Below are 57,671 nucleotides of genomic sequence, written 5' to 3'. Positions count from 1 at the left end.
CCAGCGGCATCGGCGGTGGCGCCTTCCTGATGTATCACGATGGCGAAGAGGTCATGGCCTATGATGGGCGCGAGAGCGCACCCGCCGCGGTGGACGAGACGCTGTTTCTCGATGGGGAGGGCGAGCCCCTGGCGTTCGCGGAGGCGGTGGCCAGCGGCCGCTCGGTCGGTGTTCCCGGCACCCTGCGCATGCTGGAGATGGCCCACAAGGCGCATGGCAAGCTGCCCTGGGCCGAGCTCTTCGAGCCGGCGATTACCCTGGCCGACGAGGGATTTGTCGTGAGTCCGCGACTGCATCAAAGCATCGCCGACACCGACGCCCTGCGCGACGACGACCGGGCGGCGGAGTTCTACTACACCGCAGAGGGCGAACCGCTGCCACCGGGACACCGGCTCAAGAATCCGGCCCTGGCCGTGACGCTCGATAAGATCGCCGCCGAGAAGAGCACGGCGTTGCATACCGGCAGGGTCGCCGAGGATATCGTGGCGCGGGTCCAGCACCATCCTGATATTCCGGGCACTCTGAGTCTCGAGGATCTGGCCACCTACTCGGCGCTGGAGCGCGAGCCTATGTGTACCGACTGGCGGGACTATCGGATATGCGGGTTTCCACCCCCCTCGTCGGGGCATCTGTCCATGATGCAGGTCCTCGGCATCATGGAGCAGCTGCCTGCCCTCGAGGTCGATCTGAACGACGGGCTTCCCGATGTCGAGTGGCTGCACCGCTTCCTCGAGGCATCGCGGCTGGCCTTCGCCGATCGAGGACGCTATATCGCCGACCCGGACTTCGTCGAGGCACCCGGGCAGGACTGGACGCTGATGCTGGTGCCTGACTACCTGGAGGAGCGTGCCGAGCTGATCGAGGCGGGACAGAGCATGGGCAGCGGTGGAGCAAGCCCGGGCAATCCCGGCAGCCTGGCCACCGCCTGGGCGGTGCAGCCGACCCAGCCCGAGCATGGCACCAGCCATATCAGCATCATCGACGCCCATGGCAATGCCCTGGCCATGACCGGCTCCATCGAGCAGGCCTTCGGGGCACGCATCCTCTCCGATGGGGGCACCGGCATGCCCGGAGGGTTTTTGCTCAACAATCAGCTGACCGACTTCTCCTTCGCCCCCACGGATGAGGAAGGCACTCCCATCGCCAACCGGGTAGAGCCCGGCAAGCGCCCACGCTCGAGCATGAGCCCGACCCTGGTCTTCGATCGCGAGAGCGGTGAGCTGGTGGCGAGCCTGGGCTCCTCCGGGGGCGCGGGGATCATTCACCATACCGCCCGCTCGCTGGTGGCGATGCTCGACTGGGGGCTGAATGCCCAGCAGGCGCTGGACCTGCCCCACGCCATTACCCTGGGCGGGCCGGTCTATCTGGAGGCAGGGCGCTTCCCGGCGGCTATCCAGCAGGCGCTGCGCGAGCGTGGTCACGAGCTTGAGGAGCGGGAGTTGACCAGCGGCCTGCAGGCCATCCAGCGCACGGAAGAGGGCTGGTTCGGCGGCGCCGATCCACGCCGTGAAGGGGTGGTGATGGGAGATTAGGGACGAGGTTCGAGGGGCGAGGTTCGAGGTTCGAGGTTCGAGGAGAGAGGGGCGGGGTTCGCCCCCTATTGCCTGAGCCAGTTATGCAGCTTGATCAGCAGCAGGGCGCCATCGCCGAGCTCTCGGCGCTCGGCGACCAGCTCCGCGAGGAGGGCGGGACGGTCGGTGATGATGGCGTCCACGCCCATGTCGATCAGCTGCGACATGCGTGAACGATTGTTGGTGGTCCAGGCGTGGAGCTCGTAGCCATAACGCTTCGCCAGGTTGACCTCCTGCTCGTCGATGCGGTTGTGGCGCAGGCCCAGGGCATCCAGACTTCGACGCTCCAGACTGCCGGGCAGGATCAGCTGGGCCAGCAGGGTCACCCGCAGTTCGGGGTGGCGCGTCTCGATCATCCGCGCCAGGCTTGGCGATGTGGTGGCCAGGCGGATCTCGGCCGTGATGTCGGGGTTGCCGCAGATAGGCTCCGCCCCGCTCATCTTCGCCGTTCCCGTTACCCTGTCGGCCAGGCAGCGATAGCGCGCCGCCTGCTCCTGCCTCAGCTCATCGACCACCGCATCGACCAGGGCCTGTTCCCGAGCAGGGTCGGTCTTCAGGTCGATCATCAGGCCGCTGCGGCCGCGTACCGCAGCCAGTGCTTCATCCAGGCCGGGAATGGTCTCGCCCACGAAGGGGTCGCCGAACCAGCTGCCAACATCGACATTGGCCAGGGTCTCGCGCTCGAGCTCGCCGATCCGCCGAGGGTCGCCGGTCAGGCGCTGCAGACTGCTGTCGTGGTAGATCACCACCTGGTGATCGAGGGTCAGGCGTACGTCGAGCTCGACCATGTCGGCGCCATCGTCCAGGGCGCGGTGAATCGCCGGCAGGGTGTTTTCGGGGGCGTCCAGGGAGCTGCCGCGATGGGCGATCACGGTCACCTCGTCCTGCAGCGTGAAGCTGTTGACGATCAACCAGGCCTGCCACACGGCGAAGAGCACCACGCCCAGCTCCACCATCCAGGCCAGGCGGCCGGGATGGGCATCGGCGGGAGGCGGTGCGGGACGCGCCTCGCGGTGGGTCAGGCGAAGATAGAGACACGTCGAGAGCAGCGCGTTGGCGGCGATGCCGGCGAAGGTGATCGCCAGGGTCACCAGCACATAGGCGGTCAGATAGGCCAGGGTGGCCGGGATCAGCACGGCGTTGCGCTCCGGCAGCCACCACAGCAGAGGGGTAATCAGCCAGTCGAAGGCGAGGGTGACCAGGATCGGCAGGATCAGGATCAGTGCCAGCAGGGCAAGGGTGATCACGGCGATGGTGCGCCGCTTCCCGTGCGTCAGGCGGGCGCTGTGCAGCAGGGCGCGACGCGGCGAGAGGGCCTCCAGTGCCACCAGCGGCAGGGCCAGGATCCAGCGCACATAGAGGCAGGCGGCGAGCCATGCCCAGGCCGCCACCAGGGGAAGTCCCAGGGCGAGGAACTGCCAGAGCGCCGGCGGTCTCACACGCTGCACATAATAGGGGTCGAGGCCGCCAAGCAGGGCGCCATGCAGCCAGACCAGGGCGAGGGCGACCGGCAGTATCAGCAGCAGGTGGGTCCCGACCTGAATGACGACCAGCCCGGCCAGCGCCGGCAGGCGATGCAGGGACCACCACAACGCCTCGAAGGCCAGGCGCACATGGCGGTCGCGGGGGCGGGCCGCCACCAGGATCATCCCCGCCTGCTGCAGGTAGAGCACCAGGAAGGTAAGCCCGGTGGCCGCCAGTAGCCATAGGACGCCCGCCGGGCTCAGCAGCAGGTCGAGCAGCTCGGCGCCGCTGATCACCGTGCGCCCGAAGCGACCCACGAGACTGGTCAGGCTCCAGGCCACGGCTGGCAGCAGCAGGCTGGAGGCCAGCAGGGTAAAGAACAGGTGGTAGGCCACCAGCGGGCGCAGATGGTCTCTCAGGCTGCGCAGGAGGTCTCGGCTCAGGCTGGTGAGCGCCAGCATGTCAGGCTCCGGACGTTCGTCGAGAGGGTATCAGTCGAGGGGCAGGCGCTCGTCGGCGACCAGGATGCCGTTGTTGTCGGCGTAGAGCCACTGGCCGGGGGTGAGGGTGACGCCGGCGAAGGTCACCGGGACATCGCGCCGCCCTTCACCGTGCTTCTCGCTTCTGCGCGGGTGGGCACCGAGTGCCTGAACGCCGAGGTCGATCTCAGCGAGCACATCGACATCACGCACGCAGCCATACAGGATCACGCCGCTCCAGCCGTTACCGGCCGCCTGTTCGGCCAGCATATCGCCGAGCATGGCGCAGCGCTGAGAGCCGCCGCCATCCACCACCAGCACGGCGCCTTCGCCGGGTTCGGCCACGGCCTGCTTGACCAGGGAGTTGTCCTCGAAGCACTTGACGGTACGAATCGGGCCACAGAAGGCCTCGCGGCCACCGAAGTTGATAAACAGCGGGTCGAGGGCGCGCACCTCGGGATGGGCGTCGCAGATATCCGGAGTGACGATCTGGCTCACGGCTGGGCTCCTTGCTTGATGAGGGAGTCTCGATGATGCCATACCGACCGCCCGAATATCATCGCTCGAAAGCGTGGCCGTTACAGGGCTTTCGCAGATAGCTTGGCAACTCGGTAGCCCGAGCCCGGGGCTGATCTGGCGACAAGCCTCCTAGGAGGCGCTGTAAATACCTCCCTGTACGCTACCTCGGCCGTCCCTGGTCCTCGGACCTCCTCTTCGGCTTGCCCCCAGCGCCCCTCGATTCCTGCTACTGCGAAAGCCCTGGGACGCATGGTGGTATCGGCTATGACACAATAAGAGAATAAATGCGGCCAGGCTGAGAGCGTCGAAGGGCGAGGAGCGTGATCATGGGTGACAAGGGTAAGGCTGAACAACGGATTCCGGTGGGGATCAGCGCCTGTCTGACGGGGGAGGAGGTACGCTACAACGGGGGCCACAAGCGATCACGCTACTGTCTGGAGGTGCTCGGTGAGCGTTTCGCGTTCGAGCCCTTCTGCCCCGAGCTCGAGGCGGGACTGGGCGTGCCGCGTGAGCCCATCCGCATGGTTGGCCTCGAGGGAGAGGAGCCGCGTGTGGTGGGCACGCGTGACCCCGAGCTGGATGTCACCGAGCGGCTCACCAGCGTGAGTCGCGAGTTTATCGCCCGCCACCGGCATCTGCGTGGCTTTATCCTAATGAAGGGCTCACCGAGCTGCGGCCTGGAGCGGGTCAAGGTCTACCGTCCCGACAATGGCATGCCCAGCCACTCGGATGCCGGCGCCTTCGTGCGCGAGCTTCGCCGTCACTTCCCGGAATTGCCTCTGGAGGAGGAGGCGCGCATGAACGACGCCGTGCTGCGCGAGAACTTCATCACCCGCGTCTACGCCTACGACGACTGGAAGCGCCATCTGGAGGTCGCCCCCAGCTATCATGAGCTGCTGCAGTTCCATAGCCGTCAGAAGTATCTGTTGATGGCCCACGACGTGGAGGCCTATCGGGAGCTGGGGCGCTATCTGGCCGACGCCAGCAAGCAGCCTCTCGAGGCGTCGTTGGCGCACTACCTGGAGCGTTTCATGACGGCTCTGGCGAAACCCGCCACCCGCAAGACCCATACCAATGCGCTGATGCATGTCTTCGGCTACCTCAAGAGGGCGGTGGATGGGGAGACCAAGCAGGACCTGCTGACCGCCATCGATGACTACCGGCAGGGACATGTGCATCTGGCGGTGCCGATTCGCCTGCTCAGCCACTATCTGAAGCGGCATGGCTCCGACTATATCCGTGCCCAGACCTACCTGAACCCGCACCCCTACGAGCTGGGGTTGCGCAATACCATCTGATCCTCGACCCGCCCCGGGAGAACCTGTGTCCGATCCGTGGAGTCCGGCCCGGCGCCTCGAGCGCCTGACCGAGCTGCTCGCCACTTGGCGACCGCTATGGCACCCGCTGCCGTTTCAACACCCAGGGCTACCCTGGCCAGCCGAGTGGTCCGCCATGGCCGAGGCGCTGCTGGCGCTCTCCGATGCCGAGGCGGCGCGCCTCCAGGAGACGCCCTTCATTGATTCGCCCCTGGCCGACTGGTTGCCGGTGGCGGAGCTCGAGGCGCTGACTCGCCTGCCGCGGCTATCGGCAGAGGGGGAGGGGCTGCCGGAGCGCTGGGCGGCGCATATGGGGGGGCGCAAGTGGCGCCAGGTTCAGGCCTTCCTGCCCAGGGTGCGCCTGCGCCAGGAGGAGTCGCCGCTCGAGTGGTGCGCCGGCAAGGGGCATCTGGCCCGGACCCTGGCGCGTCACCACGGCGTCGAGGTCACGGCGCTGGAGTGGGATGCCACCCTGTGCAGGAGCGGCGCTGCGCTGGCCGACGCCCAGAATGCGCCGGTGGTGCTGGCCCGACAGGATGTCATGGCGCCGGGCGTCGAGCGCTGGCTGGCGTCGAATACCCACGCCTGTGCGCTGCACGCCTGCGGGGATCTGCATCGCCGCCTGCTGGAGCGGGTCGTGGACGCCGGGTGTGCGGTGACGCTGGCGCCATGCTGCTATCAGCGCACCGCCGATGCCTGGTATCGGCCGCTTTCGCGCCTCGGCGCCGACGGCATGGCGCGCTTCCGGCTTGCACTCTCCCGGGATGATCTGTCCATGGCGGTTCAGGAGACGGTTACCGCTCCTCGACATGACCGGCGTCATCGCCGGCGGGCGGGAGCCTGGCGGCTTGGTTTCGACCATTTGCAGCGCGAGGTTCGCGGCATCGACGACTATCTGCCGGTGCCGAGCCTGGCCTATGGCCGCATGCCGGTGACCTTCGAGGCGTTCTGTCGTTGGGCCGCGAGCCGCAAGGGTATCACGCTGCCCGGTGGCATCGACTGGGCCGCCCATGAGGCGTGGGGGCAGCGCCGCCAGCGGGAGGTGACGTGCCTGGAGCTGGTGCGTCACCTGTTTCGGCGCCCCCTGGAAATCTGGCTGGCGCTGGACCGCCTGGTCTTCCTCGAGGAGGCCGGCTACGACGCCGAGCTTGGCACCTTCTGCGAGCGCGAGCTTACGCCGCGTAACCTGCTGATCCGGGCGCGGCGCCCGCGCCCGTATTGAGCGGCGGTCGAGGCGACGTCAAGGAGTCATGGGGTCATCTGGGGTTGGGTGGCGTGAGGTATCGCCGGCTGAGTCTTCCGATGCGGCCGCGCTCGGCCCGGCAGGGGCCGGAAAAGTGTCGCCCCGAGCCTCAAGCCAGGCCGCGAAGTAGTCGTTGATGCGCGTCAGGGTGCGTGCATACCAGGCCTCATCCTTGGTGATCGCGTGTTCGGCGTTGAGCGGATGTGTGGGGATATGCAGGCGCATGTCCACGCCGCTGACCGGATGGCGACCGACCCGGACGGCCGCTGATTCACGCGCCGGCCCGTAGGGAATTCGCCGAGCCAGGGCGGCGAGCCGCTCGGTGGAGGTGGCGAAGCGGATAAAGTCGCGGGCCGTCTGGGTATGGCGGGCATGGCGGGGAACCACCCAGGTCTCGTGCTCCTGAACCTGGCCGTCCCAGAGTATCTCGATGGGCGCGCCTCGCTGGACCATGGCATCGAAGAAGCGCCCGTTGTAGCCCGACGCCATGACCACCTGTCCATGGGCGAGCAGCTCCACGGGCGCCTCGCCCTCTTCCCACCAGTGGATGGTGTCCAGCTTGTTTAGCCGCTCGAAGGCAAGGTTCAGGCCCCGTGGGGTGCTGAGCAGTCGATAGAGTTCCTGGCGGGGGACACCGCTGGCGAGCAGTGCCCACTCGAGATTGACCGCCGGCGTGCGCTGCAGGGCCCGGGGGCCTGGAAAGCGCTGTTGGTCGAAGAGGTCGGCGATGCGAGAGGGGCGCCGTCCCGGAAAGGCGTCGAGGCGATAGGCTACCACCGTGGCAAACAGCGTATGGGTGAGAGCGCAGGCGCCGATGGCACCCGGGATAAAGTCCCGTTCGGCAGAGGTGCCGTCCGGGGCCGGGACAGGTAGGCCCGGCGGCAGAGGCTGCAGCAGGCCCTCGTCACAGGCGGCCATGGCCTCGCTGCGGGTCATGTCGATCACATCCCAGGGCGACTCACCGGTGGTGACGGCGCGGCGCAGCTCGTCCAGTCCGCCGGCGTAGCGCGCCACCTCGATCTCAATCCCGCTCTGCTCGGTGAAAGGGGTGAACAGGGCCTCTCGCTGGGCGCGCTCGTAGGCGCCGCCCCAGCTAAGCACCCGCAGGGGCTCGGCCGAGACCAGAGGGCCCGAGGCCATCAGCACCCATAGCGACACTAGTGCCGCCAGAAGGGCAGCCGTCGGCCTATCCATGGCCATGCTCCTCGCGGCGCAGTGTATCGCTCTGGTCCAGGTAGGCGTGGGCGATAGTGACCTCGTAGACCACCCCGCAGAAGACGCCGTCGTCGACCACGGCCAGGGCCTCGCCGGAGACCTTCTCGAGCAGCGCCATCGCCGCCCATAGCGTGGTGTCGGGGCTCAGTATCGGTCGCGTCATGTCCAGACACTCCCTGGCCTGCCGGGGTGGGGACTCCTCCTGTCTTGCCGCCTCCAGATCGGCCAGCGTCACGCAGCCGTGAAAGTGCCCCCGGTCATCCACCAGGTAAGCCTCGGCGTGGTGCTGCCGGGCAATGCCGACGATGGCCTCGTCCAGCGATGCCCCGGGGGAGAGGCTGACACACTCCTGAGTCAGGTAGTCGCTTACCCGCGTGTCCATCAGCAGGGCCTGGTCACGCCCCGAGGAGAGGTCCAGGCCACGTTCGCGTAGCTGAATGTCGAACAGCGAACGTCCAAACAGCTGAGCGGCGATGGGGCTGGCCAGGGTCACGCTGGCCAGGGCCGCGGTGGTCAGGGCGTAATTGCCGGTCAGCTCGAAGACGATCAGCAGGCTGGTCAGCGGGGCGCCGATGACCGGGGCGGTGACGGCGACCATGCCACAGACCGCATAGAAGACGAAGGTCTCCTGGGAGATGCCGGTCAGACTGGCCGTCAGGGTGCCGCAGAGGGCGCCGAACAGCATGCCGACCACCAAGGCAGGGCTGAACACTCCACCGCTGAAGCCCATGCCCAGACAGAGGGCGGTAGCCGCCACCTTCAGGCCCAGCACCAGCAGCAGCTCGCCGCTGCCGAAGGCCCCGGCGATGGTGGCGAAGCGCAGGGTCTCCTGGCCCATGCCGAGAATATCGGGCACCCAGAGTGCCGCCACGCCCAGCAGGGCACCCGCCAGGGCCGGCTGCAGTGCCGGGCGCAGCGGGAGTTGCCGGGCGAATCGACCGACGCCGAGAATGGCATGCATATAGCCCCCAGCCAGCAGGGCGCCCAGCCCGCCGATGGCGACAAACAGGGCGAACTCCCAGGCCTGGGGGACCACGGTCTCGGCGACATGAAAGAGGGCGCCCTGGGCCAGTGCCTGGGTGGCGATTACATGGCCGACGAGGGCCGCGGCGGCGACGGGTGCGAAGGCTCTCAGTGCATAGTGGCGCAGCACCACCTCATGGGCGAAGACAATGCCCGCCAGCGGCGCATTGAAGGCGGTGGCAATCGCCGCGGCCACCCCACAGGCGATGGTGATATTGTCGTCGGAGCGACTCAGGCGCAGCACCCGAGCGCCCAGGGAGCCGAGGCTGGCCCCCAGGTGCACCAGCGGGCCGTACTGGCCTACCGAGGCGCCGGCACCCAGGGAGAGCAGGGCGGTAAAGGCGGAGACAGCCCCGGCCTTGAGCGGCAGTCGGCCGCGGCGCGTCTGGACGGCGGCGATGGCATCGGTAGGCGTGTGAGGGCGCCGTTCGGGAAGGAGCTGGTGCAGGTGGCCGACGATCAGTCCGCCCAGGGCGGGTACGATCACGGTGGTGAGCGTCAGCCACTCCGGCCAGGCAAACATCATGCGGCTGCGTGGCGAGATCAGCAGTATCTCGTTGAGCCACAGCACGCCGCGCACGAAACCGGCGGCAAACAGCGCCGCCACGCCACCCACCGTGGCGCCCAGTACCACCAGTCCCAGGAAGCGCAGCATCGACACAAGGCCGCGCAGCGTGGGTGGATCATGGATCTCCATATCCAAGGTGTAGGCGCCAGGGGCATGGAGGTCCAGCCGGGGCTTATGGCGAGATCTGCCCCGGGCTACCGAGCTGCCAAGCTATCTGTGTTAGCCCGGTGATAGATCCCTTATGGGTGGACGGTTACGCCGTGGCGAAGCGCTGGTGCAGCCAGGCGTTGATATCGTCGGACTCGTAGAGCCACTCGACCTCACCATCGGAATGGGCGATACGCAGGCAGGGAACCTTGACGCGGCCACCGTTCTCGGCGAGTTCGCGGCGATGCTGCTGGTCGAACTGGGCGTCGCGGGTCTCGATGGGCAGAGCGAGGCGGGCGAGCTCCTTGCGTACCTTGACGCAGAAGGGGCAGGTGCGGAACTGGTAAAGAGCAAGGTCTTCACAGGCGCGATCGACCTCGGCCTGCTCCTCCGGTGAGCGCGACACGGCCTTGGGGGTCGTGAGCTTTTCGGAAATCAGCACGATCGGTGCCAGCACCAGGCGCAGGCCGCGGAAGAACAGGCGAATCAGGGGGCGCATTGGGTCTCGATATCCTCGTTGGTTCTCTGGGGGGCGGCCATGATGCCATGCCCCCCGGTGAGCGGCCAGCTGGGGTTGGAGCGCATCAGTTGGAGCGCATCAGTTGGAGCGCATCCGTCAGAGCGCATCAATGGGGAAGCGGGCGAGGATCTCGCGGGCTTCGCCATTGCGCTTGATCGTCAGTGGCAGCAGGGTGCCGGGCGCCTGGCGGCTGACCCGAGCGATCAGCTCGCCGGGAGCCACGACCTCCCTGCCGGCGGCGGCCGTGATGATATCGCCCTCGCGCAGGCCGCTGTCGGCCGCCACGCTGTCGGCCTCGACTCGGGCGACCCGCACCCCCGCTTCGTCGGGCAGAATCAGCACGCCCAGGCGCAGTGGAGCCGCCGGCTCGTACGGTGACTCGTCGCCGAGGCCGAACAGTACATCGGCGACCCCTTCGGAAGGCGGGCAGTCGTGCCGTGTCGACCAGGCCAGCAGCGTGCGATGTGAGTCGAGCCCAAGGTCCTCGAGCTGGTGAGGAACTCCGTGATCGTGCTTGAGATGCCCCTCGCCGATCAGGCCGACGACCAGCGGCACCTGTTCGGCGGCGCTGGCGAGGCCTTCGGCCATGGCGCGATCCCAGACCAGCTGGGCGTCGATAAAGCGCTCGAGTCCTCCCGGGGTATCGAGTTCGCTGGGGTGGCTGGCGTATAGCTCGGTGAGGAGGCTGACATAGTCGGGGGGTGGCGTGGCAGGCGGGGTCAGGCCGTGACGCTCTTCCGATGCCACTTTCTCCCAGCCCTGTGTGCTTAGCCGCCGGCGCAACTCGGGGGTGACGTTCAGCGCGACCAGCGGGATACGGTTCATGCGTGCAAAGTGCAGGATCGGCAGGTAGAGGTCGGGGTCATAGCCCCAGGCCTCGTGCCAGTCGCTGGTGGAGAGGAAGGCCGCCTCATTCAGCTCTCCGGCCACCCAGGCATCCAGCGCCGGCTGGGCCTTGCGCGGTAGCATCTCGAGACCGATCGCCATCGCGGGCTGGTGGGCGTGCAGCGCCGCCAGGGTATGCAGTTGCCAGCGGTGGTGGGCCAGACGCTCATGCTGTTCGCCGAGCAGCACGACCCGCTGGGAGGCGAGCTCGCGCATCAGGGCGTCGGCGGGTACGGCAACACCACCGCGTTGCCACTCCCCCGGTCGAGGACATTCGCCGGCCATGCAAATGGCAGGCAGGCCACCCAGGATCAGGGCAAGAAAAGGGGCGGCAAGCAGATGACGGCATAACATGGCGTCTCCTCTGGGGCAGGGGTATATCGAGGGGTTACCATACCCCAGGCCAGGAAGCGTCGCGATCATGCCCTGATGGGCGCCATCAGGCGAAGTGCCAGGGGGGAGGTGAACGGCTAGTAATCGTAGCGATTCGCGTTATCCTGTTGTGTGTTGTGACGTACAGCTTGCATTGCGCCTCGCCACCTGTTCAGGAGCTATTCGTGCCAAAACTCTCTCGTCGACTCGCCTCCCTGCTGGGGCTCACGCTGATGCTGTTGACTCTCCCCAGCCTTGCCGATTCACGCTTGAACGTGGTGGCCACCACCGGCATGATCGCCGACGTCGTGCGGGAAATAGGCGGCGAGCGGGTCGAGGTGACGGGGCTGATGGGCCCCGGGGTCGACCCGCACTTGTACCGCCAGACGCGCAGCGATGTGGTCGCCATGAGTCGCGCCGATGCGGTGTTCTGGAACGGTCTCTATCTCGAGGCGCAGCTGGCCGAGCTGTTGGGCCGGCTGGCCCAGCGCAGTCCCGTCTTTGCCGTGGGCGAGGCGGTACCCAAGGAGGAACGGCTCGCCCATGAGGACTACGTTGACCAGCCCGACCCCCATATCTGGATGGACCCGAGTCGTTGGCGTCATGCGGTCGTCGCCGTGCGCGATGCGCTGATCGAGCTGGACCCTGAAGCCACCGAGGAGTTCGAGGCCCGCACCGAGGCGTATCTGGAGGAGCTCGAGGCGCTGGACGCCTATGCGCATGAGGTGCTGGACACCATTCCGGCGTCATCCCGCGTGCTGGTCACCGCCCACGATGCCTTCGGTTACTTCGGCGAGGCCTATGCGCTGGAGGTGATGGGCATTCAGGGCTTCTCCACCGAAAGCGAGGCGGGACTCTCGCGCATCGAGAACCTGGTCGATCTGCTGGTCAAGCGTGAAATCGGCGCCATCTTCGTCGAGACCTCGGTCTCGGAGCGCAGCATCCGCGCACTGATCGAAGGGGCGGCCGCCGTGGGTCACGAGGTGCGCATCGGTGGCGAGCTATTCTCCGATGCCATGGGGCCCGAGGGAACCTACGAAGGCAGCTGGCTGGGCATGCTCGACCACAACGTGACCACCATCGCCCGCGCCCTGCAGGGCAGTGCGCCGGAGCTGGGCTGGCAGGGGCGTCTGGGCAGGGATGCCTCTCACACCATCGAGGAGGAGTAATCCATGCCCGATTCGCGTCTCGGCAAGGAGGTGATCGCTAGTCCCCTGGCGATTCAGGGGCTCACGGTCAGCTACGATCATCGCCCGGTGGTGCACTCGGTGGATTTTGTCACCCCGCCGGGCAGCATGAGCGCCATCATCGGGCCCAATGGCGCCGGCAAGTCGACGTTGCTCAAGGCGGCGCTGGGCATCACCCGACGACTCTCCGGCGAGGTGCGTGTCTTCGGTCGCCCTCTCGACCAGGAGACCCGCCACCTGGCCTTCGTGCCCCAGCGCTCCAGTGTCGACTGGGACTTCCCGGCGCGCGTCATCGATGTGGTGGGCATGGGACTCTATCGCGATCTGCGCTGGTGGCAGTTCGGCTCTCGACAGTTACGCCTGCGCGCCATGGAGAGCCTGGCACGGGTCGGCATGGAGGGTTTCGCCGACCGGCAGATTGGTCAGCTCTCGGGAGGCCAGCAGCAACGGGTGTTTCTGGCCCGGGCCCTGGTCCAGGAGGCCGATCTGACCATCCTCGATGAGCCCTTCGCCGGGGTCGATGCCGCGACCGAGGCGGCCATCATCCAGGTGCTCAAGTCGTTGCGAGACGAGGGGCGAACCCTGCTCTGCGTGCATCACGATCTAGCCACGGTGCGCGACTACTTCGATCATGTGCTGCTGATGAATGTGCGCCGCATCGCCGCCGGTTCGGTCGACGAGGCCTTTACCGAAGAGAATCTACAGGCCACCTACGGCGGCCGGCTCAGTCCGGTGCAGCTGGCACGACTCATCGAGACGCCAAGCGGCGGACACAAGGCGAAAGAGGGAAAATGGTGATGGAAACCTGGTGGCGGGCACTCACTTTCACCCTGGGCTACAACACCAGCCTGGTGACAGTGGGCGCCATGCTGCTGGCCGCGGCGGCCGGCATGGTGGGTAGCTTCGTCCTGCTGCGCAAGCGTGCCCTGGTCAGCGATGCCATCAGCCATGCGACATTGCCGGGGTTGGCTTTGGCCTTTCTGGTCATGGGCCTGTGGCAGGGAGATGGCCGGGTGCTGCCGGTGCTGCTTGGCGGTGCCGCCGGAAGCGCTGCCCTGGGGTTGTGGTTGGTGCAGCGTATCGGGGAGCGTACTCGACTCGGAGAGGACGCCGCCATCGGTGCCGTGCTCTCGACCTTCTTCGCCTTCGGGGTGGTGCTGATCACCGTGATCCAGACCCTCTCGGTACGTGGCCAGTCGGGCCTGACCAGTTATCTGGTAGGGGCCACCGCCGGCATGCTCTACTCCGAAGCGCTGCTGATCGCCGCCTGCGCCCTGGGTCTGCTGCTGGCCCTGATGGTGTGGCGGCGTGACTTTCTGCTGCTCTGTTTCGATCCGGCCTTCGCCCGCACCCAGGGGTTCAATACCGGCAGGCTCGATCTGCTGTTGCTGCTGCTGCTGATGGCGGTCGTGGTGATCGGTCTCAAGGTCACCGGGCTGATCCTGATCGTGGCACTGACCATTATTCCTCCGGTCGCGGCGCGTTTCTGGACCGACCAGCCCATGCGCATGGTGGCCCTTGCCGCACTGCTCGGCGCCCTGGCAGGCTATCTCGGGGTGACGCTCTCCAGCGTGCGCGAAGGGCTGCCCACCGGTCCGCTGATCGTGCTTTCCGCCTTCGGCCTGTTTTTGATCTCCTTTCTGTTCTCACCGCGTCGCGGGGTGCTGGCCTCCCTGCTCGCCTATCAGCGTCTGCGACGGCGTGTGCACCTGCGCCAGGGGCTGCTTGCCCTGGAGCGTGATGAGCCGATCTTCGATGGGCTGACGCTGAAGCTGTTGCGCCGCCGCGGCCTGGTGCGTCGCGATGGGGTCGCCACCCCGGCGGGCGAGGCGGCGGCACGCGACGCCGAGCATGAGGAGCGGCTATGGGCCCTCTATCGGCGCCGCTATCCGGATGATGCCCTGCATCGGGAGCATGCCGGACTGACGCCGATCGGCCAGGTGCTTTCGGTGGACGCCATCATGGCTCTGGAGGCGGAGCTGCCCCCCGCGGAGGTGACACGATGAATGAGTTCATGATGTTCAGCCTGGTGCCGCTGACAATCGCGATCATCATCTCGATGACCTGTGCGCTGCTCGGCAACTTTCTGGTGCTGCGCCGGCAGAGCCTGATCGGCGATGCCATCAGCCATGTGGCACTGCCCGGGATCGTGGTCAGTTTCCTGATTACCGGCACCCTGGCCTCGCTGGCCATGATGCTGGGCGCCGGGGTGGCTGCCCTGGTGACGGTGGCACTGATCGAGCTGATTCGCCGCCTGGGGCGAGTGGAGGGGACGGCCGCCATGGGCGTGGTCTTCACCAGCCTGTTTGCCGTCGGCGTGCTGCTGCTGGAGTGGCATGGCGCCGCTGGGGTACACCTGGACGTCGAGCATGCCCTCTACGGTAACCTGGAGAGCCTGATCTGGTTCGATGGGGTTAGCCTTGCCGCGCTGTTCGATCCGCAGGCGCTGGCCGATCTTCCCCCCCAGCTGGGCCGGGCCGCCTGGGTCGGCCTGGTGGTGGTGATCTTCGTGGTAGTGATGCGCCGACCGCTGGTGCTGGCCAGTTTCGACCCCGACTTCGCCGCCAGCATGCGCACCCGTCCGGCGCTGGTCGACCTGATGCTGGTGACCCTGGTGGCGGTGGCCGCCATCGCTGCGTTCGAGGCGGTGGGCTCGATCATCGTGATCGCCATGTTCATCTGTCCGGCCGCCGCCGCGCGGCTGATGACCAACCGCCTTGGCGTGCAGATCGTCTGGAGTCAGGTCTTCGCCCTGTTGGCTGCGGTAGGGGGCTATCTGCTGGCCGGTGAGGCGCCGCGCTGGTTGGGCTTCGATACGTCGCTCAGTGCCGCCGGCATGATCGCCAGCCTGGCAGGTTTGATCCTGCTTGCCGCCTGCCTGTTCGGCCCCTGCCGCGCCCGAACGGGGGCGGCGCATCAGGATTGAATCGACCGCGGAAGGGTAGACGGTACGTAGTGCATCGGGTGTACTGACAATAGCCTGGCCGTGGATGGCCGGGCCGTGGAGGCTCACGACGGTAGGGAGGGACCGACATGACGCGCACTTTCTCGCGCTGCTTGCCCCCATGGCGCCGGGTATTGCCGGCACCGATGCCGGTGCTTTTTTGGGTATTGATGTCGCTGGCACTGCTGCTGGCGGGCCCGGTACCGGTCCAGTCCTCTCAGCATGAGGATGGGCCCTGGTTCACCCTCGAGACGCTCAACAGCGGTCTCGGCGAGCCGCCCGAGAAGGTGCGGCGCCAGACACCCCGCGAGGCGCTGCGCAGCTTTCTTACCCTGAGTGGCAAGGGGGATTTCGAGGCGGCGGCGCATCTGCTCAATCTCACCGAGTTGCCGGCCCAGGAGCAGGCCACCCGGGGCAGTGAACTGGCCCGCCAGCTTGCCTCGGTGCTGCAGCGGGGCGACTGGCTGCAACCCTCGGACCTCTCCAGTCGACGCGATGCCATGGTCGAGGACATGTCCGGCAAGCACCCCCTGGCCGGCCAGGCACGCCGCAACCTTCTGCTGACCTCGCTGGAGGCCGATGGCGAGTCCCACGCGATTCGCATCGCCCGCTATCAAGCCGGCGATCAGGAGCCAGTGTGGTTGATCACCCCCGACACCCTGGCGTTTATCCCCGTCCTCTATAAGGCCTACGGGCCCTCATGGCTAGAGCGGCATATTCCCGAGCCGTTCCAGCGTTCGCTGGGCATGCTGCGGTTATGGGAGTGGCTGGCGATTCCGCTCTTTCTGACGCTGATCGGCCTGCTGGGGTGGGCCGTGTACCGCCTCACCTCGGCCATGGCGGGCTGGTTACCGGCCGGTAGCCTGGCGAAGCGTTTCGTTGCCCGAGTACCGGTACCGGTGACCTTTATCGCCATGTCGCTGATGGCCCAGGTGCTGCTGGGCACCGTGGTCTCCTTCTCCGGTGTGGCGACCGCCGGCTTCCGTATCCTGCTTATCGTGATCATGGCCTGGGGCATGGGACTCGCCGCCCTGCGCCTGGTCGACGCCTTCCTGCAGAGGATGACCCAGCGCCTGGTGGGCGAGATCGATGACACCCGCCACCGAGATGAACGCAAGCTGCTGACTTCCCTCTATGCCCTCAGGCGCGGCATCATCCTGATCACGGTCATCGCCGTGACGGTCTATATCCTGGCGGAGATCAACCTGTTCGGTACCCTCGGTCTGTCGCTGCTTGCCTCGGCCAGTGTCCTGACGGTGCTGGTGGGCATCGCCGGCCAGGCCGTGCTGGGCAATATCCTCTCCTCCTTCCAGCTGTCGCTGGCCAAGCCGATCCGGATGGGGGATCTGGTGGTGTTCGAGGGGCAGTGGTGCTATGTCGAGGGCATCTTCTATACCTTTATTCGTCTACGGGGCTGGGACGAGCGGCGTCTGATCGTGCCGGTCAAGCACTTCGTCTCTCAGCCCTTCTATAACCTCTCCGCCAAGGATGCACGTCTCTATCGCCAGCTGGCGCTTACCCTGCACATCAGTGCCGATATCGAGTGCCTGCGGCAACGCTTTCAGGAGCTGGCCGAGCAGGAGCCCGACGTGATCGAGCCGGACAAGCTGTGCTGCTACGCGACGGCCCAGAACGAGGCAACGATCGAGGTGCGTTGCTACATGATGACGCGAGAGCCCATGGGAGGGTGGGTCGCCGAGGCTCGGCTGCGCGAGAAGCTGCTGGCCTTCATTCGCGACGAGCACCCCGAGTGGTGGCCCCGGGAGGTGGTGGCCGTCAGCCGCCGCGATGTGACCATTGCCGAGGGCGGCGAGGCATCATTCGACTCGAGCCAGGCGGGTGAGGGGCACTCTGGCTCGTCATGAATCCTCACACCGATACGCCCCACACCGATAATACTCCTTAGCCAGAAGGAGAGTCTGGTCGACATGAGTCACCCTGAGCGAGCCCATTGGCTGGCTCGCGAGCACAAGGTTCGCCTGGCGCTGTCGCGCCACGGTCCGGCAAGCCTGGAGGCGTTGACACGCCATGCCTATGACGATGTGCCGGAAGCGAAGCAGGGATTGGCAACACGCTCGGCACTGGCTCACCTGCTCAAGCTCGAAGCGGAGGGCCGAGCGGTGCAGCGCGAGGGTATCTGGGACAGTTCGGGCCGTTCATCAAGACGATAGGCCCGATAAGGGCTTAGTCGTCCGCGCCTAGGCCCAGCGCTCATCGGCGGTAAAGGCCACGGTAAACCAGCGCCGCTCCGGTGGCGGGCTGAGGCGCTCGGCGATCTGCTCGCGAATCTCGTCCATCAGTGCCACGCCACGCTCGGCGGCGAAGTCGGGCGTGGTGACGATATGGATCTCGATGTAGTGGCCACGCCCCGCCTTGGCCACATGGCTGTAGTAGGTGAGTAGCCCCTCGCGTGTCATCACCGGGGTCATGGCGGCATGGACCTCCGCGTCCAGTGCGCTTGGCGCAATCAGGAAGATCTCCTTGACCGCACGGCGCACGATGCCGATGGGGATCGGCATGAAGCCGGCGGTCAGCAGCATCAGCAGCACCGAATCCACATAGGGAGTGAGATGAGCCCAGGCCGTTCCCTGCAGCAGCCGCGCAATGATGAACGCCACCAACAGCGCACTGGTGATAAGCGCGGCCATCAGCCAGCCCTGCATGTCGATGTGCACGAACTCGGAGTCTGCCGTGCGATTGATCCGTCGTTGATAGGCGGTCATCACAAAGCAGGCGATGGCCACCACCACGGCATAGGCGATGGCCAGATCGAAGGCCAGTTCGCGACCTCCCTCGCGCAGGTCGAGTAGTGCGGTCAGGAAGGCGTAGAAGCACAGCAGCATCAGGATGCTGCCGTTGAGGGCGGCCACCAGTGGCTCCACATGCCAGTAACCGTGCTGGAAGCGCTGGCTGGCATCGCGCACGGCTAGCCTTGCCACCAGCAGTGCCAGCCCCGACATGGCGGCATCGATGGTGGAGAAGACGCCATCGAAGAGGATCGACTGGGAACCGGCCAGCAGACCGATGGTGACGCCCAGGCCCGAGACCACCAGGGTCATGACGATGGAGAGCTTCAGCGCGCGCTGCTCGAGGGTGGCTTGCATGGTTGCGGCTCGTGGTCAGGGACAAGATCATATTAGCGAAATGGGGAGGAGCGTGGAACCTGGCCGCCATGCGGGAACTGTCCCAGACTACGGGCAGTGCCCTTGGCCAACTGGAGGATCCCATGCGCCAACCGATCATCGCCGACAACAAGCCGAAGAAGGTCATGCTGGAGAAGGGCAAGGAGTACGTCTTCTGCCGCTGTGGTCGTTCCGGCGATCAGCCCTTCTGTGATGGTTCGCATCAGGGCACCGGTTTCACACCGCTGGTGTTTACCGCCGAGAAGGACGGTGAGGCGTATCTATGCCGCTGCAAGCAGACCGGCGATGCTCCCTACTGCGACAGCACTCACCAGCAGTTCAGCAGGGAACAGGTGGGCCAGGAGGCACCGGATCCCGATAAGGTGAGCGAAGCCAGTGAAGAAGATAATGACCGGATGCCCAGGGCCAAGGCCACCGAGGAGGAGCCCACGGTAGCGCTGATTCATCGCCTCGCGCGGGAGGGGCTCGATGGGGTGGGTCCCCATGGCCCCATCGATGCCATGGGCGTGCCGCGTCATACTCTGCCCCAATGGGACGACCTGCAGCTGATGGTGGCGCAGCTGGCGACCCAGCCGCTGCTCGATGATGCCCGAGTCGATACCCGACTGGTGGTCGGCCCCGCGGCAAAAAAGCCGCTGACTCTCGACATGCCGCTGCTGGTCTCCGACATGAGCTTCGGGGCGCTCTCCGAGGAGGCCAAGATCGCCATGGCACGAGGCGCCGAACGCGCCGGCACCGGCATCTGCTCCGGCGAGGGTGGCATGTTGCCCGAGGAGCAGGCCGAGAATTCCCGTTATTTCTATGAATTGGCCAGTGCTCGATTCGGCTTCGAGGAACGCCTGCTCGAGAGGGTCCAGGCGTTTCACTTCAAGGGCGGCCAGGCGGCGAAGACAGGTACCGGTGGCCATCTACCCGCCGGCAAGGTGTCGGCGCGGATCGCCGAGATCCGCGGCTTGAAGGAGGGCGAGCCCGCCGTGTCGCCGGCCACCTTCGAGGATCTGCACACGGTCGATGACTTTCGCCGATTTGCCGATCGCGTGCGCGAAATCACCGGTGGTATTCCGATCGGCTTCAAGCTCAGTGCCAACCATATCGAGCACGATATCCAGTTTGCCCTCGACGCCGGTGCCGACTATCTGATTCTCGACGGCCGCGGTGGTGGTACCGGGGCGGCGCCCTTGATGTTCCGTGACCATATCAGTGTGCCCACCATTCCGGCCCTGGCGCGTGCCCGCCGTTACCTCGATGATGAGGGAGTGAGCGGTCGCGTGACCCTGATCGTTACCGGCGGCCTGCGCCTGCCCATCGACTTCGTCAAGGCGCTGGCGTTGGGAGCCGACGGGGTCGCCATCGCCAACAGCGCGATGCAGTCCATCGGCTGTGTGGCGGCGCGTATCTGCCATACCAACAACTGCCCGGCGGGCATCGCCACCCAGCGAAACGATCTGCGACAGCGTCTCGATGTCGACAAGTCTGCCGCTCAGCTCGAACGCTTCCTGCGCGCCTCGATGGAGCTGATGCAGGTAATGGCGCGGGCCTGTGGTCACGACAGCCTGGCCGGCTTCGGGCCTCGGGACTTGGCGACCTGGAAACGTGAGATGGCTCTGCTCAGTGGTGTGCGCTATGCCGGTGTCATGGATCTCTAGTGAAGCCCTAGTCGAGATAATACTCGATGGTGGTGACCACCCTGACGGTCTTGATCGGCTGCTGCTCCTCGGGAATTCCTGCCGCCTGGTCACGGGCACGAATCTCGAATACCCCCTGATTGGCGCGACGCAGGGTGCCAATGTCGGCATTGGCATCCCGGGCAAATTGCTCTGCGGACTCCCGGGCGGCAGCGGTGGCTTCGGCGATCATGGTTGGCTTGATCTCGTTGAGGCGATTGAACAGATAGATCGGACCGCTGGGGCCGTAGTCCGATGAGAGGACCACCCCGGCGTCGAGCAACTCGCCCACTGCCTGGGCCGTGTCACGAATGCGCTCAATCTCCGTGCTGCGCACCATCAGGGTCTGATTGATGATGAAGCGTGGCTCGGTATCGCCGCTGCGATAGGGGTTGGCGGCGGTGTCGTTGACATTGAGACGCTGAAGCTCCACCTGCTGAGCATCGATATCGTGACGCTCGATAAAGGCGAAAATGGCCTCGCGGCTGACGCGGGCCTCTTCGCGAGCTTGCTGCAGGGTCGTGCCCGAGGCCACGAAGTGCAGCGGCCAGAGGGCGAGGTCCGCCTCGACCTCACGCTCGGCGAGTCCCTTGACGGTGACGTAGCGGTCGCCGGTCCGCAGATCGGTAAGCCCCTCGCCAATCAATGAGGCCGCCACGATGGTGGCGACGGCGAGTACCAGGGCAGGCAGTAGCTTCATGATGATGACTCCTGTGCGTCAAGATGACACCGAAACGATCTGCAACTCACGATGCCCCAGGCACACCATGAAAGAAAGGTTCATCGCAGATCAGCGTGAAACCTGTAGGTGGGAGGGATGTTTCTCTACACACTGGGCGATGGCGCCACCCTGTGGGAGGCCGGGTTTCCCGGGCGAAGGCGCCGATAGGCGCCTTGGTGGTGTTGCTCAGTATTGTGCCATTACCGGGAGGCCTCTGGCCTCCATTCGCCCGGCCGAGCCGGCCTCCCACCATGAACCCCGGCTTCCCACAATGAACCCGGCCTCCCAATACTCACTGCCAAACGGATTCACGCCAGCTTGCGATGAACCGAAAGAAAGGAGGCACCCGCCTGGGTGCCTCCTTTTACCGTTTCACGCAAGCTTCACCGTGGCTCAGCCGTGATGGGTAACGGTCGCCACATTTGGGGTGATGACGCCCTGCTCACGGGCCATGGCATAGGCCGCCTTGGGGCCGGCCCATAGTGAGGGCAGCAGTACCAGCGAGACGGGTATCGCGGTGATCACGATAAATTGCTGGAGTGCGCCGATCTGGCCGGCCCCCATGTAGAGCAGGATACCGGCCATCACCGCCATGGCGAGACCCCAGAAGGCGCGCACCAGGGAGCTAGGCGCATCGTGGCCGGCGCATACGACCGCAATGGCATAACTCATGGAGTCGCCGGTGGTCGCCACGAAGATGCTGGTCAGCAGCAGGATGGCCAGCGCCATCAGGGAGCCGCCCGGCAGGGCCTGGGCCACGGTCAGGGTGGCGACATCGAACTGGAAGTTGTTCAGCGCCTCGGTGAGATCGATCGCCCCGATCAGCTGATAGTGGATGCCGGAACCGCCGAGCAGGGTAAACCAGATGGTGGTGGCGACCGGTGCCATCACCGCCACGGCGAGGATCATCTCGCGAATGGTGCGACCGCGGGAGATGCGGGCCACGAAGATCGCCATCAGCGGTGCGTAGCCGATAAACCAGGCGAAGAAGAATACCGTCCACCACTGCATCCACCACGCCGGCGCGGTTTCGGCGCTCATGGTGGCCATGGTGAAGAATGATGAGAGGTATTCCCCGAAGCCCTGGCTGAAGGCGTTGATCAGATACAGGGTCGGACCGGCGACCAGAATCACCACGGCAATCGCCAGCGCCAGGAAGACGTTGAAGCGCGACAGGATCTGGATGCCCTTGTGCACACCGGTCATGGCCGAGGTGATGTAGACCCCCGCCAGCACCACCAGAATGCCGAGCTTGGTGCCATACCCTTCGCTGAAGTCGAATAGCTCATGCAGGCCGAAGCTCACCTGGGTGGCAAGAAAGCCGATCGGGCCGACGGTGCCGGCGACCACTGCGATCACGCAGCAGGCGTCGATTATGCTGCCGAGAGCGCCGCGCATGACCCGCTCGCCGAAGACCGGATAGAGCAGGGTGCGGGGTTGCAGCGGCTGACCCTTCACGTAGTGGGCATGGGCCAGCACGATGGCGCTTAGGGTTCCCAGCACGGCCCAGGCCAGAAAGCCCCAGTGCATGAACGACTGGGCCAGGGCGCCGGCAACGGCATCGGCGGTGCCTGGTTCGGTATCGAAGGCCGGTGGTGTCACCACGAAGTGGTAAATGGGCTCGCCGGCGGCGAAGAAGACGCCACCTCCGGCCAGCAGGGTACACATGATCATCGACAGCCACTTGAAGGTGCTGATCTGCGGGCTGTCCATGTTGCCAACCCGGGCGCTGGCGGCGGGGGAGATGGCCACGCCGATCGCGATCATGAAGGTCAGCAGCAGCAGTAGCTGGAAGTAGGTACCCAGCGTCGTGGCGGTCCAGGCGAAGCCGGCGCTGATGCTGTCGGCCACCATGTCGATGTCGTAGAGCGAGAGGCCGACGAAGGCCACGATAAAGCCGACCGTCAATAGCAGAACGATGGGATCGCCCAGACGCGAAAACGCCGAGTTCCCGGCGGATGCAGGGGCAGTGTTGGGAGGCATGAGGGGAGTGCTCTAGTTGCGAGAATTTTGGCACCGAGAGGGGGTGGCGCCGACTAGAACGACGGAATACTAACAAGAGTTGACTTATAAGTCTAAACGGGGGTTGCTGCCAGTCCTGTACCTCTGGGGTCCCGGACACCGCGAGGTGCTGTCGATACTGGTCTGGCCTCAAGGTTCGCTGCGGAGCCTGGGAGTGGGCGTGAAAGTGTCGAATAGTTACTTAAAATTCAATATGATATGCCGAAACAACAAGGCCGGAATGGCTGCGCCGCCATGCCAGGGTTCCTGGCTGGCGGCGACGCAGGCTATCGAGGGGTCGAGGGGGCGGGTCGGCTCGGCAGGGGATAGCTGCCTGGGCGCAGGATCCGGGTATCGACATCATGGATATCCCGCAGGCCGCATAGTGCCAGGGTGGTATCCAGCTCCTTGTGGATGATGCGCAGGGATTCACTGACACCCTCCTGGCCCAGTGCCCCGAGCCCGTAAGGCCGGTGGGGGCGAGCGCCAGCGGCAGGCTCACTCGCTCGCCGAGCATCTTGCTCTCCAGGCGGCGATTGCTCATATCCACCATGACGCGTTGGCGAAGCCCGATGTTTGAGAAGTCGTTGGCATTGGCCCGGTAGGTGCTTTCGGTCCAGGCGCCGGAGTCTACATAGTCGTAGAACATCCTGGGCACTCGGCGCCGTGCCAGGCGCTGTAGATCGTCGATGCAGGTAATGGTCGGCATGCTGAGTCGTCCCTGGTCTCAGAGGGTCAGTGGGTCAGTGGATAAAGCGCACGTAGAGATACCCCAGCGAGAGCAGCACCAGGGTGGCGATGGCCAGCAGACTCCAGGCATTGATAAGCCGCGAGGGGCGTTGCTCAAGGGGCACGCTGGTGCCATTGGCGGTGAAATGGTTGAGCGCCGCCAGAATGGGGCTAAGCAGGAAGGCCGACACCATCACGAAGTCCATGAACAGGCGAAAGCTGCCCATCAGGGTGAAGAGGATCAGGATGGCAAGCAGCGACAGACCAAGCATGGCGACCAGGTAGGCATGGCTTCCCTCGACCCTGCGCGTCTCCTCCTCGATCCCATCGGGGCGGGTAATGGCATGGTAGGCGGCGGTCATCATGCGCGGGAAGCCGTCCAGCACGGTGAGCAGCGTGGTCAGCATCACAGTGAAGGCGGAGATTCCCACCACAACGCCGCTCCACTCACCCAGGGTCGAGGTGTAGAGGCCGACGACCTGGCTGGCGAAACCCACCGCACCGTCGGCCGGGGTGATGCCCTGACTATGCATCACCCCGGCGCCCATGATCACGAAGCATGCGGCAAGGATCGCGGCGCCGATATAGCCGATATCGAAATCGAGCTTCTCCGCCTCGGTGTCGCAGCGCTCGCCACGGGTCTTGTTACGAGCCTCTGACCACAGCGAGTTGAGGATCGCCAGAGTGATATCCGAGGGCATCAGGCCCAGCACCGCCACCAGGGTCACCAGCGTGGCGGCGCTGTAGAGCGGCGAAGCGGCGGTGGCGGGATAGAGACTCCAGTCGACCATCGGCCACGCCGCCAGCGTGGCCAACAGGGTTGTCAGGGTGAGAATGACGATAAACACCTTGTTGACCCAGTCCAGCATTCGGTAGCCGCCGGTATAGGTGAGCAGGCAGCCGCCGGTGATCAGCACGGTGGCGATAGCCGGAGCGCTCAGGTCCAGTGACAGCAGGGTGCCGGCCAGGCCCGCCGTGGTAATGGCGATGGCGGCGATGATGATCGCCAACATCGGCAGCTGTACCAGGGCGAAGAGCGCCACCACGTGCTTGCCGAACGTCTGGCGATAGCCCTCGATCAGCGACTTGCCGGTGACGCTGACATAGAAGGGGCCGAAGAAGAAGGTGGGGTACTTGATGAGGATCGCCAGCAGGATAAACCCCAGCAGGCCGATGCCATATTCGGCTCCGGCACGGGTCGCTTGCACCACATGGGAGGTGCCGATGGCAGCCCCGGCGAAAAGGAAGCCGGGACCGAGGGCCGCCAGGTATTTGGCAGGGACGAAACGAGCGGATGCCGCGGAGGACAAAGGTTGATTCATGGCATGGCCTGACTGCTGATTCGGGGGCAGATGTAAGGTTGTGTTGGCCGTTCAGGCACCGAGCTCGGCAACGGTGGCGCGGCTCAGACGGCCTCGGTCGCCAGACCGGCTATCGACCAGGCGGTAAGCAAGGCCAAATACTCTACTCAATTTAGCTGCAGGTGAATATGATTGCTTGACTAACATTCCTTGTGGTTTCGGCATGCTGGCGTCATAAGCCGTGAGGGGGGATGACCTGCCTGTCTCGCGTTTCATCGTTGCTTCAGGTATCGGGTTTCGTTCCAATAGCAGCCTTGTCTTCATACGTTAAGTCTTCATTCGTTAAGTCTTCATTGAGGAGTCATTGTGCCGGATGCCCGACCTGCCGTTCCTGAGTTGACGCTCTACCGCGCCCTGAAGGATATCCATTGGCAGCTAAGTTTCGATCCGCAGTCGTTTTCTCGCGGAAAAGCCTACGCACAGCAGGGCAAGGTGCGCAATCGCCCACGTATTGAGCATGAGGGAGCGATGCTGGTGCTGCGAGCTCAGGTAGATGGCAGCGGGCGTAGCCGCTATCTCACCAGCCTGGCCGTGGATCCCGACAACCCCGAGATGGGGGTGATCAGCGACTGCAGCTGCCCGGTGGGGCGCCAATGCAAGCACGCGGTAGCGGTGATCCAGTGCTTTATCGATGCCAGGGAGGCCGAGGGCATACCGTCGGAGGATGATGCCGGCATGCTGGAGCAACGCTGGGAGGCGTGGCTAGCCGAGCTCCAGTCGCCACTTGGCGGCAGGCGATACGTCGAGGAGCTCGAGGAGGATCATCGCCTGGCGCTGTTCCTGGATGTTGACCCAAACCCGCGCTCGCCGGCGCTTCAGGTATCACCGGTCTGGGTGCGGCCCACCAAACGACGCGCCCGCGGCAACGGCTGGGTGAAGCCACGACCCATCAATGTGCGGCGCGGTGGGGGCCTGACGCCCAGGCCACCTCAAGGCCTTGCCTCCGATCAGGAGGAGGCCCTGGAGCTACTGATGCTCGGCGAGCAGCGCCGCCAGCTTTCGGGCTCGGGACAGGAGTATGCCTGGAGTTCGGTCACCCACGCCTTTCAGGCACGGGCGCTATGGTCACTGCTGGAGAGCGCCGCACCGCCGCTGCTGTTCTATCCCAAGCAGACCGGCGCCATGCTCGATACCGGCCCGGCCGCTCGCCTGACCCTGGCCTGGGAGCCCGATGCCGACGGCAACCAGCGTCTGCGTGCCGATACCGAACCCGCCGAGGTCATCTCCGATGCCGCTGTCATCGTGCGCGCCGGTGCCGAGCTCTGCTATCTCGATGAGCGTCGCGGGCGTTTCGGGCGTCTGGAGGGCGACCCCGGGCTGCTGATGCGTCTGCGCCACGCGCCCCCGCTGCCCCCGGAGATGAGTGGCTGGCTCAACGAGCGCTTGCACGCAGCGCCTGGCCTGGCGGAACGGCTTCCGGCACCTCAGAAAATCGAGGAATACACCCTGGAAGGCGTCGCCCCGCGTTTAAAGGTCACCATGCAGATTGGATCCGGGCAGCTGGGCTATCGTGATGGCGCCATGGTTCCCCGCTGGGTCGAGGTGGGGGCCGCCGTGGTGAGCTTCGACTACGATGGCGTCGAGGTGCCGCCGGAGCCGGGCGAGAGCATTCAGGCCTTTCGCGATGGGCAGCGACTGACCGTGATGCGCGACTCCCAGGCGGAGTTGGCACTGGTGAGGTCGCTTCCCCCCGGCATGGTGACCCTGGAGCGCCTGCAGCAGATCGAGGCGGTGCCCACTTACCTGGAGCTGCCCGAGTGGACGCTGCTGCTGCCTCTGGAGGGTACGCCGCCGGCCACTGCCGCCGAATGGTCTACACACCTGGCCGGCCCCGACGAGTGGTGGGAGATGATCGCCAGGCTACGCCAGGCCGGTTGCCTGGTAACGTTCGACGACGACTTCCCCGAGGAGCCGACCTACGTCGAGCCGGACGACTGGTACGGTGAGCTGGAGCCGGCGGGCAACGGCTGGTTCGATCTGGCGCTGGATATCGAGGTGGAGGGCGAGCGCCTCAACCTGCTGCCGATTCTACGCCGTCTGTTCAAGGATCCAGAGTTTCCGCTGGAGCCCGCCGAAGACGAAGCTGACGACGCCACCTGGACGCTGATCCTGCCGGAGAACCGCCGCCTGGTGATGCCCCTTGCTCGGCTGCGTTCGCTGATGGCGCCCATCCTCGACTGGCTGGGCGACGAGAGCGATCCGGAGGCAGCGTTGCGCCTGCCACTGACCGCCGCCGAGAGGGTCGCGCCGTTGGCCGAGCATGAGCGCTGGGCGGGGCGCGAGGATGTCACCGACCTGGCACGACGCCTGCGTGCGTTACCCACCAGTCTGCCGGCGCCCCCTGGCTTCGCCGGCGAACTGCGCGACTACCAGGGCCGTGGCATCGCCTGGATGCGCTTTCTCTCGGAGCTCGGTACCGGTGGCATCCTGGCCGACGACATGGGGCTGGGCAAGACGATACAGGTGCTGGCACACCTGCTCGATGAGCGCGCCCGCGGTGCGTTGGCAGGTCCTAGCCTGGTGGTCGCGCCGACCAGCCTGGTGGGTAACTGGTGCGCCGAGGCGGCACGTTTTGCCCCCGAGCTCAAGGTGGTGGCCCTGCAGGGCGGCAAGGCCCAGCGTGAGCGGCAGTTCGACGCGGGGCTGGCGGATGCCGACCTGGTGATCACCACCTATGCGCTGCTGATCCGTGATCTGGAGCGTCTGCGCGACTATCGACTCGGATTGCTGGTGCTCGACGAGGCTCAAGCGATCAAGAATGCCGCGAGCCAGACCGCCCGTGCGGTGCGCCAACTCGACGTCGAGCGCGCCATCGCCATGACCGGCACCCCCCTGGAGAACCATTTGGGTGAGCTATGGGCCCAGCTCGATGCCGTGGCGCCCGGGGCGCTGGGCAGCCAGCAATGGTTCGGCCAGCGCTTCCGCACGCCGATCGAGAAGGAGGGTGATGTCGCACTGCGCCAGCGCCTCTCCCGGCGCATCGCACCGCTGATGCTGCGCCGAACCAAGCAGCAGGTGCTGGCCGAGCTGCCCGAGAAGACCGAGACTCGCCGCGAGGTCACCCTGGGTGGCGTCCAGCGCGAGCTCTACGAGAGCTTGCGTCTGGCCCAGCACCAGCGGGTGCAGCAGGCGGTGGCCGAGCGTGGCCTGGCGGGCTCCGGCATCGTCATGCTCGATGCGCTGCTCAAGCTGCGCCAGGTCTGCTGTGATCCACGGCTGGTCAAGCTGCAGAGTGCGCGCAAGACGAAGCGCTCGGCCAAGCTGGAACAGCTGCGCGAGCTGGTGGCGCCGTTGGTGGAGGAGGGCAGGCGAATCCTGATCTTCTCCCAGTTCACCGAGATGCTGGCGCTGATCGGCGAGGCCCTGGAACACGACCACATTCCCTTTACCACTCTCACCGGCGAGACGCCGGGCAAGACCCGAACCCAGCGGGTGGCGCTCTTCCAGCAGGGCGAGATCCCGGTGTTTCTGATCAGCCTCAAGGCCGGCGGTACCGGCCTCAATCTGACCGCCGCGGACACGGTGATTCACTACGACCCCTGGTGGAACCCCGCGGTAGAGGCCCAGGCCACCGGACGTGCCCACCGCATGGGGCAGCAGAATCCGGTATTCGTCTACAAGCTGGTGTGCGCCGGCACCGTGGAGGAGCGCATCCTCGATCTGCAGGCGCGCAAGGCGGATCTAGCCGCCTCCATCCTCGAGGGTGGTGCCGAGCACAGAAGCGATGGTCCGCTGTTCGACGAGGAGGATCTGGCGCTACTGTTTGCGCCGGTGGCGTAACTTCATGATCTCGATCAGCCCATGAAGGCAGAAGGTGATTGATGGCATATGCAGGAATATGCTGACTCCTGCTATCGGCTTATTTACCAATGAGCGAACAAGGGTCTGCACGGACTGCACCCGGCTGGTACTCTATAGCGCCGACCTCAATGAGGTCTGATGGAAACGGCACAGGAAGGTATTGTGGTCCTACAGGACAGGCGTCTGGTCTATCTAAATCCGCGCAGGTGCGAAATGACCGGGTACACGAAAGAGGAATTGGACAGATCGTTGCTTAAAGCTGAATACGCTCAGGGCTGTGTCATCGATTTCCTGGCAGGCATTGCGGCACGAGCCTAGACTTCAAGAGCGAGCACACGAGCTAGCACCTGCCCCTTTTCTTGCCGCCTCCAGCGGCCGTTGCTACAGGCGCTCTCCCGATAAGGCCCGCCTTTCCCTCCGGTGCCATGCGTGGAGACCTGTCACAACCTGTCGTACCGCTTTGGTCTTGCCGCTGGTACGGGTATCGGAGACACCCCTGCCGGTGCCCTGGCCCGACAGGACAATAGCGAGGCAAGAACCATGAATCCCCATGCGACAATTCTTAGCCCGAGGGACCACACATCGCCCCTGTCGGTCGTCGGTGTAGACGTTACCGTGCTGATATCGAAAAACGAAACCAATGGCCGGGAAATCACCCTGCAGCGGGGTGACGAAGGTGTGGGTCCGCCACCGCACAGCCACCCCTGGGACGAAAGCTTCTATGTGCTTCCTGGCTCACCAGATCTGCCCACACTGCTCGAGGTGCTGAATCAGCACAGCGTTACGATACATGGCGGCGAGGAAGCCTGATCCAGAACGGCGTTTTATTCGCGGGTGCTCCTGGCGTGGATAGGGGCCGCTTCTTGCCGTGCCGTGCCGTGACCAATGCCCTTGGCAATCTGTGGATTCGGCATGACGATGAGCGCCAGAGCTGGGATAATGCGCGGTTACGCTCAATGCTCTGTCGGTGCCTCATGGAAATCAAGGTCAACTATCTCGACAACCTCCGCCTGGAGGCCAAGTTCGACGACTTCACGGTCATCTCCGACCAGCCCATCCGCTACAAGGGTGACGGCTCGGCGCCGGGGCCCTTCGACTACTTCCTGGCCTCCTCGGCGATGTGTGCGGCCTACTTCGTCAAGGTCTACTGCAACGCCCGGGATATTCCCACCGAGAATATTCGGTTGTCGCAGAACAACATCGTCGACCCCGAGAACCGCTATAAGCAGATCTTCCGGATTCAGGTCGAGCTGCCCGAGGACATCTCCGACAAGGATCGCCAGGGTATTCTGCGCTCCATCGATCGCTGCACGGTGAAGAAGGTGGTGCAGACCGGCCCCGAGTTTCAGGTCGAGGCGGTGGAGAACATCGACGAGGACGCCCAGGCCCTGCTGATGGGCGGTGAAAAGAGCAAGGCGCTGGGCGATGAAGAGGGCGGCGGCACCTGGATCGAGGGCAAGGACCTGCCGCTGGAGCAGACCATCGCCAACATGACCGGCATCCTGGCCGATCTGGGCATGAAGATCGAGATCGCCTCCTGGCGCAATATCGTGCCCCACGTCTGGTCCTTGCATATCCGCGACGCCGCCTCGCCGATGTGCTTCACCAATGGCAAGGGTGCCACCAAGGAGAGTGCGCTCTGTTCGGCGCTGGGCGAGTTCATCGAGCGGACCAACTTCAACTTCTTCTATAACGATCAGTTCTTCGGCGAGGAGATCGCCAACGCCGAGTTCGTTCACTACCCCAACGAGAAGTGGTTCCTGCCGGGGCCCGACGATGCCTTGCCGGAGGGCATCCTCGATGCCTACTGCCGAGAAATCTATGACCCGGAAGGGGAGCTGTGCGCCTCGAACCTGATCGATACCAATTCCGGCCGGGCGGATCGCGGTATCGTTGCGCTGCCCTTTGTGCGTCACTCCGACGGCGAGACGGTCTACTTCCCCTCGAACCTGATCGAGAACCTCTACCTCAGCAACGGGATGAGCGCCGGCAATACCCTGGCCGAGGCCCAGGTGCAGTGCCTCTCCGAAATTCTCGAGCGAGCGGTGAAGAAGCAGATCATCGAAGAGGAGATGGTGCTGCCCGACATTCCCCAGGAGGTGCTGGCGCGCTACCCCGAGATCGTCGAGGGCATCGAGGCGCTGGAGGCCCAGGGCTTCCCGGTGCTGGTAAAGGACGCCTCCCTGGGCGGCCAGTTCCCGGTGACCTGCGTGACCCTGATGAACCCCAAGACCGGTGGCGTGTTCGCCTGCTTCGGTGCCCACCCGAGCTTCCATGTGGCCCTGGAGCGGACCTTCACCGAGCTGCTGCAGGGTCGCAGCTTCGAGGGCTTCAACGACTTTCTGCCGCCCACCTTCAACTCCATGGCGGTCACCGAGCCCAATAACTACGTGGAGCACTTCATCGATTCGTCCGGGGTGATCTCCTGGCGCTTCTTCAGCTCCCGCTCGGAGATCGAGTTCTGTGACTGGGACTTCACCGGCGGCGGCACCTACAGCAACGAGGAGGAGAGCGCGGCCCTGTTCGGCATCCTCGAGGAGATGGGGCTGGAGTCCTATGTCGCGGTGCGCGAAGAGCTCGGCGCGCCGGTGTGCCGCATCCTGGTGCCTGGCTTCTCCGAGGTCTATCCGGTGGAGGACCTGGTGTGGGACAACACCAATATGGCCCTCGACTACCGCGAGGATATTCTCAACCTGCACCGCCTGAGCGATGGTGAGCTCGCCGATCTGCTTGAGCGCCTGGAGGAGAGCCAGCTCGACGAGCATATGACGATCATTTCGCTGATCGGCATCGAGTTCGACGAGAACACCATCTGGGGCCAGCTCACCATCCTCGAGCTCAAGTTGCTGATCAATCTGGCGTTGGGTCAGCATGAGGAGGCGCTGGAGCGAGTCGAGATGTTCCTGCAGTACAACGACAACACCGTGGAGCGCAATCTCTTCTATCAGGCGGTGCAGGCGGTGCTTGAGGTCATGCTGGATGACGAGCTCGAGGTGAACGACTTCCGCTATAACCTGGGGCGGATGTTCGGCGAAGAGACCATCGAGGCGGTGATCGGCTCGGTGAACGGTAGTGTGCGCTTCCATGGCCTCACCCCAACCAGCATGGCGCTCGAAGGGCTGGAGAAGCATCAACGCTTGATCGAGAGCTACAGGAAGCTACATGCCGCTCGCGCCATCAAGGCCGGCATGCGCCCGCAGGACGTCTATGCTCCGGCGGATGCCTGAACGCCGCCGGGTCTCCGCCAGCGATGCGCCGCCGCACAACAGCGTGCGGCCAAGGGATATAGGGGGACGTCTGCTCCGTTGCTGACTATCCTTTAAGGGATAGTCGTGCTTTGACGAGACAACGAGCAGGTGGTCGCCATGTCCATGGAGCGAGTAAAACAGTATCTCGATGACCAGAACGTCAGGTATTCGATTCTCCAGCACTCTCCGGCCTATACCGCGCAGGAGATTGCCGAGTCCGTCCATGTGACGGGCAGGCACTTCGCGAAGTGCGTGATGGTGAAGATCGATGGGCGGCTGGCGCAGGCGGTTCTGCCGGCATCCGACCGGGTGGACCTGCAGCAGATGGCACGCTCCGTCGGCGCCACGTCCGTTGAGCTGGCCGAAGAGGGCGAGTTCAAGGACAGCTTCCCCGATTCCGAGGTCGGTGCGATGCCACCCTTTGGCAATCTTTTTGGGATGGAGGTGTTTGTTTCCCCACATCTTACCGCCGCCGACCGCATCGCTTTCAATGCCGGCAATCATACGGACGTCATGCAGCTGTCCTATGGGGATTTCGAGCGGCTTGTGAACCCCATTGAGGTGGCGTTGTGATGACGCTGGCTTAGCCTGCATCGGTTATTCGCGTCAAGTGAATGGTATCGCCCCCACGTCGGTTATCTGACGTGGGGGCGATGCGTTGAGGGGGCACGAGCCGGTGGGCGATGGGTCCCCTGAAAACATCTGGTATGATCGTTTCAAATAGATGTTTGAAACCTTGGTGGCATAACCCGTGACAGCTTCCCGACGGTCACGGAGCGAGACGTGCCTGGTTTTTCGGGCGACTCGCTTGTCACCGCCACGACCAAGGATGCGCGATGCAGCTTCCCTCTCGATCCCTGTTGAAGCCGGTTCTGCCGCTGCTGCCCCTGTTGTTAATCCTGCCGCTCTTGGCCGGGTGCCAGGATCAGACGCCCGAGTCATCGGCGGCGGACTCACCGCGCTGGGTCAAGACGGCCCCGCTGAGAGCGAGCTCGGCATCCACGTTGTCGCTTACCGGCCTGCTGCGCGCCCGCTATGAAACGCCCATGGCCTTTCGGGTCAGTGGTCAGATCGCCACGCGCCACGTCGATGCCGGTCAGCGCGTTAATCAGGGCGAGGTGTTGTTCACCCTCGACCCCAGTGATCTTGAAGAGTCACTTGCCGCCGCCCGAGCGGAGCTTGCCGCTGCCGAGGCGGCGCTGGATGTGGCCGAGGCCGATCTGTCTCGCGACCGACAGCTGTTGAACAAGGGGTATCTCAGCCGCCAGGCCTTCGAGCGTGCCGAGCTGGGAGTACGTGAGACGGCCACCCGTCGAGAGGCGGCGAGTGCCAGGGTTACTCAGGCGCGTAATGCCCTGGATCATGCGAGCCTGCGTGCCGAGGACGATGGTGTGCTGATCGATGTCAGCGGTGAGCCGGGGCAAGTGGTTGGTGTCGGTCAGGCGGTCGCCCGGCTGGCCCAGGAGGGGCCGCGCGAGGTCGAGGTCAACTTTCCCGCTCGGTCGCGGCCGCCCCAGACGGGCGAACTGTTGGTGGGGGAGAAGCGCATTACGTTGACCCGTCGTGAGGTGGCGGGAGCGGCCGACCCGGCCAGCCGTACCTGGCGAGCCCGCTATCGACTGGAGGCGCCGCTGGAGGGGCGTAGCCTGGGCGATGTGGTCCAGACACGCTTTACCCTGGCGGAAGCCGCATCGCAGACACGTTTCCAGGTGCCGGTGGCAGCGCTGGATGAGCGCGGGGAGGGCCCGAGGTTATGGCAGATCGTGGAGGGGGAGGCGCAGCCGCTGCCGGTGACGCTGGAACAGGTAACCCGTGATCACGCCTGGGTCAGCGGTGACGGGCTCGAGGCCGGGCAGGCGGTGATCAGCCTGGGTACCCACCTGCTCACTGTCGGCATGCTGGTACGGCCGCTGGACGAGAAGGAGGCGCCGTGAGCTTTCCCAACCTTTCGGCGCTGGCGGTTCGTGAGCGGGCCGTGACGCTGTTCTTCCTGGTGCTCGCGCTGCTGGCGGGGGCCTATGCCTTCGCCTCCCTGGGGCGAGCAGAGGACCCCGACTTCACCGTAAGAGTGATGATGGTCTCGGCGGCCTGGCCCGGTGCCTCGCCGGATGAGATCCAGGAGAGCGTAGTGGATCCGCTGGAGAAGCGCATCCAGGAGGTCGACGATCTCTACCGCATCGAGACAACCATCCGCCCCGGGCGCGCCGATCTCAAGGTGGAGTTCGAGGATACCGTGCCTGGCGAGGCGATAACCGAGCGCTTCTACCAGGTGCGTCGTCGCATGCAGGATGCCGCTCCCACACTCCCCGACGGCGTGATGGGGCCGATGATCAATGAGGACTTCGGCGACGTCTACTTCTCCTTGGCGGCCTTGACCGCGCCCGGTATGCCGATGCGTGAGCTTCTGCGCGAGGCCGAAGGGGTTCGGGACCGGCTGCAGCGGGTTGAGGGGGTCAACAAGGCCGAGGTGCTGGGGGAGCGTCAGGAGCACATGCATGTCGACTTCGACCTGGCTCGGCTGCAGAGCCTGGGCATCTCCCCCGAAGCCGTCTTCTCCGCCATTCAGGCGCACAACCGACTGTTGCCGGCCGGGCGCATCGATACCCAGGGGCCCCGCCTCTATCTGCGGCTGACCAATGACCTGTCGGACCCCGAGGTGCTGGCCGATGTGCCGATCCGTATCGGAGAGCGGCTGATTCGCCTGGGCGATATTGCCGACATCTCCCGCGGCTACGAAGATCCACCCAGCTATCTGGTGCGCGCCTTTGGCGAAGAGGGGCTGCTGCTGGGGGTGGTGATGGAGCAGGGCGTCAATGGTCTCGCGTTTGGCGACCGCCTGGACGCCTTCTGGCAGCAGGAGCGCAAGCGCCTGCCGCTGGGCATGTCCCTCGAGGTGATGACCAACCAGGCCGATGCCATTGCAGGAGCCGTGAATCTCTTCCAGGTGAAGTTTCTGGTCGCCGTGCTGGTGGTGATGCTGGTCACCATGCTGGCGGTCGGGTTGCGCGCCGGCATCGTGGTGGGGATTGCCATTCCGATTACACTGGCGCTGACCTTCGTGACGATGCTGGCGATGGGGATCAATCTGGACCGCGTCACCCTAGGCGCCCTGATCATCGCCCTCGGGCTGCTGGTCGACGATGCCATCATCGCCCTGGAGATGATGATCGTGAAGATGGAGGCGGGCTGGAATCGGCTCGATGCGGCCACCCACGCCTGGAACGTTACCGCGGCACCGATGCTGTTCGGCACCCTGGTCACGGTGGCAGGCTTCGTGCCGATCGGCTTTGCCCAGTCAGCCGTGGGCGAGTACACCGGCAATATTTTCTGGGTGCTGTGTGTATCGTTGTTGCTGTCGTGGATCGTGGCGGTGGTCTTCACCCCCTACTTGGGCGTCAAGCTGTTGCCCGAGCAGAAGGCGGCCCATGGCCAGCACGAGGCCTACCAGTCACGGGGCTATCGTCGCCTGCGCGGGATCATCAGTGGCTGTGTGCGCTATCGCAAGAGCGTGGTGACACTCACGGTGGTGCTGCTGGTGGCGGCCGCCGCCGGCCTTGCCGTGCCGGTAGAGAAGCAGTTCTTCCCAAGCTCCGACCGACCCGAGGTGCTGGTCAGCGTTTATCATCCCCAGGGCACGGCGATCGGCGCTACCGATGCAACGACGCGACGCCTAGAGGCGCTGATCGGCGAGGCCAGCGGGGTGGAGTCACTCTCCGCCTATGTGGGGGCCGGTGCGCCGCGCTTCTTTATCTCCGCCAACCCTGAACAGCCGAATCCGGCGTTTGCCAAGCTGATCGCGGTGACCGAGGGAGTCGAGGCGCGGGAGCGGCTGATCGAAAAGCTCAATAATCATATCGCCGCCGGTGACTTCCCCGAGGCGCGAGTCCGTGTGCAGAAGCTGCTATACGGGCCACCGGTCGACTGGCCGGTCAGCATTCGTGTGCTGGGCGATGACCCCGACCGCCTGCGTGAGATCGGCCATCAGGTGCGTGAGGTAATGGCTGACCATGCCGCCACACGCGACCCCCATCTGGAGTGGGACGAGCGGGTCCCGCGGTTGCACCTGGCAATCGATCATCACCGTCTGCAACTGCTTGGATTGACCCCGGATGAGGTGGCGCGTCAGCTTCAGTTTCAGTTGGACGGCATGACCATCACTGAGCTGCGCGACGGTATTCGCCTGGTGCCTGCCGTGGGACGTGGGGCGATGAGCGACAACCTCGACCTGCAGAGCCTGGAGATCCTCAACCGCGATGGGCGGCGCATACCGCTGGCCCAGCTGGGCGAGCTGGAGACCGTCTTCGAGGAGCCCGTGATCCGGCGTATCGACCGCCAGCCGTTCCTGGCCGTCAATGCCGAGATCGAGGATGCCCAGCCCAACGACGTGACCCAGGAGGTCTGGCAGGCGCTCGGTGAGCTGCGCGAACGCCTGCCTGCCGGCTATCGGCTGCAGATCGGCGGCTCGGTGGAGCAGTCGACCAAGGCGGAGGCCTCGATTCAGGCCCTGCAGCCGTTGATGGTGGTGCTGATGCTGATCTTCATCATGCTGCAGATGCGCTCCTTCGCCGGCACCTTTATCGTCATGGCGACGGCCCCGCTGGGGCTGATCGGAGCGGTGGCCGCACTGCTGCTGTTCAACCAGCCCTTCGGCTTCGTCGCCACCCTGGGGCTGATCGGCCTGGCGGGGATCCTGATGCGCAATACCCTGATCCTGACCCAGCAGGTGGCGGACAACGTTAAATCCGAGATGACGATGCGCGATGCCGTGGTGGAGGCGGCCGTGCAGCGGGCCCGTCCGGTGATATTGACCGCGCTGGCGGCGATACTTGCCTTTATTCCGCTGACCCTGGACAGCTTCTGGGGGCCACTGGCCTATGTGCTGATCGGTGGCGTGGCCGTCGGCACCCTGATCACCCTGTTCTTCGTGCCCGCGCTCTATGCTCTGGGGTATCGCATTGCACCAAAGGCGGGAGAGACACATGAGCGTCATTGATCACCGGGGCATCTCGATCGCCCTTGAAGAGGCCGGTGCCGGGTTGCCTGTTGTTCTCCTACACAGTTTCCTCGGTTCGAGCGAGATATGGCGCGGGCAGGTGCCGGCGCTGGCGCAGCATCACCGAGTTATCAATATCGATCTGCGCGGCCACGGCCGTTCCGGCAATATCGAGGGACCCTTCACGCTCTACGACGCCGTCGACGACGTTATCGCCGTGCTGGACGCCCTGGGCATCGAGCAAGCGGTGTGGTGCGGTCTCTCTATCGGCGGCATGGTGGCCATGCGCGGGGCGATTCGGTATCCGGAGCGGGTGGCCGGCCTGGTCCTGATGGACACGGATGCTGGCGCCGAAACCGCCTGGAACCGGGTGAGGTACCACGTGATGGGGAGTGTGGTGAGCGCCTTCGGGTTTCGTCCCTTGCTGCCGTTTGTCAGCGCCCTGATGTTGGGCGCCACCACCCGGCGCGACAACCCCGGGCTGGTCGAAGAGAGCAGACAGATGATCGCTCGAAACCACATTGGCTCGGCGCGCCGATGTCTTGAGACACTGATGAGACGCGATTCGGTGATAGAGCGTCTGCACGAGATCGAGGTGCCGGCGCTGGTGGTGGTGGGCGAAGAGGACCGCATGCTGCCGCCGTCGCACTCGCGACGGATTCGGGAGCGGCTGCCCGATGCCAGCCTCACGATGATTCCGGGTGCGGGGCACATGACGCCCCTCGAGCAGCCGGAACGGGTCAACACGGCCTTGCTGGCGTTTCTGGAGACGCTGGCCCATTCTCGGCACCGGGCGTAGCCGCACCCTGCCCGCGCATGCAGTGATACCCCGGACCCATCTCACATCCTGCCAACGGACTGCCCCCCATGCTTCGCGACACCGTTCTTGCCCTGTTTCGTCGCTTCGAGACCCTGGTGGAGCCTTATCCATCGCATCAGCGTGGGACCCCGCCCCGGGGACTCTTCCCCTTTATCCTGCACTTCTCGCGGCCGGTGCTGCCGCTGCTGATCGTGATGTCGCTGCTGACGGCGCTGGTCTCAGCGGCCGAGGTGCTCTTCTTTCACTATATGGGGGAGCTGGTGGACTGGCTGGCCGGTGCCGAGCGCGCGGGCTTCTTCACCGAACATGGCTGGCGCCTCGCCGGCATGGCGGCGCTGGTGGTGATCGTGTTACCGCTGCTCACCCTGCTGCAGGCGCTGGTCACCCATCAGAGCATCTTCGGCAACTACCCGATGATCGGGCGCTGGCTGGCGCATCGCCATATGCTGGGCCAGAGCCTCGCCTTCTATCAGGACGAGTTCGCCGGCCGGGTCTCCCAGAAGGTGATGCAGACGGCGCTGGCGACCCGCGAGACGGTAACGAAGCTGATGGACCTGATGGTCTATGTGCTGGTCTATTTCGTTGGCGCCATGCTGTTGGTGGGAAGCGCCGAGCCCTGGTTGATGCTGCCGCTGGTGGTGTGGCTTGCCGGTTATCTCGCCATCATGCGGATCTTCGTGCCCCGCCTGCGTCGGGTATCCATGGAGCAGGCCGACGCCCGGGCGGTAATGACCGGGCGCATCGTCGACAGCTACAGCAATATCCAGACCATCAAGCTCTTCGCCGATACTCGTCGCGAGGAGGCCTATGCGCGGGATGCCATGGAGGGCTTCATGACCACCGTGCATCGCCAGATGCGTCTGGCCACCGGCCTTACCGTCAGCCTGACCCTGCTCAATTCTCTTTTGCTGGCTGGGGTGGCGGCGGCGGTCATCGGCGCCTGGTATCTGGAGGCGGTGTCGCTGGGTGTCATCGCGGTGGCCATTGCGCTGGTGATGCGCATTCGCTTCATGTCCGACTGGATACTCTGGGAGGTGGCGAGCCTGTTCGAGAATATCGGCACCGTGCAGGATGGCCTCAACACCATCGCTCGGGAACCGGCGGTCAAGGATGCGCCGCATGCCACGGCGCTTGCGGTGCCCAGGGGCGAGATCCATTTCGAGGGGCTGCGTTTCGGTTATGAACGCTCGGATGGGGAGGGGAGGCGGGTCTTCGATGGGCTCGAGCTGAACATCGCCCCCGGCGAAAAGGTGGGGCTGATCGGCCGCTCCGGGGCGGGCAAGTCGACACTCGCCAATCTGTTGCTGCGTTTCTATGACCTGGAAGGAGGGCGGATCCTGATCGACGGTCAGGATATCGCCGAGGTGACACAGGAGTCACTGCGCCGTCATATCGGTATGGTCACCCAGGATACTTCGCTGTTGCACCGCTCGCTGCGCGACAATATCCGCTATGGCAGCCCTGAGGCGAGCGAGGAGGCGATTCTCGAAGCGGTGCGCCGTGCTCATGCCGATACCTTTATCGACGAGCTGGTAGACCTGCAGGGTCGCCGCGGCCTGGATGCCCACGTGGGCGAGCGGGGCGTGAAGCTCTCCGGCGGCCAGCGCCAGCGCATCGCGATTGCCCGGGTACTGCTCAAGAACGCGCCGATTCTGGTGCTCGACGAGGCCACCTCAGCGCTGGACTCCGAGGTGGAGTCGGCGATTCAGGAACAGCTCTATACGCTGATGGAGGGCAAGACGGTGATCGCCATTGCCCATCGCCTCTCCACCATCGCCATGCTCGACCGCCTGGTGGTCATCGACGAGGGGCATATCGTTGAGAGCGGCACCCACTGCGAACTGCTGGAGCGGGATGGCCTCTATGCCGCCCTGTGGCGTCGTCAGTCCGGCGGCTTCATCGGAGTTGAAGTGCCTCCCGTGACGTAAGGCAGGCACCACCAGCGCCCCTGGCCGTCGGACTCCGTGGGGTTAGCCACTATTTGTAGGGTCCCGACAGCTATCCGATAAAGCCCTGTTTCAGCGTGATCTCGTTCGATACCGAAGAGCCGAGCCGGTCGGTGCGGTCGAACCAGGCTTCTATCACCATGGTTTTGGCGCCTTGAATGATGGTGTCGAGGAAGAAGCTGCCGTCGGACTGGATCGCTACGACCCGCCAGTGCGGGCCGCCTTCTGGTCCGTCGGTCAACATCCTGATCCGTGCCGCCAGCGGCTGGTCCTCTGTGAGATCGATGGCCGTATCGGCCAACACGTGAAGTCGGCCGTGTACCACGACCCTGCCTTGGAACCAGGAGCCCTGCAGCAACTCGAGGTTCGTCCTGAAGCGCGGGCGAATATGGTAAAAGCAGCTGCCCCAGATCTCATCAGCTTCCTCGGCCCGGCGCCATGCTGTCAGTAGGAAGCCACTGTCATTGTTGCAACCCGGTCGAACTATCGCGTCGTCCAACTCTAGTGTGCAGTTGAACATCCGTGCCTGGCCCGACGGAATCGCCTGCTCGCGCGGCGAAATCGTCAGCTTCGACCCGTAGGGCAGGTCGCTTGGAACCAAGGCGGCGACTTCGGTGCCAACTCTGTCATTGTGGACCTGCATAAGGAAGTTGATCGGTAGGTAGGGCGAGCTGGTCAGTGCCTCGAAGTCAAAAACGTTCTGCTGTGCGTTGTTGTTCTGCAGCTTCACGTCGTCGGAGGCCAGCGCCACCGTATCGCCCGTGGCCGGATCGACCTCACTCGGTACTGTCCAGTCGATAATCTCCATCCTCATGCACTGGTGCACATTGGTGGCGTTATCGACCTGCCAGTCGAACACGGCGATCTCGTTGGTGCCTGGTCCTACTTCCGATATCACCTGAGTACCGCGGTTGACCCATCGTCCGTCATCGCCCGCCCCTGGAGGATCGCAGACGAACCAGCGGACCTTGACCTCTTCGGCACGAACGTTGCCGGCATTATGGACGCGTGCCACCACATAGTGCGGCTCGACACCACTACTGGGATAACGCACGGTTTCCCCCTGATCGGTCGGCGTTCCCACGGGATAGACTCGAGGTACCGTTGGGTCTGGATTATCCCCCGGCCAATCGACCCAGATGTCCGGACTCTTCCAGCTTGGCACGTGGTCCTGGAAGTAGAGATCAATGTACTCGGCCTGTTCACGCTCGACACGAACCCGGTAGACCGGGATTGACCCGCGCACCGTGCGAATGTCGGCGACCTCGGCCACACACCCCTTGACCGGAAACTCAGGTGCGGTCGCGAAGTCCCAGGTATCGTTGATCGCGCGTAATTCGGTGCCGTCATTCAGAAGATGCACGGAACGCCGGTAAAGGCCGTTCACCGCCCAATGCCGATCGGAATTCGGGTCGAGCCCATTGGTAGCGATCACCGTTGGTTCGGGGCTCAAGTTCTGTGAAAAGTTGGCGCCTTCGGCTCTGAGCTCGAGAAATGCGGTAACACCGCCGTCGCTGCCCAGATTCAGTTTCAGTAACTGCCCGATCGGTACTGACCCGCCGACTTCGTTGCGTACGTCGTTGCGCATGGCGTTATCCCAGTACTCCACGGGAACAAGCCAGGCTTCGGTCACCGAGGTGCCAGTGGGTGAGGGGAGATCAACGAAGATCGTGCGATTTACATTCGGATCCGGGTCGTCGGCGATCCAGCCCATCGCCCACTTGGACCAGCCGCAGAAATGGTGGAAGTTGGTATTGCCCCCCGCCATCATCGCCCAGGGATCCACGTAGTCAACGTCGTCGCGATACCCATTGGCCGAATAGAGATCCGGCAACCCGATTGCATGCCCGATCTCGTGGGCCATCACGCCTGCCTGGTTGGTCATTTGCGGATTGTTGAAGGCGTTAAATCGCTGACCGATGATCCTCGAGGTTCCCATCTGCACGGGATCCTCCCCGCCGGGCGGGTTCTGGTCAGTGGCATAGTGGCCCCGAGCGTACATGCGCTTGCTGCCGAAATCGGCCGGCTCGTCGCAAGCCCATTGGTCGGCAGGTGGTATTCCGGAATGCGGCGCCCCGACATGCGCAATCATCATCACGTCGAAGTTGTCGAACATCGATTCGACCGTACTCCGGTTCCATGCGGTAGTCGCCCGGATGTGGTCGAGTGCCGCGGTAAAGGTGTCGTCGGCCAGGTCGACGGCGTGACGCAGCGCGTTGGAGTTGTTTGGCCCACTTTCGCTACCCGGGTTTGGGCTGGCCGTATCCCAGCCCGTACCCGCCAGTTCCGAGCTTGAGAGTCGCTCGATGGTGGCGAGCTGGCCACCGGTATCGGCGGTAAGGTTTACCCCGACAGTAATCTCCTGAGCGCCGGCGTCGAAATCCGTGGAGACGGAGGTATTGAAATAGGCCATGGTTCCGCCGATGCCTTCGCCGGCATCGGCCTGGGCCGCCCGCAGGCATTCACGGAAAAATGCGCTGACGGCACCGCCGGAATCCATCACGCCCGGAATATTCGCCATCGAAAGGCCGAGGGCAGCGAGGGGCGCTGCCGGCATCGCCGGCCCAGTCACCGATATCTGTCCTTTCTGAGTGGCGGCTCCACCGGCCGATGTGATCCTGAATCGGCCTTGTGCACGCCCGAAGGCGGTGTCGGCGCTGGAGGTGCGTATTCTGCGGAACTCCACATCCTGGATCAGCACAGGGGCGCCGGTGATCGTGGCCTCGGCGGCACGGATCGTATTGGTCAGCAGATCGCCGAGATCTCCGAGGAAGCCGGCGATGTCTCCGCCCTGGTTTACCGTCAGCGTCGTGGCCGGAAAGTTCAGCGTCAGGACATGGCTGTCGCCTGTCTGGGTCACCACCGCCAGCTCCAGTGTTTCTGTGCCGTCAAAGGTCAGTGAAACTGGGAAGTTGCCGAGATTGGCGCTGCTCCACATCGCAGCGAACGGTAAATCGTAGGTCTTGACGGCGCCCGCGCGAGGGTTGGCCCGCATCTCGAACGCTTCGGTCCCGTCAAGCATCACGGGGTCCGCCCAGTCTGCCGGCATGACGGCCTGCAACCCGCCTGCCCTGAAGCCGTCCCACCAATAGCTGGCTTGGGGCTGGGGAAGCACCAGTGGCTTGCGCGCGCCGCCGATATCATGCCCGAAGACGGTAAAGTTGATGGCCATCTCGCCAAAGCTGGTTTCATCGTAGTAGTCGTCCACGGTCGCGAAGATCTTGGCCGACACCTGGTCGACCAGCTCGGTCATATCGGTATCGCCATAGCTCTGACCACCGTCGATCACGGGGAAAATGCAGATCTGTAGTGTCGGGTTCAGTGCCGCACGCGGGTTCCTGCGTCCCCAGTAGGTAACCGAGGGGGCCGGCGCCGGAACCAAAGTACCGAAATCATCCGGCAGCCGTGGCTTGAGTTGCGCCACATAGTCGGCGACTCGCCATGCTTCGACTTGTGCCGTTCGGGGCAGGTGAATCAGCAGGTTCTGTGTGTGACCCTGCCCTTCGGAAATCTCTGCCCCGGCACGGTCGAGGCTGCGTTCGAACTGCACATTCAGCCGCCGGTCCAGAACGGCCATCCGTGTTGCCGACGCGCTGAGTGCGACAAGGTGGCCCCCAGCCCGATGAAAACGGTGGACCGTGAAACCGACCTTGGCCGAGTGGCGATCGCCACAGGGCTCATCATCGCCGGGGTCGTTGGGATCGCGCGGTCGATCATCGTCTTCGCCAGTGCCGGGCCCACACTTGCAGTCGCAACCGCAGCGCTTGAGTAACGTTCTGAGCAGGTAGCATATCCGCGCCAATGGATCCGCTTGTCGAGCCGTCACCGCGGGCAGGGCAGCCCGCATATCCAGCGTCTTGATCAGTCCGCCTTTCCGAGCGATTACCAGATGTGTCCCATTGGCCACGGCCGCCGCCGTCACCCGGTCAACCTCCAAGCGATGGATCTCGATACCGCCCCGCTGGCTATCTTCTCCGGTCAGGATGAATCGCAGCTCGCCCTTGTAGCGGCCCATCAGGATGTTGTGACGCGCCGGGTCCAGTGCGCTCAGATCGCCATCGAGCTCAAGCGTGCCGAGCGTCTTGGCAAGACCGGTGCGCCTGTCGACCTCCATCAGCACATTGCCTTTCTCGGATGCAGTAACATGCAGCATCAGTTTCCGTCGCAATACCACGATCTCGTTGATCGGGCCCTCCGCCCGTTCGGCGATCCGTTTAATGCGCGGTTGTGCCGAGAGGCCTTTCGCGGTGGGGCAGCCCGGAACTGGTCGGAAATCGATCGACCAGGCCTTCCCATAGCCATCAATGGCATAAAGCAGCAGTGTCGTGGCGCCGCCCGGGGCATATGCCTTTACGATTGTCGCGTCGAGCTTTGTCTGAATCAGCGCCTCGCTATCGTCACCCAAGGCGTCAAAATCGAAGACCGAGAGCGCCTTTCGGCCAAATTCCGCGACAAAAAGGTCATCGGGGCCAAACAGGACAACTGGACCATCACCCGCGGGCCCACTGTCGTCAGGACCATTGCCGTGAGTGCCGCCAGGGCGGCACCACCCCGCAATGTCGGCTTTTCCCCCTTTCCTGATGGCGCGGTATCCGGACTGACGAACTGCTTTCGACTTTCCACTGGACTTGGTCATGACGGAAACCTCCATCAATATTAGGAATCTAGCGCAGGAAGGTGTGAGTTATTTTGTAGGGAAAGTTAAAGCGTAGTGAGCAGTTCGATGATTTGCTAATCATTTTGGAGTAACTCTAAAAAATCATGGGCCTTATTGGTCATCTTTAGTTTTTGCATGGAGGCGCATGAGTTAACTTGCTGTGTTTGTAGGGGCTTGTGTATATGAATATTATTTATGACGTTACAAGATTTCTGGATAATGCCAGCTCCAGTCTGATAAGTTGTTGGCGCTTGGAACTTGATACCGCTCGGCCTTGTGGCCGATTTTGAATTCACGATAGGCGAGCGAGATGAAACGACGAATTGTTCCTGGTGTGCTGACGTCCCTGGCGGGAGTCGCGCTAGTTGTCTGGTGGCTATCCTACGGGACACATCTACCCGTTTACCGGTGGCCCGGTGAAGCCTTCCAGGGGCTGGCCTTTTTCCTTGGCTGGGGGCTTGGTGTGCCCGAGGCTCTTGCCTACCCGCTGGCAGGCTTGGCCTTTTCTGCCGTTTTGGTCGTCTGCTTTTTTCCCGGATACTGGTCGGTGCGTTGTCTTGTTAAGCGGCGTTAGGCGTCATCCGTGCCGCCCATTTAACCTCCATGCCTCCGATTTGCTGCGTTGAGGGCGTCGCGGTAGCATGAAAAAAGTCGAATGAAACCCATACTCAACCCACGGCTATCATGAAAACCCTGACTCTCGTTGCGATTGCTTCCCTCCTGCTTGTTGCAGGTTGTGCCACCTCTCCGCAGGAAAGCGGGAATGCTCAGGATCAGCAGGCCTCTTCTGGATCGTCCATGCATCAGTACCAGTGCGACAGCGGTGCAAGTATCGCTGCCGCCTATCCCGATACCGACAGTGCGACGGTCGAGTACCAGGGGAAGCGTTACGATATGCAGATCGCGGCTTCCGCCAGCGGCGCACGCTATGTGGGCGGCGGGCTCGAGTGGTGGACCAAGGGCGCCGGGTCCGGCGCCGAGGGGATGCTGCTACAGCATGAAGCGGAGGGCAGTTCGGGCAAGCTCATCGAGCGCTGCACGGTGCGCTGATCGTGCGTTGACCGAGTGGGTGTGTAGAACAGGGATGGCAAAAACTGAACGAGGCCGTTATGGCACTGGATTACCGATGGCTCCACGATACGGTTCGTAACCGCTTCGACTCTGACGATGCCATGGAGGCCTTTCTACCCAGGCCGCTTGCGTCGGATAAGCTGAAGCAGTTGGGCGATGATCGTTATCTCTCCGCCATGAGCCTGCGGGTGTTTCGGGCCGGCATGAAACACTCGGTGGTCGACGCCAGGTGGCCCGCCTTCGAGGAAGCCTTCTGGGGCTTCGACCCCGAGAAGATGGTGCTGCTCACCCCGGAGCAGGTCGATGGCTACATGCAGAATGATCGCATCATCCGTCATCGCACCAAGCTGCTGACCATCCCAAGGAATGCGCAGTTTATTCTGGATATTCGCCGCGAGCAGGGCACAAGCTTCGGCGAGTTTATCGCCGACTGGCCGAGTCGCGACATCATCGGCTTGTGGCACTTGCTGACCAGGCGTGGCGCTCGCCTGGGGGGACGCTCGGCCGCCGGCTTCCTGCGCCTGATCGGCAAGGATACCTTCCTGCTGACCAGCGATGTGGTGGCACGCCTGGTGGCCGCCGGGGTCGTTGACCAGCCGCCGACGAGTCAGCGCGACCTTCAGCGAGTCCAGGAGGCCTTCAATGAGCTGCAACAGGCATCCGGGAGGCCGCTGTGCCAGCTCTCGGCCATGCTCTCGCTGACGATCAATCCACGGTTCTAAGTCAGGCGGGGGCCTGATCACAACGGCTAGCGATGTGGGCGTGATGCACAATGGTCCGCGATTGCTGGTATCTACCTTGCTGGCGCGATAACGCCTGCTACGCCTATCTCAGTTGAGGCAAGCAAGTCACTCAAGCACGGCAGGGGCATGTGCAGCCGGGTTGATCTACCGGCGTGCCGTTCGGCGCCTCAAGTGTCTCTAGTGCAGGGGGGGGGTGAAGATGAGAACGATCGGGCTGATCGGCGGCATGAGCTGGGAATCGACCCAGACCTACTACCGGCTGATCAATCAGCGGGTACGAGAGCAACTGGGTGGGCTGCACTCCGCTCGGCTGGTGCTCTACAGCGTGGACTTCGCCGAGATCGAAGTGCTGCAGCGCCGCGGTGACTGGGCGGCCACGGCGCAGATTCTCGGGGCGGCGGCTCGCTCGCTGGAGGCGGCCGGTGCCGACTTTCTGGTGCTCTGCACCAACACCATGCACATCGTCGCCTCCCAGGTCGAGCAGGCCGTGAGCATTCCCCTGCTGCATATCGCCGATGCCACCGCCCGTGAACTGCACCGGCAGGGCGTGAACCGAGTGGGGCTGCTGGGCACCCGCTTCACCATGGAGCAGGCCTTCTACCGGGAGCGCCTGGAGATGCAGGGCATCCAGGTGCTGATCCCCGATGCCGCCCAGCGCGAGCGGATACACGCCATCATCTTCGAGGAGCTGTGCCGCGGTGAGATTCGAGCAGACTCGAAAGCCGACTACCTGGCAGTTGTCGCCTCGCTGGCCGGGCAGGGCGCCCTGGGGGTGATCCTCGGCTGCACCGAGATCGGGCTCTTGATCCAGGCTGACGATACGGACGTCCCCCTGTTCGATACCACCGAGATACACGCCGAACAGGCGGTGGCGAGGCTGCTGGCCGACGCCTGAGCTACGTCTCGCCCCAGGAGATGAGCCGGGTCGTCTCTGTGGGCAGAGCGATCCTGAGGACCGTTGCCCCGATGCTGGCTATTCTTGTAGAGGAAGCAGTGCTCTAACAGACAATAAGAAGGTGATCGCCATGACCATGGAGCGAGTCAGGCTGAAGTGGTGTTGTGATGATGGTTAGCCGGGCATGATGCCTGATGGCAGCGCAGGCATGGCGACTTACTCCCTCACTACCATCTGGTACCTGGATGCGCCAATCATCCGGGTGTTCGACACGCTCGGCGAGGTGCCCAGGTGGCCCGACTGGTGGCCGAGCCTGATCGCCGTGAAGGAGCGTGACCTGGGGGCGGATGACGGCACGGGGCGGGTCTACCACTACACTTGGCGAAGCCGGCTGGGCTATCGCCTATGCTTCGATATTCGGGTGACCCGTGTCATCAGGCCATGGCTCATCGAAGGCGTGGCCAGCGGGGATGTGTGCGGTGTTGGCCGCTGGCGGTTCAGTGAGCAGGGTGGGGTGACGCGGGTATGCCACGAGTGGCAGGTGCACACCACCCGGCCGTGGATGAACCGGGTGGCGGCGCTGGCTCGGCCGTTGTTCGTCTGGAGCCACCATGCGGTAATGCGAGATGGCGCTCAAGGGCTCGCTCGCCGTCTCGGTGGACGCTTGCTGAGTCTGGTTAATGAGTGATCCGCTGGCACGGGGGCGACCTCTACGCCTCCCTGTGGCGGCGCCAGCCCGGTGGCCTTATCGGGAGTGGAGGTGGCGGAGAAGCCGCCTCGCAGCGCGATGGGCTGTCAGTTCAGTCGGCTACATGGTGGTGACGTGGTTGCTGTAAGGTCTCTGATGATCTGGTTCGCCATCCTGATGCTGGCTATTGCCAACGGGGTGCTGCGTGAATCCGTGCTTGTCCCGCTACTCGGGGCGCCGGCGTCCCTCGTGCTGAGCGGGGTGCTGCTTTCGCTGTTGGTCCTCTGCGTCGCGTATCTGTCGCTTCCCTGGCTAACGATCCATCGCCCCCTGGAACTCTGGCTCGTCGGGTCAGGGTGGTTGGCCATGACACTCGTCTTCGAGTTCGCCTTCGGATTCTGGCAAGGGAAGTCCTGGTCCGAGCTGCTCGACGCCTACGCTTTCAAGGGGGGCAATATCTGGGTCTTCGTCCTCGCAGTGACGGCCTTGGCCCCGCGCCTTGCCGCCAGGTTAAGGAGCCGGGTGTAGCCCCGCCCGCTCCGGTACATCATCGCCTGGCGAGTGCTGTTACCTTTGCTTACGCTTTCTAGACGGCTGGGCAGTGGGGGCAGCCGATGAGTCGAGCTAGAGAGGAGAGATACCATGCGCAGTAATATCGTTGTTGCCAGCCCATATCGTGCGCTTGCGGGGCTCTGCCTCGCGTCGGCATTGTCATTGCCGGCCTGGGCGGATACCGGGGACATGGCACAGGCGGGCACGGTTCGACAACTCTACGAACAGTTCGGCACCCTATGGTGCAGCGAGCGTGAGATGGCCAGGGTATTCGACGCTGCGTTCGCGAGGGATATGGCGACTGCCTGCGATCGAGACCTGATCATGGCGATCGGCATGCCCGCGATTCCGGGAAACGATTACGACCTCGGCGAGATCATGCGCACTCTGGATATCGCCTGTGACTCGGCGCAAGGGGATCGATGTGTGGCGAGGTTCCAGAACTTTGGCCAGCCGACTGCCGTAACCTACCGGTTAGGCCGGCAGGGCGGCGGCTGGGTCATCACCGATATCATCGATGACCGGGGCGACTCCTACCGGCGTGCCGTATCCCAGGCGCTATAGCGACGGCGAGCTATCCAGCTTCGATACAGGAGCGACAGTCTGCAAGAGATGAATGTGGCCTGAAGAAAAGGGGTGCGTCATGTCGAATAATAATGATGATAAAGAGATGCTCTCCGAAATAAGTGGGAAGGATGAGCTGACGAGAGAAGAGGTGATGCATTACATCAAGGCTTGGAAGGAAAGCCTTGAGTTGAGGGGAAGCTACTACAACAAATATCTAAGTGCGGCGATAGGCGGGATCGGTACCTTGATCATCTCGGTAGGTCTGAATTTTGACCTGGTGGGGAGTCTATGGTGGTTGGAAAAGGCATTGCTGATCATTGCCATGGTGCTCTTGATGGTCTCAGCTGGAAATATCCTTAACTGTATCAAGTTTGTTTATAATTGTAGATTGGAACTATTGGATTTAGAGAGGAGTATTGTACTTAAAGATCAGGAGGTTATCCCCAAGGAGAGGTTGTTTCAGATTGATAATATTATAAAGACAGAGAGGTATAAGATTAATATTTTCTATCAGTACTCATATTCTAGTGTGCTGCTGGCCATAATTGTTGGTGTCTTGGGTTTCTTGGTTATTATAATTAGAGTTTAGCCTGAGTGTTGGCAAGTATCGTGAAAGTTTTCGATATCTTCCCACACGCGTCAGGTGATATAGAACACCATGACTAAAGCGTATTGAGTTTATTGGCAATAATATCCGGTGGGCAACAATGGGGGTGGATTGGAATGTCGTCAAGAAAGTCGAGAGAGGAAGTATAGCGAGAATGGGAAGACCTTGTGAACATGCCGCCGGCGGAGCTTGAGGGGTGGCTCGCGACGGACGAGAGCAAGAACGTGGGCGGTTCGAATAGTGGTGAATCGACGGGGCATGTCACACTCTACGATGCCGTGGATGACCGAATCGCCGTGCTTGATGCCCTGAAGGTCGACCGGGCCTCGTTGGCCGGGCAGGACGCCCAGGGCGTGATCCTCGGCAGCGCCCAAATCGGGCTCTTGATTCAGGGAGCTTCGTGAGATTAGCGCTCCTGTCTCGCCGCACGGCGGGTCGCCTCGTCGCCCCCGCCACCCAGGGTGGCCGGCAGCCAGGGCAGGCGCGCGAGCAGGGCGATAACCACGAGCGCGAAGCCGAGCCGGGCCCACAGCAGGCCCGAGAGGTCGGCGCCCATCAGCATGATCAGCAGGGTGTCCTCGATCAGGCTGTGGCACAGGCCCAGGAAGCACAGCGTGAGCAGGATGTCTCGCGGGGTCAGCGAGCCGCTACGGGTCTCGCGCAGCAGCAGCCCGGCGCCGAAGCTGAGCCCCAGGGTAATCCCGATGACCGTGATATTGGCCGCCGCGGGGCCGATGCCCAGCAGCCGCAGCAGGGGCGTCAGCAGCCGATGGATCAGGCGCTCGATGCCCAGGCGACGCAGCAGGCGCAGCAGCGCGATCAGCCCCAGGATAACGAAGAAGATCGTCGCCAGCGTCTGCAGCTGCGCCCACAGCCAGGCGCTCAGGGATGGGTCGCGAGGCGTCGGCTCCCACACGACCTGGTTAGCCTGCTGCAGCCAGTCGCCCAGCGAGTAGCTCCACTGCAGGCCCCAGGCGAGCAGCCAGGCGCCGCCCACTCGCAGCAGCAGGGTGAGCCACCAGGGCACGCCGGCCTTGCGCGCCACCGCGCCTTCCACGGGCAGGGAGTGGCCGATTGCCATCAGCGATCCGAGTACCGTCACCTGGGCGACCGTCAGCGGGGTGTTCTGGGTCACCTCGAAGAAGATCACCAGCCCGGTATAGATATTGGTCAGCAGCGTGGCGGCCCAGACCAGGCTGAGCGGTTCCGGCAGCCCCAGTGGCGCCATCAGCGGATCTGAGAAAGTCATCCAGCTTGTTGAAGGTGTTTACCGAGAACGGACAGGTCGGCTCCAGGAAGATCTCGAACAGGCGTGGGCCGTGGCCCCATGCGAGGGGATCGGCATGCCACTGGTCAGCCATTGTCAGCACTCCTTCTTGCCGGGTACGAACGCTAAACGCTGTGGAGGCAGCTGGAGCCTACTCTATCACATTGCTACCCCCCACCCTGGAGCGGTGGGGCCGGCGAGTGATCTCTTCCTCATCGATGGCAGCGTGATTTCAGCCTTGCGACCAACCTCTACTTTGCAACCCCACATGGGCTCACATAGGCTTTGCTTATGAATACTTCGCAGGGAGCCAGGAAGGCATAGTGTGATACCCAAGGACTACCGCATGGATGGCTGAGAGTCGCAAGCATGCCCAGGTAGGGGCGGTAGCGTGCCTGGCGCCTTCTGTGCTTCAACCAAGTGGGCTGCGTACTCCAGCGAAGTCCTTGCCGAGTACATGGGTATAGATCTGCGTGGTTTCCACGCTCTTGTGGCCGAGTAACGCCTGCACCGTGCGGATATCGGTACCCTGAGTCAGCAACTGGGTGGCGAAGCTGTGTCGCAGGGTATGGCAAGAGCCCGGACGAGCTATCAAGGCGGCTCGCATGGCATGCTTTACCGCTTTCTGTACTGCCGATGGATGGATATGGTGCAACACCACCTTACCTGCATCATCGAAACACGGGCGGCTGGCGGGGAAGAGCCATTGCCAGGCCAGGGATACTCCTGCATTAGGGTACTTGCGATCGAGCGCGTGGGGCAGCGTCACCGGCACGCTTCCATGCTGCAGACGCTCCTCGAGCTGATGTTTGGCCACGGTGATGTTCTGCTGTAAGGCGGGAATACTGATCCCCGGGAGGAGTGTGGTTCTATCCTTGTCGCCCTTGCCAGCTCTCACCGTAATAGTCTGCCGCTCGAAGTCAATATCGCGAACTCGTAGCCGGCATGTCTCTATGAGCCGTAGCCCTGAGCCATACATCAGGGTGGCCATCAGGTGCATGGGGCCAGCCAGGTGGCTCAGGACTCGCATGACATCTTCATGGGAAAGCACCACCGGAAGCCGGCTAGGGCGCTTTGCACGCGAGAACTCTCCAATATCACCCAAGGGCTGATCGAGGACGTGACGATAGAGGAACACGAGGGCGTTCAGTGCCTGGTTCTGTGTGGCCGCCGCTACTCGGCGCTCCACCGCCAAATGCTCAAGGAAGGCGCGCACTTCTGCGCCACCCATGCCGGCGGGGTGTCGAATCCCGTGAAAGCGAATAAAGTAGCGAATCCAATAGCAGTAGGTCTTCTCGGTGCGCGGGCTGTAGCGTTTCACCCGCATGGTGGCTTTCACCCGGTCCATTAACTTCGGCGGTCTGCTGTGCGAATCCATATCACGGTCCTCGATGTATGGATGTACATACAGTATTATTGGTTCTAGCAAAACGCGCAAGCACGCGAATTCTGCATAGGTGGCCGAGCTATGGTTCAGGTGCATTAAAATCAATAAGTTAGCTGAAAAATTCGCGCTTGCATAAGATTGTTGAACGCGCGTGCTCGTTCAAGTCAATGAACGAGCGCGCTGTCTAATACCTGTTAGCTGCAATAGGGACAAACCAATGGCCAAAGAAAATACGACACCACTGATATCGAAGACTGCATTCAGTTGTCCTCACTGCAGTGCCTATACCACGCAGCATTGGTTTCAACTGGTTGCAGATTCCTATGGCGAAGAACATAGAACACCAACCATTCCAACTGCCGAAATGGTTGAGGAGTTCAGAACAGATAACGATATCCCAAAAGAAACAAGAACTTTCCTTGTTGAGTGGGGAGCAAAAATGCTCGCTGGTAAGCCATTCTTCGAATCCAACAACAACAGCCTTTATAGTTGTCCCGTAGTTCAAAACTGCAATCTCTCGAAATGCTACAACTGCAAAGAAATCGCAATATGGGTCCGCGACCAAATCGTTTACCCAAACACGAAAATTGATATCGCGCCAAATAACGATCTTCCTGAGCAAATCCGTTCGTTGTTCGAAGAAGCGAGGGAAATTGTAGATTCATCCCCAAAGGGAGCGGCAGCGCTACTTAGGCTTTGCGTACAACATCTCTGCAAAGAACTTGGCGAGAGCGGAAAGAACATTGATAAAGATATCGCGAGTCTAGTGGGGAAAGGTCTCAATCCCCTAGTGCAACAAGCCCTCGATGTTGTTCGCGTAATCGGGAATGAATCGGTTCATCCCGGAGAGATTGATCTAAACGATAACAAGGAAATTGCTGTGAAGCTGTTTGGTCTAGTCAATCTGATTTGCGACCAAATGATCACCCATCCCAAGCAGGTGCAGGAACTATATGGGGGCTTGCCTGAAGGAAAAAGGCAAGGCATTGAGAAAAGGAATGCCAAGGCGAAAGAGAGTGAATAGCGTAGCTAACAATGCCATAAACGCGGACCCCAAAAAGCTACGCTGCGCTCCGCTTTTCGGGTCCGGTTATGGCTGGCGTTAATTGGTAGAGACATGGAATCAGTCATCCAGGAAGAAACAACGGGTTGTGGCATTGCAGCAAGCGCTGCTCTCGCGGGTGTCAGCTATGCTGAGGCCAAGCGGAAGGCCAACGCTCTGGGTGTTTACGCCGCAGATACCGCCCTATGGTCAGAAACTGAGCACGTCCGAAAGCTTCTGCGGGAATTCGGTATCTCGGTGTCGCCCAAAGAAACTCCCTTCGAGTCTTGGGAACGCCTCCCAGACAAGGCTCTCATGGCTATCAAATGGCGCACGGAACGGAGTAAGCCATTCTGGCATTGGGTGGTGTTTGTCCGCGAGGGCGGCGAGGCAAAGGTGCTTGATTCCAAAAAGGGCTTGAAATCAAACGCCCGCCGGGATTTCGGGCGCATTAAGCCCAAGTGGTACATTGAGGTATCCAATTAACAAGGCGCAGCAGTTCGCGGCCGATGGCCGCCGGACGCCCTTTACGTGGCTCCTTCGTCGCCGCTCCAAGGTCGCCGCTGTGCTTCGGCGTTGGGCGTCACAATCAAACACAATCGGAAGGAGAATGTTATGCCCTCAGATGGCGAAGACAAAAACGAGCCTGACAGCGCAATAACGGAAGATAAGATAAGACGGATCGTCGAGTCGCGTATGCACCCCATAATTCGCGACGAAATCGCTCATGAAGAATCACAGAGATTTCGGCAAATCAAGTGGATTATCGCGTTTGTCGGCATAGTAGGATTGGGAACCTTCGGGACTTTAGCCAACTATCTTATCGAAGAGGCTGTAGATTCGAAGCTGGAAAATCGAGCTGGCAAGATTAATGAAGCGTTAGGATTCATTAAGTTTCAGGCACTTGCGAATAAGCTAGAGCTCAATACTAGCTTCTCCGATAAAGATCGTGATGCAATCATGAATTATTTGCGAGATGTCCAATCAAACGACGATCAGCGGCACTCTGCAGAGTTTCTAGCTGCGCTTCACCAAGTTACTTCATCCTTTGCAAGTGCCTCCCAGTCGGCACAGTTGGATGAAATATATGCGATTTATAGGAGCGAAATACTGTCAGAACCGGTTCTAGTGGAGTCGTTATTACATCATTACGGGCAAGAATTGGTAGGTCGTGTCCATATTCCGCAGAAAGACATAGCACTAATGACGTTCGAGGCGCTTGAGCGAGTGGCGGCCTCGTCGAGAGTTCCTGAATTGGCACTCTACTACAGGGTGCTCTATGAACATCAGCAGTTGGGCGATGGCAGAAACGAGTTAGTCGCAAAAAAACTAGCACGTCTGAAGAATATGAAGGAAGCGGATATAGCTCGTTTTTTTAGTGAACTGTTCCGGAGCACACGAGTCAGCAATTGGCAACTTTCCCCCACCGCTAGCGGAAAAAAGATTGAGCAATTAGCCCGGAACTTTATAAGTGCGTACGGAGAAGACTTTGTGTCCGAATTTAACTTTGATGCTGATCTGCCCGACCTAATATCAGCTAACGGTGTTGGTGAGGATGACGTCACACGGCTCGCCTTCGCAGTCGTAAATGGCATCGGCGGCGAAGGAGGGGAATGACGCCCAACAAATCGTTGCAGCTGACATTTGACCCGCCACCTGCTTTTGCTTTCGCAAAACCAGGCGTCGCGTCAAATGCCGCTGAACTCAGGCGTTAGAGCCCAAGGAGGAGAAGTGGCAAGAGAAATCGAATTTTTCGGGGCTTTAGCGAACATCGAGCATGGCCCTGAGCAAAATACAGTTTTGCAGACATTGGCTCGAGAAATCGATGATTTCCACCTCTACAAGCAGGTGTTTCAGCCGGGAGTGGCGTACGCTTCGATTAACTGGCGAGGAGTTTTGGGCAGAAGCGCTGAAGTGGCTGCAATCGCAGCCTTATTGTGGAACATCTATGTCGATAAAGTTGAGCCACATTTTGAAGAGAAAAAAGCGTTCCAGCCAGCACTGATTATTATCATGAAGGATGGGGCCGGAAATGGTGAAAACATCCGGATAGATGCTTCGCACAATGATAGAGAAGTTTTCATTCGTGACTTTACGGAGAAAGTGGAGCGCCTACGAACCTCGGCTGACGGTGAAGAGGTGGTCGAGACAATAGAAACGTCAGAGCAGTGGATAAAGATTGAGTAAGCTCTAACCAGTCATTCCAGTTCGTTACGGCCCGAAGGGCCTCCACCGGACGCCCTTGTCAGGGCGCCGATGAATATTGGCGTTCGGCGGCTTCTGCAAGACTGCGGCGCGTTCGACTCGTTGAGTGCATGAACTACGGCAAGCCACTCCAGCTACAATCTTTGGAAAGTGCGTTTGATCACACTCACGACAAACGGAACGTTCGCCTATTGCCAGATGTTGTGGAGCACTTGTAGGGAGTCGCTAGCTTGACACTCTATATAACGCAGGGTTAACGCGGGAGGTAATGGACATGCAGCCATATCTGGCTCCGATCGCAATCATAGTCAGCGTCGTTGTTTCTGCCTATTTTCTTTCGAGGCAGATTCGGATGAACTTCCTGCTGAGTCTCCGAAACCGCAGCTTCGAGTTCTCGTTGTACTCACGCGACCCCCTCTTGAAAGCACGTGTGCGCATCGAGCAGCGCTTTGGCAACTTGTTCGAGCGAACGGAGCCGATCTCGATCGCCGTCATCAAACAATCAATAGAAGAAGATAGCCAGGTCCTATCGGATATCCTGACGCTGTTGGCCCACTGGGAGAACATGGCCTTGGCTATCTACTCTGGTGTGGCAGATGAAGACGTATGCTTTGAGATGGTCGCTGGCACACTCAAGCAGCACGTTTGGGTGTTTCGAAGTTTCATCGAGAAGCGGAAGCAGACAAATGACCGCGCGTACTATTACCTCCTGAAGCTGCGCCGCCGCTGGGAAGAGCGCTTGTCCAACTTCACAAAGTCGGAGTTTCAACGGGTCTTACCTATCGGGCGTAGGACAACGCGCCTACCTTGGTCAATTGGTACTCGTCGTGGAGAACCCCCACCTTTGGATCAGGACTAGGTTGGGAGCGCCGCCGAACAAGCTGGTCAAGCCGACACGCCTTCGGCACGCGGCTTACCCGTATCGTTAGCTGCCAAGGAGGGAGCGCATATCGATAGCTTAATTTGGATTGTCATCGGTGGGTTTCTCATGAGCGCCATCGCTTTGGTGGGCAGTGTCACTGTGCTGCTCAAACCGGCCACTCTCGATCGTTTGCTGCTTCCCTTTGTTTCCCTTGCAGCGGGAACACTGATTGGTGGCGCTTTGTTTCACATGATTCCGGAGGGTTCTGCGGCCCTTGTAGTGGCATAGTGAATCTGGCCACCTGATTTTGAGTGTATGATCACTCACAGAGACAGTCAGGTGCAGATGATGACGAAGAAGAGAACGTTCAGCCCGGAATTTCGCTTGGAAGCGGCCCAACTCGTGGTCGATCAGGGTTACACGCTGAAGGCGGCGTGTGAGGCCATGGGAGTTGGCAAATCCACCATGGAATATTGGGTACGCAGGCTTCGGGCTGAGCGAGCAGGCAAGGCGCCGCTGAAAGGTGAGGCTCTGACGCCGGAACAGCGTGAGATCCAGGAACTGAAGCGCAAGCTGCGGCGGGTGGAGGAAGAGAAGGAAATATTAAAAAAGGCTACCGCTCTCTTGATGTCGGACTCCCTGAGCAATTCTCGATAATCGAGCGACTTGAAGAGAGCTATGCGGTGCAGCACTTGTGTCAAGTGTTTGGGGTGCATCGCAGTAGCTACCGGGCCTGGCGTGACCGGGATAGAAGGCCCTGTGAGACTGAGCAGAAGCTGCTGGATCAGGTTGTCGAGGCGTATACCGCCAGTAACGGCTCTGCCGGCGCTCGCAGCATCGCCAAAATGGTCACGCAGGCTGGAACACAGCTGAGTCGTTATCGGGCCAGCAGGCGGATGAAGCAGTTGGGGCTGGTGAGCTCACAGCCGCCAAGCCACGCCTACAAGAAGGCTGATCAGCCGCACCTGGATATCCCGAATGTTCTCGATCGGGAGTTCGATGTAAAGGAGCCAAATCAGATATGGACCGGCGACATTACCTATATTTGGACAGGGGCACGCTGGGCTTATCTGGCGGTGGTCATCGACTTGTATGCCCGTAAACCAGTGGGCTGGGCATTGTCATTGTCTCCGAATACAGAGTTGGTGAAGAAGGCACTGACCATGGCCTATGAACCGTACCGGGATTCCCGGAGGCTCCAAACCTTGAGAGGATGGAGCCATGAACACTTCCAAGCGATATGCACCT

46 protein-coding genes and 3 pseudogenes (1 of these 49 running past the window's edge) are annotated in these 57,671 nt (G+C 62.8%); 34 read left to right on the top strand and 15 right to left on the bottom strand.

Annotation, left to right across the window (positions count from 1 at the left end; genetic code table 11):
• A protein-coding gene (gene ggt, locus Q0894_RS11355; protein WP_299235353.1) for a gamma-glutamyltransferase crosses the window boundary here: on the top strand, nucleotides 1–1,532 show its 3' portion. 304 nt of this gene lie to the left of the window's left edge; only the last 1,532 of its 1,836 coding nucleotides appear in the window; the start codon falls outside the window, past its left edge; it ends in the stop codon at nucleotides 1,530–1,532.
• A gap of 65 nt (nucleotides 1,533–1,597) precedes the next feature.
• Here ggt and Q0894_RS11350 read toward each other — a convergent pair whose 3' ends face one another.
• Both Q0894_RS11350 and rraA read right to left on the bottom strand, forming a co-directional pair.
• Nucleotides 1,598–3,496, bottom strand: coding sequence for a glycerophosphodiester phosphodiesterase family protein (locus tag Q0894_RS11350; protein WP_132042597.1), 1,899 nt, complete (start codon nucleotides 3,494–3,496; stop codon nucleotides 1,598–1,600).
• Between the two features lie 30 nt (nucleotides 3,497–3,526).
• Nucleotides 3,527–4,054: a ribonuclease E activity regulator RraA gene (gene rraA / locus Q0894_RS11345; RefSeq protein WP_299235349.1), complete on the bottom strand. Its 528-nt coding sequence runs from the start codon at nucleotides 4,052–4,054 to the stop codon at nucleotides 3,527–3,529.
• A gap of 305 nt (nucleotides 4,055–4,359) precedes the next feature.
• Here rraA and Q0894_RS11340 point away from each other — a divergent pair, with 305 nt between their 5' ends.
• Entirely contained in the window at nucleotides 4,360–5,331 is a 972-nt protein-coding gene (locus Q0894_RS11340) for a DUF523 and DUF1722 domain-containing protein (RefSeq protein ID WP_299235346.1), read from the top strand.
• A gap of 25 nt (nucleotides 5,332–5,356) precedes the next feature.
• Nucleotides 5,357–6,571, top strand: a complete 1,215-nt coding sequence (locus Q0894_RS11335) for a methyltransferase (protein WP_299235343.1) — start codon at nucleotides 5,357–5,359, stop codon at nucleotides 6,569–6,571.
• Between the two features lie 18 nt (nucleotides 6,572–6,589).
• Here Q0894_RS11335 and Q0894_RS11330 read toward each other — a convergent pair whose 3' ends face one another.
• The 4 genes from Q0894_RS11330 to Q0894_RS11315 form a co-directional block, all read right to left on the bottom strand.
• Entirely contained in the window at nucleotides 6,590–7,786 is a 1,197-nt protein-coding gene (locus Q0894_RS11330) for an extracellular solute-binding protein (protein WP_299235340.1), read from the bottom strand.
• A complete protein-coding gene (locus Q0894_RS11325) occupies nucleotides 7,779–9,527 on the bottom strand; it encodes a chloride channel protein (RefSeq protein WP_299235446.1) in 1,749 nt (582 codons plus the stop codon). The genes Q0894_RS11330 and Q0894_RS11325 overlap by 8 nt, the downstream gene beginning before the upstream one ends.
• A gap of 124 nt (nucleotides 9,528–9,651) precedes the next feature.
• On the bottom strand, nucleotides 9,652–10,044 hold the full coding sequence (locus Q0894_RS11320) for a glutaredoxin (RefSeq protein ID WP_299235338.1): 393 nt from the start codon (nucleotides 10,042–10,044) through the stop codon (nucleotides 9,652–9,654).
• A 117-nt stretch (nucleotides 10,045–10,161) separates the two neighbouring features.
• Nucleotides 10,162–11,304: a ChaN family lipoprotein gene (locus Q0894_RS11315; RefSeq protein ID WP_299235335.1), complete on the bottom strand. Its 1,143-nt coding sequence runs from the start codon at nucleotides 11,302–11,304 to the stop codon at nucleotides 10,162–10,164.
• 203 nt (nucleotides 11,305–11,507) lie between these two features.
• On the opposite strand from Q0894_RS11315, the gene Q0894_RS11310 reads away from it, so the two are divergent.
• From Q0894_RS11310 to Q0894_RS11285, 6 genes are all read left to right on the top strand, one after another.
• Nucleotides 11,508–12,491, top strand: a complete 984-nt coding sequence (locus Q0894_RS11310; protein WP_299235332.1) for a zinc ABC transporter substrate-binding protein — start codon at nucleotides 11,508–11,510, stop codon at nucleotides 12,489–12,491.
• Between the two features lie 3 nt (nucleotides 12,492–12,494).
• Nucleotides 12,495–13,307, top strand: coding sequence for a metal ABC transporter ATP-binding protein (locus tag Q0894_RS11305; RefSeq protein ID WP_299235329.1), 813 nt, complete (start codon nucleotides 12,495–12,497; stop codon nucleotides 13,305–13,307).
• Nucleotides 13,307–14,515 carry a metal ABC transporter permease gene (locus tag Q0894_RS11300; RefSeq protein WP_132042703.1) on the top strand — a complete coding sequence of 403 codons (1,209 nt, stop codon included), beginning with the start codon at nucleotides 13,307–13,309 and terminating at the stop codon, nucleotides 14,513–14,515. The genes Q0894_RS11305 and Q0894_RS11300 overlap by 1 nt, the downstream gene beginning before the upstream one ends.
• The gene (locus tag Q0894_RS11295; protein WP_299235324.1) at nucleotides 14,512–15,435 is read left to right on the top strand and encodes a metal ABC transporter permease; all 924 of its coding nucleotides are present in this window, start codon (nucleotides 14,512–14,514) and stop codon (nucleotides 15,433–15,435) included. The genes Q0894_RS11300 and Q0894_RS11295 overlap by 4 nt, the downstream gene beginning before the upstream one ends.
• Before the next feature lie 107 nt (nucleotides 15,436–15,542).
• A complete protein-coding gene (locus Q0894_RS11290) occupies nucleotides 15,543–17,318 on the top strand; it encodes a mechanosensitive ion channel domain-containing protein (protein ID WP_299235322.1) in 1,776 nt (591 codons plus the stop codon).
• Between the two features lie 63 nt (nucleotides 17,319–17,381).
• Nucleotides 17,382–17,624, top strand: coding sequence for a hypothetical protein (locus Q0894_RS11285; RefSeq protein WP_299235320.1), 243 nt, complete (start codon nucleotides 17,382–17,384; stop codon nucleotides 17,622–17,624).
• Nucleotides 17,625–17,651: 27 nt separating this feature from the next.
• Here Q0894_RS11285 and Q0894_RS11280 read toward each other — a convergent pair whose 3' ends face one another.
• The gene (locus tag Q0894_RS11280; RefSeq protein WP_299235318.1) at nucleotides 17,652–18,557 is read right to left on the bottom strand and encodes a cation transporter; all 906 of its coding nucleotides are present in this window, start codon (nucleotides 18,555–18,557) and stop codon (nucleotides 17,652–17,654) included.
• A 122-nt stretch (nucleotides 18,558–18,679) separates the two neighbouring features.
• On the opposite strand from Q0894_RS11280, the gene Q0894_RS11275 reads away from it, so the two are divergent.
• Nucleotides 18,680–20,242: a glutamate synthase-related protein gene (locus Q0894_RS11275; RefSeq protein WP_299235315.1), complete on the top strand. Its 1,563-nt coding sequence runs from the start codon at nucleotides 18,680–18,682 to the stop codon at nucleotides 20,240–20,242.
• A gap of 7 nt (nucleotides 20,243–20,249) precedes the next feature.
• Here Q0894_RS11275 and Q0894_RS11270 read toward each other — a convergent pair whose 3' ends face one another.
• From Q0894_RS11270 to Q0894_RS11255, 5 genes and pseudogenes are all read right to left on the bottom strand, one after another.
• Nucleotides 20,250–20,960, bottom strand: a complete 711-nt coding sequence (locus Q0894_RS11270; protein ID WP_299235312.1) for an SIMPL domain-containing protein — start codon at nucleotides 20,958–20,960, stop codon at nucleotides 20,250–20,252.
• A gap of 414 nt (nucleotides 20,961–21,374) precedes the next feature.
• Nucleotides 21,375–22,964, bottom strand: coding sequence for a BCCT family transporter (locus Q0894_RS11265; RefSeq protein WP_299235309.1), 1,590 nt, complete (start codon nucleotides 22,962–22,964; stop codon nucleotides 21,375–21,377).
• A gap of 305 nt (nucleotides 22,965–23,269) precedes the next feature.
• Nucleotides 23,270–23,398 carry a hypothetical protein gene (locus tag Q0894_RS15775; protein ID WP_366131009.1) on the bottom strand — a complete coding sequence of 43 codons (129 nt, stop codon included), beginning with the start codon at nucleotides 23,396–23,398 and terminating at the stop codon, nucleotides 23,270–23,272.
• A 111-nt stretch (nucleotides 23,399–23,509) separates the two neighbouring features.
• A pseudogene (locus tag Q0894_RS15770) lies at nucleotides 23,510–23,631 on the bottom strand (alpha-hydroxy-acid oxidizing protein); the annotation flags it as partial.
• A 94-nt stretch (nucleotides 23,632–23,725) separates the two neighbouring features.
• Nucleotides 23,726–25,033 (bottom strand): divalent metal cation transporter, encoded by a 1,308-nt coding sequence (locus Q0894_RS11255; protein ID WP_161423516.1) that lies wholly within the window; start codon nucleotides 25,031–25,033, stop codon nucleotides 23,726–23,728.
• Between the two features lie 345 nt (nucleotides 25,034–25,378).
• Here Q0894_RS11255 and Q0894_RS11250 point away from each other — a divergent pair, with 345 nt between their 5' ends.
• The 9 genes from Q0894_RS11250 (at nucleotide 25,379) to Q0894_RS11215 (ending at nucleotide 39,862) form a co-directional block, all read left to right on the top strand.
• On the top strand, nucleotides 25,379–28,852 hold the full coding sequence (locus Q0894_RS11250) for a DEAD/DEAH box helicase (protein WP_299235301.1): 3,474 nt from the start codon (nucleotides 25,379–25,381) through the stop codon (nucleotides 28,850–28,852).
• A gap of 159 nt (nucleotides 28,853–29,011) precedes the next feature.
• The gene (locus tag Q0894_RS15765) at nucleotides 29,012–29,191 is read left to right on the top strand and encodes a PAS domain-containing protein (RefSeq protein ID WP_366131007.1); all 180 of its coding nucleotides are present in this window, start codon (nucleotides 29,012–29,014) and stop codon (nucleotides 29,189–29,191) included.
• A 222-nt stretch (nucleotides 29,192–29,413) separates the two neighbouring features.
• Complete coding sequence (locus tag Q0894_RS11245) at nucleotides 29,414–29,683, top strand: hypothetical protein (protein WP_299235299.1); 270 nt, start codon at nucleotides 29,414–29,416, stop codon at nucleotides 29,681–29,683.
• A gap of 164 nt (nucleotides 29,684–29,847) precedes the next feature.
• A complete protein-coding gene (locus Q0894_RS11240) occupies nucleotides 29,848–32,100 on the top strand; it encodes an OsmC domain/YcaO domain-containing protein (protein ID WP_299235297.1) in 2,253 nt (750 codons plus the stop codon).
• 138 nt (nucleotides 32,101–32,238) lie between these two features.
• Nucleotides 32,239–32,694 (top strand): YbaK/EbsC family protein, encoded by a 456-nt coding sequence (locus Q0894_RS11235; RefSeq protein ID WP_299235295.1) that lies wholly within the window; start codon nucleotides 32,239–32,241, stop codon nucleotides 32,692–32,694.
• Between the two features lie 263 nt (nucleotides 32,695–32,957).
• Nucleotides 32,958–34,055 carry an efflux RND transporter periplasmic adaptor subunit gene (locus Q0894_RS11230; RefSeq protein WP_299235292.1) on the top strand — a complete coding sequence of 366 codons (1,098 nt, stop codon included), beginning with the start codon at nucleotides 32,958–32,960 and terminating at the stop codon, nucleotides 34,053–34,055.
• The gene (locus Q0894_RS11225; protein WP_299235289.1) at nucleotides 34,052–37,114 is read left to right on the top strand and encodes an efflux RND transporter permease subunit; all 3,063 of its coding nucleotides are present in this window, start codon (nucleotides 34,052–34,054) and stop codon (nucleotides 37,112–37,114) included. Before Q0894_RS11230 ends, Q0894_RS11225 begins: the two co-directional genes overlap by 4 nt.
• On the top strand, nucleotides 37,101–37,913 hold the full coding sequence (locus Q0894_RS11220) for an alpha/beta fold hydrolase (RefSeq protein ID WP_299235287.1): 813 nt from the start codon (nucleotides 37,101–37,103) through the stop codon (nucleotides 37,911–37,913). Before Q0894_RS11225 ends, Q0894_RS11220 begins: the two co-directional genes overlap by 14 nt.
• A 68-nt stretch (nucleotides 37,914–37,981) precedes the next feature.
• A complete protein-coding gene (locus Q0894_RS11215) occupies nucleotides 37,982–39,862 on the top strand; it encodes an ABC transporter ATP-binding protein (protein ID WP_299235284.1) in 1,881 nt (626 codons plus the stop codon).
• A gap of 70 nt (nucleotides 39,863–39,932) precedes the next feature.
• On the opposite strand, the gene Q0894_RS11210 is transcribed toward Q0894_RS11215, so the two are convergent.
• Nucleotides 39,933–44,516, bottom strand: coding sequence for an immune inhibitor A domain-containing protein (locus tag Q0894_RS11210; RefSeq protein WP_299235281.1), 4,584 nt, complete (start codon nucleotides 44,514–44,516; stop codon nucleotides 39,933–39,935).
• Between the two features lie 705 nt (nucleotides 44,517–45,221).
• On the opposite strand from Q0894_RS11210, the gene Q0894_RS11205 reads away from it, so the two are divergent.
• From Q0894_RS11205 to Q0894_RS11170, 8 genes and pseudogenes are all read left to right on the top strand, one after another.
• Nucleotides 45,222–45,587, top strand: a complete 366-nt coding sequence (locus Q0894_RS11205; protein ID WP_299235278.1) for an MliC family protein — start codon at nucleotides 45,222–45,224, stop codon at nucleotides 45,585–45,587.
• A gap of 59 nt (nucleotides 45,588–45,646) precedes the next feature.
• Nucleotides 45,647–46,330, top strand: a complete 684-nt coding sequence (locus tag Q0894_RS11200; protein ID WP_299235275.1) for a DNA-3-methyladenine glycosylase I — start codon at nucleotides 45,647–45,649, stop codon at nucleotides 46,328–46,330.
• Between the two features lie 220 nt (nucleotides 46,331–46,550).
• Nucleotides 46,551–47,246 (top strand): aspartate/glutamate racemase family protein, encoded by a 696-nt coding sequence (locus Q0894_RS11195; protein WP_299235272.1) that lies wholly within the window; start codon nucleotides 46,551–46,553, stop codon nucleotides 47,244–47,246.
• 208 nt (nucleotides 47,247–47,454) lie between these two features.
• Nucleotides 47,455–47,934 (top strand): SRPBCC family protein, encoded by a 480-nt coding sequence (locus tag Q0894_RS11190; protein WP_299235269.1) that lies wholly within the window; start codon nucleotides 47,455–47,457, stop codon nucleotides 47,932–47,934.
• 156 nt (nucleotides 47,935–48,090) lie between these two features.
• Nucleotides 48,091–48,462 (top strand): hypothetical protein, encoded by a 372-nt coding sequence (locus Q0894_RS11185; protein ID WP_299235266.1) that lies wholly within the window; start codon nucleotides 48,091–48,093, stop codon nucleotides 48,460–48,462.
• 114 nt (nucleotides 48,463–48,576) lie between these two features.
• Complete coding sequence (locus tag Q0894_RS11180) at nucleotides 48,577–49,050, top strand: hypothetical protein (protein ID WP_299235263.1); 474 nt, start codon at nucleotides 48,577–48,579, stop codon at nucleotides 49,048–49,050.
• 52 nt (nucleotides 49,051–49,102) lie between these two features.
• A complete protein-coding gene (locus tag Q0894_RS11175) occupies nucleotides 49,103–49,642 on the top strand; it encodes a hypothetical protein (protein ID WP_299235260.1) in 540 nt (179 codons plus the stop codon).
• 182 nt (nucleotides 49,643–49,824) lie between these two features.
• Nucleotides 49,825–50,064: pseudogene (locus Q0894_RS11170) on the top strand (DUF3140 domain-containing protein); the annotation flags it as partial.
• Between the two features lie 2 nt (nucleotides 50,065–50,066).
• Here the strand turns inward: Q0894_RS11170 and Q0894_RS11165 are convergent.
• Together Q0894_RS11165 and Q0894_RS11160 are read right to left on the bottom strand one after the other, a co-directional pair.
• Nucleotides 50,067–50,909: a hypothetical protein gene (locus Q0894_RS11165; protein WP_299235257.1), complete on the bottom strand. Its 843-nt coding sequence runs from the start codon at nucleotides 50,907–50,909 to the stop codon at nucleotides 50,067–50,069.
• Nucleotides 50,910–51,339: 430 nt separating this feature from the next.
• Nucleotides 51,340–52,305 carry an integron integrase gene (locus tag Q0894_RS11160; protein WP_299235254.1) on the bottom strand — a complete coding sequence of 322 codons (966 nt, stop codon included), beginning with the start codon at nucleotides 52,303–52,305 and terminating at the stop codon, nucleotides 51,340–51,342.
• 226 nt (nucleotides 52,306–52,531) lie between these two features.
• On the opposite strand from Q0894_RS11160, the gene Q0894_RS11155 reads away from it, so the two are divergent.
• The 7 genes and pseudogenes from Q0894_RS11155 to Q0894_RS11125 form a co-directional block, all read left to right on the top strand.
• Entirely contained in the window at nucleotides 52,532–53,338 is an 807-nt protein-coding gene (locus Q0894_RS11155; protein WP_299235251.1) for a DUF4145 domain-containing protein, read from the top strand.
• A 93-nt stretch (nucleotides 53,339–53,431) separates the two neighbouring features.
• Entirely contained in the window at nucleotides 53,432–53,842 is a 411-nt protein-coding gene (locus Q0894_RS11150; RefSeq protein ID WP_299235248.1) for a hypothetical protein, read from the top strand.
• A 129-nt stretch (nucleotides 53,843–53,971) separates the two neighbouring features.
• The gene (locus Q0894_RS11145) at nucleotides 53,972–54,973 is read left to right on the top strand and encodes a hypothetical protein (protein ID WP_299235244.1); all 1,002 of its coding nucleotides are present in this window, start codon (nucleotides 53,972–53,974) and stop codon (nucleotides 54,971–54,973) included.
• A gap of 27 nt (nucleotides 54,974–55,000) precedes the next feature.
• On the top strand, nucleotides 55,001–55,543 hold the full coding sequence (locus Q0894_RS11140) for a hypothetical protein (protein WP_299235241.1): 543 nt from the start codon (nucleotides 55,001–55,003) through the stop codon (nucleotides 55,541–55,543).
• Nucleotides 55,544–55,835: 292 nt separating this feature from the next.
• Nucleotides 55,836–56,420 carry a DUF4760 domain-containing protein gene (locus Q0894_RS11135; protein WP_299235238.1) on the top strand — a complete coding sequence of 195 codons (585 nt, stop codon included), beginning with the start codon at nucleotides 55,836–55,838 and terminating at the stop codon, nucleotides 56,418–56,420.
• 129 nt (nucleotides 56,421–56,549) lie between these two features.
• On the top strand, nucleotides 56,550–56,711 hold the full coding sequence (locus Q0894_RS11130; protein WP_299235235.1) for a hypothetical protein: 162 nt from the start codon (nucleotides 56,550–56,552) through the stop codon (nucleotides 56,709–56,711).
• A gap of 57 nt (nucleotides 56,712–56,768) precedes the next feature.
• Nucleotides 56,769–57,598, top strand: a pseudogene (locus Q0894_RS11125) (IS3 family transposase); the annotation flags it as partial.
• Nucleotides 57,599–57,671 lie beyond the last annotated feature (73 nt).

Source organism: uncultured Halomonas sp., from assembly GCF_947501415.1.
Classification (GTDB): Bacteria; Pseudomonadota; Gammaproteobacteria; order Pseudomonadales; family Halomonadaceae; genus Halomonas.
This window is presented reverse-complemented; position numbering and strand designations above follow the sequence as displayed.

Excerpts from the sequence above, each read along its gene's own strand:
- Q0894_RS11350 (WP_132042597.1), bottom strand. The coding sequence starts at position 3,496 with ATGCTGGCGCTCACCAGCCTGAGCCGAGACCTCCTGCGCAGCCTGAGA.
- rraA (WP_299235349.1), bottom strand. The coding sequence starts at position 4,054 with ATGGCATCATCGAGACTCCCTCATCAAGCAAGGAGCCCAGCCGTGAGC.
- Q0894_RS11340 (WP_299235346.1), top strand. The coding sequence starts at position 4,360 with ATGGGTGACAAGGGTAAGGCTGAACAACGGATTCCGGTGGGGATCAGC.
- Q0894_RS11330 (WP_299235340.1), bottom strand. The coding sequence starts at position 7,786 with ATGGATAGGCCGACGGCTGCCCTTCTGGCGGCACTAGTGTCGCTATGG.
- Q0894_RS11325 (WP_299235446.1), bottom strand. The coding sequence starts at position 9,527 with ATGGAGATCCATGATCCACCCACGCTGCGCGGCCTTGTGTCGATGCTG.
- Q0894_RS11320 (WP_299235338.1), bottom strand. The coding sequence starts at position 10,044 with ATGCGCCCCCTGATTCGCCTGTTCTTCCGCGGCCTGCGCCTGGTGCTG.
- Q0894_RS11315 (WP_299235335.1), bottom strand. The coding sequence starts at position 11,304 with ATGTTATGCCGTCATCTGCTTGCCGCCCCTTTTCTTGCCCTGATCCTG.
- Q0894_RS11305 (WP_299235329.1), top strand. The coding sequence starts at position 12,495 with ATGCCCGATTCGCGTCTCGGCAAGGAGGTGATCGCTAGTCCCCTGGCG.
- Q0894_RS11300 (WP_132042703.1), top strand. The coding sequence starts at position 13,307 with ATGGAAACCTGGTGGCGGGCACTCACTTTCACCCTGGGCTACAACACC.
- Q0894_RS11295 (WP_299235324.1), top strand. The coding sequence starts at position 14,512 with ATGAATGAGTTCATGATGTTCAGCCTGGTGCCGCTGACAATCGCGATC.
- Q0894_RS11290 (WP_299235322.1), top strand. The coding sequence starts at position 15,543 with ATGACGCGCACTTTCTCGCGCTGCTTGCCCCCATGGCGCCGGGTATTG.
- Q0894_RS11285 (WP_299235320.1), top strand. The coding sequence starts at position 17,382 with ATGAGTCACCCTGAGCGAGCCCATTGGCTGGCTCGCGAGCACAAGGTT.
- Q0894_RS11280 (WP_299235318.1), bottom strand. The coding sequence starts at position 18,557 with ATGCAAGCCACCCTCGAGCAGCGCGCGCTGAAGCTCTCCATCGTCATG.
- Q0894_RS11275 (WP_299235315.1), top strand. The coding sequence starts at position 18,680 with ATGCGCCAACCGATCATCGCCGACAACAAGCCGAAGAAGGTCATGCTG.
- Q0894_RS11270 (WP_299235312.1), bottom strand. The coding sequence starts at position 20,960 with ATGAAGCTACTGCCTGCCCTGGTACTCGCCGTCGCCACCATCGTGGCG.
- Q0894_RS11265 (WP_299235309.1), bottom strand. The coding sequence starts at position 22,964 with ATGCCTCCCAACACTGCCCCTGCATCCGCCGGGAACTCGGCGTTTTCG.
- Q0894_RS11255 (WP_161423516.1), bottom strand. The coding sequence starts at position 25,033 with ATGAATCAACCTTTGTCCTCCGCGGCATCCGCTCGTTTCGTCCCTGCC.
- Q0894_RS15765 (WP_366131007.1), top strand. The coding sequence starts at position 29,012 with ATGGAAACGGCACAGGAAGGTATTGTGGTCCTACAGGACAGGCGTCTG.
- Q0894_RS11245 (WP_299235299.1), top strand. The coding sequence starts at position 29,414 with ATGAATCCCCATGCGACAATTCTTAGCCCGAGGGACCACACATCGCCC.
- Q0894_RS11240 (WP_299235297.1), top strand. The coding sequence starts at position 29,848 with ATGGAAATCAAGGTCAACTATCTCGACAACCTCCGCCTGGAGGCCAAG.
- Q0894_RS11235 (WP_299235295.1), top strand. The coding sequence starts at position 32,239 with ATGTCCATGGAGCGAGTAAAACAGTATCTCGATGACCAGAACGTCAGG.
- Q0894_RS11230 (WP_299235292.1), top strand. The coding sequence starts at position 32,958 with ATGCAGCTTCCCTCTCGATCCCTGTTGAAGCCGGTTCTGCCGCTGCTG.
- Q0894_RS11220 (WP_299235287.1), top strand. The coding sequence starts at position 37,101 with ATGAGCGTCATTGATCACCGGGGCATCTCGATCGCCCTTGAAGAGGCC.
- Q0894_RS11215 (WP_299235284.1), top strand. The coding sequence starts at position 37,982 with ATGCTTCGCGACACCGTTCTTGCCCTGTTTCGTCGCTTCGAGACCCTG.
- Q0894_RS11210 (WP_299235281.1), bottom strand. The coding sequence starts at position 44,516 with ATGACCAAGTCCAGTGGAAAGTCGAAAGCAGTTCGTCAGTCCGGATAC.
- Q0894_RS11205 (WP_299235278.1), top strand. The coding sequence starts at position 45,222 with ATGAAAACCCTGACTCTCGTTGCGATTGCTTCCCTCCTGCTTGTTGCA.
- Q0894_RS11200 (WP_299235275.1), top strand. The coding sequence starts at position 45,647 with ATGGCACTGGATTACCGATGGCTCCACGATACGGTTCGTAACCGCTTC.
- Q0894_RS11195 (WP_299235272.1), top strand. The coding sequence starts at position 46,551 with ATGAGAACGATCGGGCTGATCGGCGGCATGAGCTGGGAATCGACCCAG.
- Q0894_RS11190 (WP_299235269.1), top strand. The coding sequence starts at position 47,455 with ATGGCGACTTACTCCCTCACTACCATCTGGTACCTGGATGCGCCAATC.
- Q0894_RS11185 (WP_299235266.1), top strand. The coding sequence starts at position 48,091 with ATGATCTGGTTCGCCATCCTGATGCTGGCTATTGCCAACGGGGTGCTG.
- Q0894_RS11180 (WP_299235263.1), top strand. The coding sequence starts at position 48,577 with ATGCGCAGTAATATCGTTGTTGCCAGCCCATATCGTGCGCTTGCGGGG.
- Q0894_RS11175 (WP_299235260.1), top strand. The coding sequence starts at position 49,103 with ATGTGGCCTGAAGAAAAGGGGTGCGTCATGTCGAATAATAATGATGAT.
- Q0894_RS11165 (WP_299235257.1), bottom strand. The coding sequence starts at position 50,909 with ATGACTTTCTCAGATCCGCTGATGGCGCCACTGGGGCTGCCGGAACCG.
- Q0894_RS11160 (WP_299235254.1), bottom strand. The coding sequence starts at position 52,305 with ATGGATTCGCACAGCAGACCGCCGAAGTTAATGGACCGGGTGAAAGCC.
- Q0894_RS11155 (WP_299235251.1), top strand. The coding sequence starts at position 52,532 with ATGGCCAAAGAAAATACGACACCACTGATATCGAAGACTGCATTCAGT.
- Q0894_RS11150 (WP_299235248.1), top strand. The coding sequence starts at position 53,432 with ATGGAATCAGTCATCCAGGAAGAAACAACGGGTTGTGGCATTGCAGCA.
- Q0894_RS11145 (WP_299235244.1), top strand. The coding sequence starts at position 53,972 with ATGCCCTCAGATGGCGAAGACAAAAACGAGCCTGACAGCGCAATAACG.
- Q0894_RS11135 (WP_299235238.1), top strand. The coding sequence starts at position 55,836 with ATGCAGCCATATCTGGCTCCGATCGCAATCATAGTCAGCGTCGTTGTT.
- Q0894_RS11130 (WP_299235235.1), top strand. The coding sequence starts at position 56,550 with ATGAGCGCCATCGCTTTGGTGGGCAGTGTCACTGTGCTGCTCAAACCG.